The 57512-nt window shown below is 60.2% G+C and carries 48 protein-coding genes, 3 tRNA genes and 3 pseudogenes (2 of these 54 only partly in view); 26 read left to right on the forward strand and 28 right to left on the reverse strand.

Annotated elements, in window-relative coordinates; translation table 11 throughout:
• The 4 genes from DNK06_RS16860 to DNK06_RS16875 form a co-directional block, all read left to right on the forward strand.
• A protein-coding gene (locus DNK06_RS16860) for a beta strand repeat-containing protein (protein ID WP_242674683.1) crosses the window boundary here: on the forward strand, positions 1–1274 show its final stretch. Its footprint begins 3550 nt before the window's first position; the window shows 1274 of its 4824 coding nt (coding positions 3551–4824); its start codon lies off the left edge, out of view; its stop codon occupies positions 1272–1274.
• Positions 1275–1339: 65 nt separating this feature from the next.
• Complete coding sequence (locus tag DNK06_RS16865; protein ID WP_131181154.1) at positions 1340–3208, forward strand: peptide transporter; 1869 nt, start codon at positions 1340–1342, stop codon at positions 3206–3208.
• A 156-nt stretch (positions 3209–3364) separates the two neighbouring features.
• Entirely contained in the window at positions 3365–3802 is a 438-nt protein-coding gene (locus tag DNK06_RS16870; RefSeq protein WP_131181155.1) for a hypothetical protein, read from the forward strand.
• Positions 3802–4203, forward strand: a complete 402-nt coding sequence (locus DNK06_RS16875; protein WP_131181156.1) for an META domain-containing protein — start codon at positions 3802–3804, stop codon at positions 4201–4203. The genes DNK06_RS16870 and DNK06_RS16875 overlap by 1 nt, the downstream gene beginning before the upstream one ends.
• Positions 4204–4523: 320 nt before the next feature.
• Here DNK06_RS16875 and dinB read toward each other — a convergent pair whose 3' ends face one another.
• Complete coding sequence (gene dinB, locus DNK06_RS16880) at positions 4524–5594, reverse strand: DNA polymerase IV (RefSeq protein WP_131181157.1); 1071 nt, start codon at positions 5592–5594, stop codon at positions 4524–4526.
• Between the two features lie 275 nt (positions 5595–5869).
• Here dinB and DNK06_RS16885 point away from each other — a divergent pair.
• From DNK06_RS16885 to DNK06_RS16895, 3 genes are all read left to right on the forward strand, one after another.
• Positions 5870–5946, forward strand: a tRNA-Met gene (locus DNK06_RS16885).
• Between the two features lie 121 nt (positions 5947–6067).
• Positions 6068–6144 (forward strand) — tRNA-Met (locus DNK06_RS16890).
• A gap of 120 nt (positions 6145–6264) precedes the next feature.
• A tRNA-Met gene (locus DNK06_RS16895) sits at positions 6265–6341 on the forward strand.
• A 146-nt stretch (positions 6342–6487) separates the two neighbouring features.
• Here the strand turns inward: DNK06_RS16895 and DNK06_RS16900 are convergent.
• Both DNK06_RS16900 and DNK06_RS16905 read right to left on the reverse strand, forming a co-directional pair.
• Positions 6488–7828 (reverse strand): short-chain fatty acid transporter, encoded by a 1341-nt coding sequence (locus DNK06_RS16900; RefSeq protein WP_131181158.1) that lies wholly within the window; start codon positions 7826–7828, stop codon positions 6488–6490.
• Between the two features lie 334 nt (positions 7829–8162).
• Positions 8163–10223, reverse strand: coding sequence for a TonB-dependent receptor (locus DNK06_RS16905; RefSeq protein ID WP_131181159.1), 2061 nt, complete (start codon positions 10221–10223; stop codon positions 8163–8165).
• A gap of 501 nt (positions 10224–10724) precedes the next feature.
• Here DNK06_RS16905 and rimO point away from each other — a divergent pair.
• Positions 10725–12050 (forward strand): 30S ribosomal protein S12 methylthiotransferase RimO, encoded by a 1326-nt coding sequence (gene rimO, locus DNK06_RS16910; RefSeq protein WP_131181160.1) that lies wholly within the window; start codon positions 10725–10727, stop codon positions 12048–12050.
• A 33-nt stretch (positions 12051–12083) separates the two neighbouring features.
• On the opposite strand, the pseudogene DNK06_RS16920 reads toward rimO, so the two are convergent.
• Positions 12084–13025: pseudogene (locus tag DNK06_RS16920) on the reverse strand (integron integrase).
• Positions 13026–13186: 161 nt separating this feature from the next.
• Between DNK06_RS16920 and DNK06_RS16930 the strand changes: the two are divergent.
• The 4 genes from DNK06_RS16930 to DNK06_RS16945 all read left to right on the forward strand — a co-directional run bounded on the left by DNK06_RS16930 (position 13187) and on the right by DNK06_RS16945 (position 16200).
• Positions 13187–13627 (forward strand): hypothetical protein, encoded by a 441-nt coding sequence (locus DNK06_RS16930; protein ID WP_131181164.1) that lies wholly within the window; start codon positions 13187–13189, stop codon positions 13625–13627.
• Positions 13628–13978: 351 nt separating this feature from the next.
• Positions 13979–15304 (forward strand): S-type pyocin domain-containing protein, encoded by a 1326-nt coding sequence (locus DNK06_RS16935; protein WP_242674682.1) that lies wholly within the window; start codon positions 13979–13981, stop codon positions 15302–15304.
• A 3-nt stretch (positions 15305–15307) separates the two neighbouring features.
• Positions 15308–15568, forward strand: a complete 261-nt coding sequence (locus DNK06_RS16940; RefSeq protein WP_131181165.1) for a bacteriocin immunity protein — start codon at positions 15308–15310, stop codon at positions 15566–15568.
• A gap of 194 nt (positions 15569–15762) precedes the next feature.
• Positions 15763–16200 carry a hypothetical protein gene (locus DNK06_RS16945; protein ID WP_131181166.1) on the forward strand — a complete coding sequence of 146 codons (438 nt, stop codon included), beginning with the start codon at positions 15763–15765 and terminating at the stop codon, positions 16198–16200.
• A 256-nt stretch (positions 16201–16456) separates the two neighbouring features.
• Here the strand turns inward: DNK06_RS16945 and DNK06_RS16950 are convergent, their stop codons facing one another.
• Both DNK06_RS16950 and DNK06_RS16955 read right to left on the reverse strand, forming a co-directional pair.
• Complete coding sequence (locus tag DNK06_RS16950; RefSeq protein WP_131181167.1) at positions 16457–17794, reverse strand: NTP/NDP exchange transporter; 1338 nt, start codon at positions 17792–17794, stop codon at positions 16457–16459.
• Between the two features lie 22 nt (positions 17795–17816).
• Entirely contained in the window at positions 17817–18845 is a 1029-nt protein-coding gene (locus DNK06_RS16955) for an SDR family oxidoreductase (protein WP_242674692.1), read from the reverse strand.
• A gap of 178 nt (positions 18846–19023) precedes the next feature.
• On the opposite strand from DNK06_RS16955, the gene DNK06_RS16960 reads away from it, so the two are divergent.
• From DNK06_RS16960 to DNK06_RS16980, 5 genes are all read left to right on the forward strand, one after another.
• Positions 19024–19932, forward strand: a complete 909-nt coding sequence (locus DNK06_RS16960) for a LysR family transcriptional regulator (protein WP_131181169.1) — start codon at positions 19024–19026, stop codon at positions 19930–19932.
• 438 nt (positions 19933–20370) lie between these two features.
• Positions 20371–21750, forward strand: a complete 1380-nt coding sequence (xseA, locus tag DNK06_RS16965; RefSeq protein ID WP_131181170.1) for an exodeoxyribonuclease VII large subunit — start codon at positions 20371–20373, stop codon at positions 21748–21750.
• Between the two features lie 192 nt (positions 21751–21942).
• The gene (locus tag DNK06_RS16970; RefSeq protein WP_131181171.1) at positions 21943–22764 is read left to right on the forward strand and encodes a peptidoglycan DD-metalloendopeptidase family protein; all 822 of its coding nucleotides are present in this window, start codon (positions 21943–21945) and stop codon (positions 22762–22764) included.
• A gap of 105 nt (positions 22765–22869) precedes the next feature.
• Positions 22870–23811 carry a curved DNA-binding protein gene (cbpA, locus tag DNK06_RS16975; RefSeq protein WP_131181172.1) on the forward strand — a complete coding sequence of 314 codons (942 nt, stop codon included), beginning with the start codon at positions 22870–22872 and terminating at the stop codon, positions 23809–23811.
• Positions 23808–24110, forward strand: coding sequence for a chaperone modulator CbpM (locus DNK06_RS16980; RefSeq protein ID WP_131181173.1), 303 nt, complete (start codon positions 23808–23810; stop codon positions 24108–24110). Before cbpA ends, DNK06_RS16980 begins: the two co-directional genes overlap by 4 nt.
• A gap of 122 nt (positions 24111–24232) precedes the next feature.
• On the opposite strand, the gene DNK06_RS16985 is transcribed toward DNK06_RS16980, so the two are convergent.
• Positions 24233–24640, reverse strand: a complete 408-nt coding sequence (locus DNK06_RS16985; RefSeq protein ID WP_131181174.1) for a DUF6491 family protein — start codon at positions 24638–24640, stop codon at positions 24233–24235.
• Positions 24641–24792: 152 nt separating this feature from the next.
• On the opposite strand from DNK06_RS16985, the gene DNK06_RS16990 reads away from it, so the two are divergent.
• The gene (locus tag DNK06_RS16990; RefSeq protein WP_131181175.1) at positions 24793–26043 is read left to right on the forward strand and encodes a mechanosensitive ion channel family protein; all 1251 of its coding nucleotides are present in this window, start codon (positions 24793–24795) and stop codon (positions 26041–26043) included.
• A 322-nt stretch (positions 26044–26365) separates the two neighbouring features.
• The gene (gene leuA / locus DNK06_RS16995) at positions 26366–28042 is read left to right on the forward strand and encodes a 2-isopropylmalate synthase (protein ID WP_131181176.1); all 1677 of its coding nucleotides are present in this window, start codon (positions 26366–26368) and stop codon (positions 28040–28042) included.
• A 210-nt stretch (positions 28043–28252) separates the two neighbouring features.
• Here leuA and DNK06_RS17000 read toward each other — a convergent pair whose 3' ends face one another.
• Complete coding sequence (locus tag DNK06_RS17000; RefSeq protein ID WP_131181177.1) at positions 28253–28885, reverse strand: TetR/AcrR family transcriptional regulator; 633 nt, start codon at positions 28883–28885, stop codon at positions 28253–28255.
• Between the two features lie 480 nt (positions 28886–29365).
• On the opposite strand from DNK06_RS17000, the gene DNK06_RS17005 reads away from it, so the two are divergent.
• From DNK06_RS17005 to DNK06_RS17015, 3 genes are all read left to right on the forward strand, one after another.
• Positions 29366–30025 (forward strand): O-methyltransferase, encoded by a 660-nt coding sequence (locus tag DNK06_RS17005; protein ID WP_131181178.1) that lies wholly within the window; start codon positions 29366–29368, stop codon positions 30023–30025.
• Between the two features lie 27 nt (positions 30026–30052).
• Positions 30053–30244, forward strand: a complete 192-nt coding sequence (locus DNK06_RS17010; protein ID WP_131181179.1) for an NAD-dependent epimerase/dehydratase family protein — start codon at positions 30053–30055, stop codon at positions 30242–30244.
• Positions 30245–30312: 68 nt separating this feature from the next.
• Complete coding sequence (locus tag DNK06_RS17015; protein WP_207389996.1) at positions 30313–31518, forward strand: arabinose transporter; 1206 nt, start codon at positions 30313–30315, stop codon at positions 31516–31518.
• Positions 31519–31583: 65 nt separating this feature from the next.
• Here DNK06_RS17015 and DNK06_RS25345 read toward each other — a convergent pair.
• Positions 31584–31703, reverse strand: a pseudogene (locus DNK06_RS25345) (integrase); the annotation flags it as partial.
• A 236-nt stretch (positions 31704–31939) separates the two neighbouring features.
• Between DNK06_RS25345 and DNK06_RS17025 the strand changes: the two are divergent.
• Positions 31940–32614 (forward strand): class I SAM-dependent methyltransferase, encoded by a 675-nt coding sequence (locus DNK06_RS17025; RefSeq protein ID WP_131181181.1) that lies wholly within the window; start codon positions 31940–31942, stop codon positions 32612–32614.
• Between the two features lie 71 nt (positions 32615–32685).
• Here the strand turns inward: DNK06_RS17025 and DNK06_RS17030 are convergent, their stop codons facing one another.
• The 3 genes from DNK06_RS17030 to DNK06_RS17040 form a co-directional block, all read right to left on the reverse strand.
• A complete protein-coding gene (locus DNK06_RS17030; RefSeq protein ID WP_131181182.1) occupies positions 32686–33441 on the reverse strand; it encodes a gamma-glutamyl-gamma-aminobutyrate hydrolase family protein in 756 nt (251 codons plus the stop codon).
• 190 nt (positions 33442–33631) lie between these two features.
• A complete protein-coding gene (locus tag DNK06_RS17035) occupies positions 33632–34909 on the reverse strand; it encodes an NAD(P)/FAD-dependent oxidoreductase (RefSeq protein WP_131181183.1) in 1278 nt (425 codons plus the stop codon).
• 218 nt (positions 34910–35127) lie between these two features.
• The gene (locus DNK06_RS17040) at positions 35128–36510 is read right to left on the reverse strand and encodes a glutamine synthetase family protein (RefSeq protein ID WP_131181184.1); all 1383 of its coding nucleotides are present in this window, start codon (positions 36508–36510) and stop codon (positions 35128–35130) included.
• A gap of 142 nt (positions 36511–36652) precedes the next feature.
• Between DNK06_RS17040 and DNK06_RS17045 the strand changes: the two genes are divergently transcribed.
• The 3 genes from DNK06_RS17045 (at position 36653) to DNK06_RS17055 (ending at position 40221) form a co-directional block, all read left to right on the forward strand.
• Positions 36653–37543, forward strand: a complete 891-nt coding sequence (locus tag DNK06_RS17045) for a LysR family transcriptional regulator (RefSeq protein WP_131181185.1) — start codon at positions 36653–36655, stop codon at positions 37541–37543.
• 502 nt (positions 37544–38045) lie between these two features.
• On the forward strand, positions 38046–39110 hold the full coding sequence (locus DNK06_RS17050; RefSeq protein ID WP_131181186.1) for an NAD(P)-dependent alcohol dehydrogenase: 1065 nt from the start codon (positions 38046–38048) through the stop codon (positions 39108–39110).
• A 163-nt stretch (positions 39111–39273) separates the two neighbouring features.
• Entirely contained in the window at positions 39274–40221 is a 948-nt protein-coding gene (locus DNK06_RS17055; RefSeq protein WP_131181187.1) for an aldo/keto reductase, read from the forward strand.
• Between the two features lie 149 nt (positions 40222–40370).
• Here DNK06_RS17055 and DNK06_RS17060 read toward each other — a convergent pair.
• The 16 genes and pseudogenes from DNK06_RS17060 to DNK06_RS17135 form a co-directional block, all read right to left on the reverse strand.
• Positions 40371–40755: pseudogene (locus tag DNK06_RS17060) on the reverse strand (PP2C family protein-serine/threonine phosphatase); the annotation flags it as partial.
• Positions 40691–43306 (reverse strand): T6SS phospholipase effector Tle1-like catalytic domain-containing protein, encoded by a 2616-nt coding sequence (locus DNK06_RS17065; protein ID WP_131181188.1) that lies wholly within the window; start codon positions 43304–43306, stop codon positions 40691–40693. The gene DNK06_RS17065 and the pseudogene DNK06_RS17060, both read right to left, overlap by 65 nt.
• A complete protein-coding gene (gene tli1a / locus DNK06_RS17070; protein ID WP_131181189.1) occupies positions 43291–43851 on the reverse strand; it encodes a Tli1a family immunity protein in 561 nt (186 codons plus the stop codon). The genes DNK06_RS17065 and tli1a (DNK06_RS17070) overlap by 16 nt, the downstream gene beginning before the upstream one ends.
• Positions 43836–44300 carry a Tli1a family immunity protein gene (tli1a, locus tag DNK06_RS17075; protein WP_242674690.1) on the reverse strand — a complete coding sequence of 155 codons (465 nt, stop codon included), beginning with the start codon at positions 44298–44300 and terminating at the stop codon, positions 43836–43838. Before tli1a (DNK06_RS17075) ends, tli1a (DNK06_RS17070) begins: the two co-directional genes overlap by 16 nt.
• Positions 44301–44380: 80 nt before the next feature.
• A complete protein-coding gene (tli1a, locus tag DNK06_RS17080) occupies positions 44381–44905 on the reverse strand; it encodes a Tli1a family immunity protein (RefSeq protein WP_131181191.1) in 525 nt (174 codons plus the stop codon).
• Positions 44902–45720 (reverse strand): toxin Tle1 chaperone Tla1, encoded by an 819-nt coding sequence (tla1, locus tag DNK06_RS17085; protein WP_131181192.1) that lies wholly within the window; start codon positions 45718–45720, stop codon positions 44902–44904. The genes tli1a (DNK06_RS17080) and tla1 overlap by 4 nt, the downstream gene beginning before the upstream one ends.
• 17 nt (positions 45721–45737) lie before the next feature.
• Positions 45738–47807 carry a type VI secretion system Vgr family protein gene (locus tag DNK06_RS17090; protein WP_131181193.1) on the reverse strand — a complete coding sequence of 690 codons (2070 nt, stop codon included), beginning with the start codon at positions 47805–47807 and terminating at the stop codon, positions 45738–45740.
• Between the two features lie 21 nt (positions 47808–47828).
• The gene (locus tag DNK06_RS17095; RefSeq protein ID WP_165493652.1) at positions 47829–48836 is read right to left on the reverse strand and encodes a serine/threonine-protein kinase; all 1008 of its coding nucleotides are present in this window, start codon (positions 48834–48836) and stop codon (positions 47829–47831) included.
• Positions 48833–49561: a PP2C family protein-serine/threonine phosphatase gene (locus DNK06_RS17100; protein WP_131181194.1), complete on the reverse strand. Its 729-nt coding sequence runs from the start codon at positions 49559–49561 to the stop codon at positions 48833–48835. The genes DNK06_RS17095 and DNK06_RS17100 overlap by 4 nt, the downstream gene beginning before the upstream one ends.
• On the reverse strand, positions 49561–53088 hold the full coding sequence (gene tssM, locus DNK06_RS17105; RefSeq protein ID WP_131181195.1) for a type VI secretion system membrane subunit TssM: 3528 nt from the start codon (positions 53086–53088) through the stop codon (positions 49561–49563). The genes DNK06_RS17100 and tssM overlap by 1 nt, the downstream gene beginning before the upstream one ends.
• Before the next feature lie 13 nt (positions 53089–53101).
• Positions 53102–53977: a type IVB secretion system protein IcmH/DotU gene (gene icmH / locus DNK06_RS17110; RefSeq protein WP_131181196.1), complete on the reverse strand. Its 876-nt coding sequence runs from the start codon at positions 53975–53977 to the stop codon at positions 53102–53104.
• Between the two features lie 5 nt (positions 53978–53982).
• Positions 53983–55314 carry a type VI secretion system baseplate subunit TssK gene (gene tssK / locus DNK06_RS17115; RefSeq protein ID WP_131181197.1) on the reverse strand — a complete coding sequence of 444 codons (1332 nt, stop codon included), beginning with the start codon at positions 55312–55314 and terminating at the stop codon, positions 53983–53985.
• 2 nt (positions 55315–55316) lie between these two features.
• The gene (gene tssJ / locus DNK06_RS17120; RefSeq protein WP_131181198.1) at positions 55317–55817 is read right to left on the reverse strand and encodes a type VI secretion system lipoprotein TssJ; all 501 of its coding nucleotides are present in this window, start codon (positions 55815–55817) and stop codon (positions 55317–55319) included.
• 5 nt (positions 55818–55822) lie between these two features.
• Positions 55823–57019, reverse strand: coding sequence for a type VI secretion system-associated FHA domain protein TagH (gene tagH / locus DNK06_RS17125; protein ID WP_131181199.1), 1197 nt, complete (start codon positions 57017–57019; stop codon positions 55823–55825).
• A gap of 17 nt (positions 57020–57036) precedes the next feature.
• The gene (locus DNK06_RS17130; RefSeq protein ID WP_131181200.1) at positions 57037–57177 is read right to left on the reverse strand and encodes a type VI secretion protein; all 141 of its coding nucleotides are present in this window, start codon (positions 57175–57177) and stop codon (positions 57037–57039) included.
• An 87-nt stretch (positions 57178–57264) separates the two neighbouring features.
• Positions 57265–57512, reverse strand: partial view of a sigma-54 interaction domain-containing protein gene (locus DNK06_RS17135; RefSeq protein WP_131181201.1) — the final stretch only. It continues 1270 nt past the right edge of the window; the window shows 248 of its 1518 coding nt (coding positions 1271–1518); its start codon lies beyond the right edge, outside the window; the stop codon is at positions 57265–57267.

The raw sequence follows: 57512 nt of genomic DNA on the forward strand, positions 1-57512 counted from the left end.
GTGTCGGCAGCCAGAGCGGCAACCTGACCCTGGAGGGCAACAGCGTCTCCGGACGCGGCGTGGATCTTGCCCCATCCGGCGAGGGCGCCGCCATCGAGCTGTCGACCACCAGCGGCGACGTGCTGATCAATGGCAACAGCACCGCCAGCTTCGGTGGCTACGGCATCCTTCTCAATTCCACCGGCAGCTCGCAGGGCGTCAGCATCACCACGCAGAGTGGCGACATCACCCTGCGCGGCGACTCGGTCGGCACCTCCGACGCCATCGCCCTCGGTGGCAGCGGCACGGCCTCGACCAACCGCATCGCCTCGCAGGGCGGCAATATCCTGCTCGACGGCCATTTCCACTCGCCGGATACCAGCGAGCTGGATCACGGCATCGCCCTGCTCGGCGTGACCAACGTCATCCAGACCACCGGCAACGGCAACGTTACCCTGGTCGGTCGCTCGACCGGTGCTGGCGACGGCATCGATTTCTACGGCAGCGGCAACAACCTGATCAGCGTCGAGAACGGCCACCTCAGCCTCACCGGCCATGCCGCCGATGCCAATGGCATCAGCATGCTGACCGGGCAGACCGAACTGCGCGCCACTGGCAGCGGCTCGATCACGCTGGACGGCTATTCGAAGACGGCCAACGGCATTCACTTCTACCCGTCCAATAGCGCCAGCTCGGTGACCATCGCCACCAACAGCGGCAACCTGTCCCTGAACGGGCGCAGCGACGGCGGTACGGATGCCAGCGGCGTGTTCGTGCGCAGCGGGCCCAATGGCGTCACCTTGCAATCGAGCAGCGGCGACATTCTGCTCAGCGGCCGCGGCGACAACGGTGCCAGCGGTATCACCTTCAACGGCTCCAGCAACGGCACCAACAGCCTGGTTACTGGCGGCAACGGCAACCTCACGCTCGCCGCGTACAGCCACGGCGGTATGGCGCTGAACTTCGTCAGTGGCAACAACCTGCTCAGGGTGCAGGACGGCACCTTGTTGATCGACGCTGACGCGCCGGGTGGCACCTATATCGCCCATGGCAGCGACAACACCAGCATTGGCGCCAGCGGCAGCGGCGCCGTGGTCTATCGCCTGGGCGGGCTGGTCAACAGCAGCATCCTGGGCAGCGCCAGCGAAGCGCCACGTGCCTACCTGCAACAGCAGATCACCGGCAACGCCTGGAGCCAGGTTTTATATCCCGACTACCGGCAGACACCGCTGGCTCCGCAAATCGACCGGGTCGCTCTGGATCTTTCCCAGTGGCAGGCTGCCGGAGAAAACTAAAGCGTTGCGGGGCGGAGTCGTAAGACCCCGCCCTTGTCGGCAAATACATGGAGCAAGGCATACCGATGACCGAAGAACCGTTTTCCCTCGAACGCTTCGAGCAACTCTGCTACTCACGCCAGCATGAAAGCGCCGCCCGTGAACTGATCCGCCTGCTGCTGATCATCGACCGCAACTACGGCAAGCTGTCCGGTCAATTCGCGCTTTCGGTGTCACCTGCAATTTCTGCCACGGAACTGGAGGCACATGTACTGACGCGCCTGACCAGCGCCATCACCACCCTGTTTTCCGACCCAGGCTTCCAGATCAGCCCGACGGGCTTCGACCAACTGATCAACTTCCAGCGCTGGCTGTCTTCCCTGTTCGCGGCCAGCGCCTTCGTCAACGCCGACCATATCCTGCGTGCCCTCAATCTGTATGGCGGCGAAGATGGCCGCTTCGAGGTCGCCCCCGCGGATCTGGTGAAATTCTGCGTACTCTATTCGTCCGAATCGCAACTGCCGCTGGACGTGGAACTGCTCTGGCAGCAGAACCGCAACCTGACCGTGGCGCTGTGCATGGCGCTGCTGTCGCCGCGCTTTCTCGGCACCCCCGCCGCGCACTCCAAGCGCGAGGCGCTGCTGGCCTGGCTGCCACCGCGGCTGGACAGCCTCGACAGCCTGGATCAGTTGCCGGTGGCGATCATCCATGACGTCTACATGCACTGCAGCTACGCCGACCTGCCGCAGCGCCACCGCATAAAGCGCTCCATCTGCCGCCTGGTGGAACGCAAGCTGGCGGATAACGGTATCGACTCCCTGCAATTGCCGGCCTCGCGCAACGCCGAGCAGAAGCCGACCATGCTGGTGGTGCTGGAGTGGTTCTCCGGCGGCCACTCGATCTATCGCACCCACTCCAGAACCCTGGAGGCGGCGCGGCAGCATTTCACCCTGCATGCCGTGGGTTATGCCAGCAACGTCGATGATCTGGGTCGTCAGGTATTCGATGCCTTCAGCGAACTGACGGCGCCGAACGACCTGCTGGCCTGTGTGCGCCAGGTGCGCGAGCTGGCTGGCGAACTGCAGCCGCAGGTGCTGTACATGCCCAGCGTCGGCATGTTCCCGCTCACCCTGTTCGTCGCCAACCTGCGCCTGGCGCCCTTGCAGGTGGCCGCGCTGGGCCATCCGGCGACCACCGGCTCGCGGTATATCGACTACATCAGCGTGGAAGAGGATTTCGTCGGCGACCCGGCCTGCTTCGACGAGAAGCTGCTCCTGCTGCCCAGCGACGGCCAGCCCTACCGCCCCTCGGCCATCCCGGTGGCAATCGCCCAACCTCAGCGTGGCGATAGCGATGAAGTGGCCATCGCCATCGCCGCCACCACCATGAAGCTCAACCCGCGCTTCCTCCAGGCCTGCCAGCAGATCGCCCTGCTGACACAACAACGATATGCAAGACAGGTACGCTTCCATTTCCTCATCGGCCAGGCCCAGGGCTTGCTTTACCCGCAACTGCTGCGCCTGATCCATCGTTACCTGCCGGGTGCCCAGGTCTACCCACACCAGCCCTACCCGGAATACCTGGCCACCTTCAACCGCTGCGATCTGTTTCTCAGCCCATTTCCGTTCGGCAACACCAACGGCATTATCGATGCCCTGACCGTCGGCCTGCCCGGCGTGTGCAAGACAGGCCCGGAAGTGCTCGAACACATCGACGAGGGCCTGTTCCGCCGCGTCGGCCTTCCCGACTGGACCGTTGCCACGAGTATCGACGACTATATACAGGCCGCTGCGCGCCTTGCCGGCAGCCCTAGCGAACGCCTGTCGTTGTACGACTACCTGGCCAATGAACGGCCGCTGCAGCGGCTATTCGAGGGACGCCCGGAGGTGTTCGGCGAACGTTTGCTTGAATGTCTGGCCCGCCCCCAGGGTTGCCACTCACAAACGATGGACTGATTGAACGGCCATACATCGAAACGGTACGCACCAATACGGCAGGCCTGAAACCAGCGTCGTGTCTACCCGTATCCACGCCGTATGGGGCACGCTGCACTTTCAAGGAAGTCCAGCATGAGAAGGCCATGTAGAATGCCCTCCTCACCCGGAGGAACCATGGCCGAACACGATTTCCGCTACAACCTGCTCAACCCCGAACACACCCTGATCGAATGCCGCGCCCTGGCTCCTGGCCGTTATCAGGTCACCGGCAACGGCGGCTCGATCAAGAGCAACGACACCCTGGTGGTCAGCCTCAAGGGCAGCCGCGATCTGAGCATGCGCCTGCAAGTCGACAAGGTTCGTCACCTGATCAATCCGCCCGGCCAATGGGTCGCCGTCGCGCACGGGCCGGCTTTTACCGAGCTGTCGATCTTCAACTGGCAGGTCGCCTGTGACGGTTGCGGCAAGCAACTCGACTTCGAGTTCGCGGTCGATAGTGCTCTGGGCAAGAAAGCCCAGGCACCAGCCGCCGATGCACGTATCGCAGAACTCGGCTGGCGCAAACAGGAGGGCAGACACCTGTGCCCCACGTGCCTGAAAAAGGAGATTTGATGAAACCGTTCCTCGTCCTGGGCTTGCTGACTGCAACCCTGGCTGGCTGCGCTGGCAAGCCGGTGCAACTGGAAACCGAACGCGTTTATCGCGTTGAATGGATTGGCGAACGCCCGCTGATCGACAGCAGCCATCTGACCATCACGCTTGGCGAAGATGGCCGTGCTTACGGCAACGCCGGCTGCAATCACTGGTTCGCAAGCTATACACGTGATGGTGACAAGCTGACCTTCAGCGAAGCCGGAAGCACCCGCAAACTGTGCGCCCCGGCGCTGATGGAACAGGAAAGTCGCTTCCTGCAAAGCCTGAATACCATCGAACGCTGGGATATCTCGCCGATAGAGCAACTGCGCCTATGGCCGGCCAGTGGCAAACCGATCCGGCTGTGGCCTGACGAGTAACGGCAGGGATCGAATTCGCGACTGCAGGAGCAAGTGTCTTTATCCAGCCGATTGCACTATGTACCTGACAATGCGCCTAGCCTTGCGGGCGATGCGAACAGTGTTCATTCATCGTGATCGGCAGGGAAACCACCAATCGCCTGCAAGCGGGCTCCTACAAAATGCATCACCTGGCAATTTCGCTCCCGAACCATCGCCTCGTAGGAGCCGGCTTGCCGGCGATGCGGTAGCGGCCTTCCAGCGTAACCGGCGGCAAACCACCCATCGCCCGCAACACTGCCGCCGATATCACCTGATTACGTCTGGCGCCGCTTTACTACTTATGGCTCACGCGGCGTGAACAAGTCCAGCTGCTCATGCTTGCCACGCAAATCCTGCAAGCGCACACCCACGCCCAGCAACCGCACAGGTCGATTACCGCGTGAATGGGCGTTGGTCATCAGGATCCGGTAGCTTTCCAGATCACGGGCCGCGCCGCTCTGCTCGAGGGTTGTCTGGGTAAAGTCGTGGAACTTGACCTTGACGAAGGGTTTGCCTGCCCGATAACTACCGTCCAGACGAGTCATGCGCCGTTCCAGCTCCTCCAGCAGGGCCGGCAATTGCGCCAGGCAGGCCTCTAGATCCGGCAGATCCTGATCGTAGGTGTTTTCCACGCTCATCGACTGACGTCGACTGTCCGTCTGCACCACACGCTCATCGATACCATGGGCCAGGCTCCACAACCGTTCGCCGAAACTGCCGAACTCGCGTACCAGCCGCAGCTTGTTCCACTCGCGCAAATCGCTGCAGGTGCGCACACCGAGGCGCGCCAGCTTGTCCGCGGTCACCTTGCCCACACCGTGCAGCTTGCTGACGGGCAGCTCGGCGACGAAGTCCGCGACCTGATCCGGGGTGATCACGAACAGTCCATTGGGCTTGCGCCAGTCACTGGCGATCTTGGCCAGGAACTTGTTCGGTGCCACGCCAGCCGACACGGTGATATGCAGGTCGCTGGATACGCGCCGGCGAATGTCCTGCGCGATACGCGTGGCGCTGCCGCCGAAGTGGTTGCAGGCGGAAACGTCGAGAAAGGCCTCATCCAGGGACAATGGCTCGATCTGATCGGTGTAATCGCGAAAGATCGTGTGAATGTCCCGGGAGACGGCACGGTACACATCGAAGCGCGGTTTGACGATCAACAGATCCGGGCACAACTTGAGCGCATGCCCCGAGGCCATGGCCGAGCGCACCCCATAGGCGCGCGCCTCGTAGTTGCAGGTGGCGATCACCCCACGACGATCCGCCGTCCCACCCACCGCCATAGGCCTGTCGGCCAGGGCCGGGTTGTCGCGTATTTCGACAGAGGCGTAGAAGGCGTCACAGTCGATATGGATGATCTTTCGCTGCGCCATAAACCTGAGAACGGGAAAGCTGCCCGACCGCGGATGCGGTCGAGCAAGGATAGGACAGGCACCTTACTGTATATAAGAACAGTCTTCCAGCCCGGCTCTCCACGTTTATCGCTCATGAAGGCCGTTCGCCCTGACGCCATAAACCGCCTGAAAAGCCCGCATGGCAGGGGCTGGCTCGTCAAAGGCGTTCACCTACCGATGCTAACTATCTGAACGGAAAACAGTTTTTCCAATATAAGCGTTGACAGCATGCCTCAGATGAATAGAATGGCGACCGCGGGATGGAGCAGTCTGGTAGCTCGTCGGGCTCATAACCCGAAGGTCGTCGGTTCAAATCCGGCTCCCGCAACCAGATACTCAAAAAGGCCACTCAATCGAGTGGCCTTTTTGTTTTTCTCGGTCTGTCGATTTAACTAATTGATTGAAAAGCATAAATCGATTGACAGAGGTTCGTTTTTATATAGAATTGCCGGCGCGGGATGGAGCAGTCTGGTAGCTCGTCGGGCTCATAACCCGAAGGTCGTCGGTTCAAATCCGGCTCCCGCAACCAGATACTCAAAAAGGCCACTCAATCGAGTGGCCTTTTTGTTTTTCCGGTCTGTCGATTTAACTAATTGATTGAAAAGCATAAATCGATTGACAGAGATCCGTTTTTATATAGAATTGCCGGCGCGGGATGGAGCAGTCTGGTAGCTCGTCGGGCTCATAACCCGAAGGTCGTCGGTTCAAATCCGGCTCCCGCAACCACCTTCGAAACGAAAGCCCTGACAGCTTAGCTGTCGGGGCTTTCGTTTTATGGGCGTCTGAAAAGGGCCCAACAGCTCATCGCAGCGATCCCTGCGCAGTGAGGTGAGGCTCCTGCAGCCGGTTCAATCCGGCTGCAGTTCCCGCACTCAGACCAGAAAATAGAACGCTCCAGCGATCACCACACCCGAATAGAGCAGCATGATCAGGCAGTAACCCATGATGTCCCGCGCGCCCAACCCGGCGATGGCCAGCAGCGGCAAGGCCCAGAACGGCTGAATCATGTTCGTCCAGGCATCGCCCCAGGCGATGGCCATAGCGGTGATTTCCGGTGCCACGCCAAGCACTTCGCCCGCTGGCAGCATGATCGGCCCCTGCACCGCCCACTGACCGCCGCCAGAGGGGATGAACATGTTCAGCAGCCCGGCACTGAGAAAAGTGAACAACGGAAAGGTCTCCGGCGATGACCAGTCGATGAACAGATCGCTGATCAGCTTGCCCAACGGTTCCCCTCCGGCGTTGGCACCGACCATCATCCCCATGATCCCGGCATAGAACGGAAACTGGATGATGATCCCGCTGATGCCGCCCACGCTTTCCTGAACAGCGCGCCCGTAGCGCTCCGGCGAGCCGTGCAACAGCAGGCCGGCGAACAGGAACATGCCGATCACCAGGTTCAGGGTCAGGCCGAAACCGTTGGTGGCGAAGTGGTAGACGAAATAGATGGCCGCCAGCGCTACGATCAACAGCCCGAGAATGCGGCTGTCGTCCAGCCGCTGAGCGCCGGTCTCGCGAGGGATGACCGGTGGCGGCGGATCGATGAGCAGCTCCGGCGCAGCCACCGTTGGCGTGCTGGGCATCATCGCGCGATTGAGCAGCGGTGCGCCGATCACCAGCAAGGCGATGATGGTCAGGTTGAGCGTGGTGAACAGCGTGTGTTCAACACCGATGGCTGCTGTCAGAACGCCTCCGCTGATGCGCTCCAGATCGGCACCACCGGTCGCCAGCGACAGAGGGATGGAACCCGACAATCCGCCATGCCAGACCAGAAAACCGGAATAGGCCGCCGCCACCAGCAGTGGGTAATGCACGCCCTGAACCTGGCGCGCCAGCGCCCGGGCGAATACCGCCCCGACCACCAGCCCGAAGCCCCAGTTGATCCAGGAAGCCGCCATCGCCACCAGGGTCACGAAGACGATGGCCTGCCCTGGCGAGTTGGGAATACTGGCCAGCCGATCCAGCAGTCGACTGACTGGCGGCGCATTGGCCAATGCGTGGCCTGTCACCAGCACCAGAGCCATCTGCATGGTGAAGGTCAGCAGATTCCAGAAACCGCTCCCCCAGTGCTGGGCCATCTGCGGCAGACTCTGGCCCGTGGCGAAGATGCCAAGCACCAGTACGATAAGGGTCAGCAGCATGGCGAAAACGAAGGGTGAAGGCAGGTAGCGCTGCACCAGATTGACGCAGAGCGAAGTGATCTTGGCGAACAAGGGGTGTCCCTCTTTTTATACTTTTATTATGGGTGCACAGCAGGTTAGCAAAGGCCCCAGGCCTATGCCATATACGCCAATACGGCAACGTTTCGCATCTGTCAGGGGATTGATGCACGGCACCGAACGAGCGCTGTGCCGTAGTGCTTTATTGAGGCTCGCCCGTAACCGCCAGCCGCCTCCATGAGAACCCAGCCCCCACCCCGATAGCCAAGCAGGCTTTATGACCCCCGGCATCATTGGCCATGGCAAAGAAGCGCACTGCGGGCGAAGCCTGAATGCATGGAAGTTGATGCGGATCGCCCCACCGAACGATCCGCATCAGGGCCTGTATCTAGAAGCTCAAGCGCACGCCCAGCGTCAAGTTGCGCCCGGGCAACAGCACGTCATCCTTGATGAACGAGCTGTGGTTGCGTGCCCGTTCGTCTAGCAGGTTGTTGCCCTTGACGAACAGCTGATAGTCCGTAGCGTCCAGCGAGCCACGGTAGCTGAGGCCCGCACCGAGCATGTTGTAGCCCGAGGTGTCGGTTTCGTAGGCAGCGATGTCGCCCTGGCGCTGCACGCGATACAACTCCAGCTGCCCACTGAGCGCCTCGCTGAAGGCCTGATCCAGACGCACGCCCAGGCGATCCGCCGGGATGCGTGGCAGATCGCCGCCCCGCTTCAGCTTGCCGCGTACGTGATCACCGAACAGCGTCACATCGGTAGTGGTACTGAGCGCGTAGGTCAACGAACCCTCGGCGCCGGTCAGCACGGCGTCCTGCTGGCGGTACTCGATCTCGCGGAAACCGCCGCCCACGTCATGACCGGTATCCGCGGCATAGATGAAATCATCCACCTGGTTGCGGAACAGGCTGAAGGTGAAAGTGGTACGCCCGGCGAATTTGCGCAGGGTCAGCTCGGCGTTGTGCGACGTTTCCTCGTCTAGGTCGACGTTACCCAGTTCCACCGTGCGAGTGGCCGCATGAGGGCCGTTGGCATAGAGTTCCTCGGCTGTCGGCAGACGCTGGGAACGCGACAGGGAGAAACCCAGCGAGTAGTCGGGCGCGAATGTCCAGACCGCGCCGGCGGACACCGAGGTGCCGCGATGGCGGGTGTTCTTCTCGCCTTGCGCATCGATGTCCTGCCACTCGTGGCGCAAGCCCAGTTCATAGCGCCAGTCCCCCAGGTTGTATTCCTCGAGCAGGAACAGCGCGTGGTTGCGGGTCAGGGTCGGTGGTACGTAGGCCTCCTCGCCCGATGCTTCGAAGTCACGACGCGAGGTCTGCCCACCCACCACGCCGCGCCAGCCGAACAGCGGTTCGTGGGTCAGTTCGAGGCGCGCATCGGTGGCATCGTTCTTGAACGAGGTGCCCACTTCGCTGCCTTCGATCTCATCATGGGTATAGTTGCTGTGGCCGACACGCAGCTTGGCCAGCTCGAAGCCCGGCAACGGCTCGTTGAGCTCGCCACGCAGATCCCAGCGCTTCTGCTTCATCTTGATGTAGGGGACGCCGGCATGATCATGGTCGTGCTCATCATCGTGATCATGATCGTCATGATCGTCGTCATCGTGATCGTCATGCTCATGACTGCTGCAGTGCCAATCCCTGGGGCCATGGGTATGGCAGTCGGCGTGCTCGTGGCCGAGCAGCCCGTAGCGCAGATTCTGCTCACTGTAAGCCGCGCCCAGGAAGCCACGCTCACCGATGAAGCTGGCGCCCAAGCTGTAGCTGTCGGTGTCGTTGTACGACCCCTCCTGCCTGCCGGGCGAGCCGGGAATCCGGTACTCGTCATCCTGGCGCTTGCTACCTTCGGCGCGCAGGGCGAAGTTGCCCGTACCGGCGGTAATGCCGAACATCCCGGCGCCCTGGTTGGCCACCGTGTTGGCACGCAGCTCGAGATCCCCCTCGTAGCCCTTCTCCGGCACCTGGGTAGGGATCTTCTTGTCCAGCACATTGACCACACCGCCGATCGCGCCGCCCCCATACAGCAACGTCGCCGGCCCCTTGAGCACCTCGATGCGCTCGGCGAACAGCGGATCGCTGGTCACCGCATGATCCGGGCTGATGGTCGAAGCATCGAGAGTTTCCACGCCATCGCTGAGCACCTTCACCCGGGCACCGTCCAGGCCGCGAATCACAGGGCGGCTGGCGCCAGCACCAAAACTGCTGGAATGCACGCCCGGCAAGCCGTTGAGCGTTTCTCCCAGGGTCGAATCGCGGCGCTGGATCAGTTCCTCCCCCTGAAGTACCTCGGCGGGGTTGATCATTTCGTTCTGAGTGCTGTTCAAGGCACTGGCACTGACGACGGACGTGCCGAGTTGCACTGTTTGCTTGGCCTCGGCGGCAAGCAGCGGCCCACCGGGCAGCAGGGCCACGGCAACGGCCCAAGCGAGTGGGTGACGATGGATCATGAAGACCTCCATGTTGATTCGGTTGTTGGGCAGACGAGTCGATGTGCAAGAGCCGGCGTAGGCGCCCCGGCACATACACGCGACGAAGACAGCGGATCAGCGCGCCGACGTGTATGAAAGCGAGGTGGATCTGTACGGGAAACGCGCGAAACCTCCCCCGGCGTTACGTACAGCTCCGAGCAGCGGGCAGCCGATTCACATCGAACCGAATTGATACATTATAACATTATTAATATTTTAGAAATGGCCCTGACCAAAAGCGCTTGCCAGCGAAGCAATGGCTGGACGCGATGGCCAACCATGCGGCAATTGCGCTCATCCGAGCTCGGCCCCACGAGCGGCCCACCAGGCCAGTACGCCACTCATCACAACAACGGCGAAAAAGCTGCCTGCCTCTGCGTCGGCAATGCTGGAAAAGTCGCGCACACGCCGCTAGAATTGCGCACTTTTTGATCAGAGGCGCCCAAGCGCCCGCATCATCCCAGCCTGAGGTTCGCCCGCATGACCACCACCGCCACCCCGAAAGTAGGGTTTGTCTCCCTTGGCTGCCCGAAAGCCTTGGTGGATTCCGAACGCATCCTCACCCAGTTGCGCATGGAAGGTTATGAAGTGGTGCCGACCTATCAGGACGCCGACGTGGTGGTGGTCAACACCTGCGGCTTCATCGACAGCGCCAAGGCCGAGTCGCTGGACGTGATCGGTGAAGCGATCAAGGAGAACGGCAAGGTCATCGTCACCGGCTGCATGGGCGTCGAGGAAGGCAGCATCCGTGATGTGCACCCCAGCGTGCTGTCGGTCACCGGCCCGCAGCAATACGAGCAGGTGGTCAACGCCGTTCACGAAGTGGTGCCGCCACGCCAGGATCACAATCCGTTGATCGACCTGGTACCGCTACAGGGCATCAAACTCACCCCGCGCCACTATGCCTACCTGAAGATTTCCGAAGGCTGTAACCACAGCTGCAGCTTCTGCATCATTCCGTCGATGCGCGGCAAACTGGTCAGCCGCCCGGTGGGCGACGTGCTGGGCGAGGCCGAGCGCCTGGTCAAGGCCGGCGTCAAGGAGCTGCTGGTGATCAGCCAGGACACCAGCGCCTACGGTGTCGACCTCAAGTACAAGACCGACTTCTGGAACGGCCAACCGGTCAAGACGCGCATGAAAGAGCTCTGCGAAGCGCTTTCCAGCATGGGCGTGTGGGTGCGCCTGCACTACGTGTACCCGTACCCCAACGTCGACGACATCATCCCGCTGATGGCCGCCGGCAAGATCCTGCCGTACCTGGATATTCCCTTCCAGCACGCCAGTCCGCGCGTACTCAAACTGATGAAGCGCCCGGCCTTCGAAGATCGCACCCTGGCGCGCATCAAATCCTGGCGCGAGCAGTGCCCGGATCTGACCATCCGCTCGACCTTCATCGTCGGCTTCCCCGGTGAAACCGAAGAGGACTTCCAGTACCTGCTCGACTGGCTGAGCGAAGCCCAGCTCGACCGCGTCGGCTGCTTCCAGTACTCGCCGGTGGAAGGCGCCCCAGCCAACGATCTGGACGTGGACATCGTTCCGGATGACGTCAAGCAGGATCGCTGGGATCGCTTCATGGCCCACCAGCAGGCCATCAGCACCGCGCGCCTGCAGATGAAGATCGGTCGCGAAATGGACGTACTGATCGATGAAGTCGACGACCAGGGCGCCGTGGCTCGCTCCTGGGCCGATGCCCCGGAAATCGACGGCAGCGTATTTATCGAAGGCACCGACTTCCAGCCGGGCGACAAAGTGCGCGTGCGTATCGTCGATGCCGATGAATACGATATGTGGGCTGAGCGGGTTTAAGCGTCGCAACCTGATGAATAGGATTGAGGCTGACTAGCCTCGATCCAGAGGGCTCAGTACACCCAATCCGCCTCGATTCAGCTCATGGGTATAGATCATGGTGGTCTTCACGTCCGCATGGCCGAGCAACTCCTGAACAGTGCGAATATCCTGACCGCTCTCCAATAGGTGTGTGGCGTCGCCAGTTTCTCGATTCCTGCGGCCCGGACTGCCTGCTTGAAGTGACGCTGGATACGCTTCTCATCGGAATGATGGCGACGTGCCTTGCCGCTACGCGGGTCAATCGACAGCGAACCCACTGGAAACACATATTGCCAAGCCCACTCCCAAGACGCTTTGGGATATTTGCGCGCCAGCGCGTCGGGCAGATAAACATCGCCGCGCCCTGCGCTGACCTCAGCATTGTGCGTAGCCCTTACTAACTGAAGATGCCGCGTCGAGGGAGCAACCAGCCGTAGCGGCAAGACGGTCACCATGTCCTTCATACCCTTGCCATCGCAAATCAATATCTCCTTGCGACCAAAATCCATATCTTTCACACGCAAGCGCACTACTTCCATAAGCCGCATGCCAGAACCATAGAGCAGACTTGCCATCAGCCATATTTCATCCTGCAGTTGAGCCAGTATCTGCTGCACCTCTTGCGTGGACAGCACGACGGGCAAACGTGAAGGCTTCTTGGCCCGCACGACCTCGCCCAGCCATGGCAACTCCAGCTTGAGAACCTGCTTGCACAGAAATAAAAGCGCTGAAAGCGCCTGGTTTTGCGTACTGGCAGACACGTTACCTCGTACAGGCTAGATCAGACAGAAACGCCTCGGCCTCGGCGCCCCCCCATTTCAGCGGGTGACAATAACGATGAAACCGGATAAAGCGCTTGACCCACTCGCAATAGACACGCTCGGTGCGAATCGAGTAGTGTCTCAAGCGAATTTGCTCCCGCACTTGGTCGAGCAATCGAGGCTGTCCATCCATGGTGTATAACTCCCTTATACGATCATCGGAACGCTGAAAGCCTCAGCCTAGACACGGATAGCGAGAGGAACAAGGAATGTTATACACCACGCCCGTCCGGGGAGTTATGCACCACTTGGTGTCTATTTATAGTTAGGCCTAATCAAGGAGAGAAAATCTAAATGCTCAAACCAATAATTTATGCTTTTTTTATTGCATCCTCTCTAGCAGGATGCGCTGGACAATCACACATAAATGTAAAAGAAGTAGAGATTGGTGACGCTTCAGGATATGTCAAAAGCGTTAAAATCAAACAAGACGACATCACTAGCGCATGTGACTTTAGCACCTTTGAAGATGGCTTTAAATATACATATATGAGCATGTGGAACGGCCGGATAGAAGAGATTATAAAAGCGGATCCAGAGCAGAATGTTATCGACCACTACACGAAATTGATTTTTAATTCCAAGCATAATGTGAAAGCGACTCTTGATGAAGACACTGATTCAAGAAGCAGTTACAGCTACTGCCAAGAGTCAAGTTATCAACAAGGCAAGATCAGCGGCTTTCTTTATTCAGTTGAAGATCTTAAGGCACTTGAAAACAAGCCACCCATATAGTCTGAGCTCTTTAGTCTAACAACTGGTTCAAACCGTTCGCTTCGCTCACTGGGGCTGGCTAAAGCCCGCCCCTTAACCAAACGTTAGGCAGCCTCCGGAAATTCCTCCTCGGTTGGTTACCCGCAACACCACATCACCAATAAGCCCCCTAGTTATTAGCATTATCAAAAGGAGTTGGTTTATGCCGGGCAACGTCACAAATAACTTACCGCGCTCACCTTCCAGCTTGGCGGCGCCAGCTTTTTCTTTTCTGAATTTGTCGATCTGATCATTTCTTTGCGCCAAAAAATTGGTACTTATAGTTCCGAAAAATCAAGGACGAGGGTGCATCCCGCACAGACAAGGACGCGCATGAAAAGACCTCAGAAATGGGTGCAGGGTCACAGCGGGGTCGGCAGCTATAGCTACTTTAAAGACATGACCGACGACGAAATCCGCGTACAGGATGCTGCTCATCGCAAGTCAGATGAAGAGGCTGCTAGACGCCGCGATCTGGAAGACAAGCGGTACAGGGAGTACGAAGAGCGGCAGCGCAAACAGAATCAGCCACCGCCGCCCCGTACAGACTTCATCTTCGCTAAATCATGCAACATACCTGCTGGCCATACCTGCCACGCCGACAAGGCCCCTCTCGACCCGCTGAGTAGCTACGGCACGTTTGCGGTACTTGGAACCGGCGAGGCGATAGCTTCAGGTGGCACGTCCCTAAAACTGATTGGCAACTCTGCGTCGAGCCTAGCTGTTGCCTCAAGACTAGGCCAGGGGGCGTTGTCGCTTGGCTTGGCTGAGCTGACTGTCGGCGCAGGGGTGGTTGCCGGTGGGATAGTTGGCACCGTGGCCATGCTGCTCCCAAATTCCACGGCTGGCGATGACGTGTTCTACACAGCTGAGCAGTACGCTGACCTGAGCACAGCCAATACCGGCGTGAGGATCAATGTCAAATATCTGCCCGATGGAGTCGTTAGCACCTATGGCTTCTACACGGGCAACAACCCTGCCTGGAAGGGCGTCCCGGTGATTGCCGCTATCGCACGTGGTGAGCAGTTTGTCGCAGACTTAGGAGAAGGGATTGAGCTGATCTGGACACCGGCAGCCGAGCCTAACAAGGTGCTGGGGATTCCAGCGCTGGAAGGTGTGGAACACAAACCGACCCACTTCGTTTTCCCTGAAGTCCGGCAAGCGGAACAGATCCTGGTCAACCCAGAGCTACCACCAGATTACCGGGACGCGATCATCTGGTTCCCCGTGGAGACCGGCATCCTGCCGATCTATCTTTCGCTGAACGTACGCAATGGGCCGGGCGTGGTTAGTGGTGTTGGACAGGATGTAGTAGGCGTTTGGCTCGATCATGCTAGGTCAGGTCTGGGAGCACCGATCCCGACGAAGATTGCCGATAAGCTCAGGGGGCGTGAATTTTCGAGTTTCGATGCATTCAGAAAGGCATTTTGGATTGAGGTTGGGAACGATCCTGAGTTAAGCCGTCAATTCAATCAAGACAACTTGGAGCGCATACAGTCAGGCTACGCACCTGCTACTCGTGATAAAGATGCTGTAGGGAAAAGAGGTACATTCGAACTGCATCACGTTGAGCGAATTGCTGACGGTGGTGCTGTATATAATGTAGATAATCTTCGTGCAAACACCCCTCGAAATCACATAGATATTCACCGGAAATAGTCCATGAAAAAGAGCATTTCTGACTACACCGAAGCGCAGTTCATTCAATTTCTTCAAGAGATTCGTGCTGCGAACAAGAGCGCATCTGACGAAGTACTGGGCGAACTGCTTGAGCAATTCAGGCTGCTTACAGAGCACCCTGACGGCACTGACTTGATATATTATCCGGAAGCTGGTGCAGACAACTCAAACGAAGGCATCACTGAAACTGTAAAGAAATGGCGCGAAGCAAATGGTCTTCCAAGCTTCAAGCCTCGTTTCTAAGCAGTTGGAGGCATGCAAATTAAAAGGGCCGTCTTTGATGGCCTTTTTTATTTGGTGACTTTGAAATACTCCTGCGTTGCAGCGACTACCGTATTGGGCCAGACAGGCCTAACAACTGGTTCAAATCGCTCGCTACGCTCACTGGGACGGGCTAAAGCCCGCCCCTTAACCAAACGTTAGGCAAATACAAAGCCATGGAATCCAAAGTCACCTTTCGACCCGTCGACATAGCCCCTCAGCTTATTGCGTATGGCGAACCTGAAGCGGCTGAAAAGCTCATGCAGCTTGACGACTCTTCGCTTCACAAAATTGGAGCCCTCGCATTTGATAATTATCTTGTGCCAAAAAAAATTCTATACAAAGCCGTCTGTTTGGCAGTCGTCGAACACCTTGAAGGCACAAAAAGAGAATTGCGTAGAAAAAAACGAGTACACCCAAAAACAAGTAGCCCGGATGTGTGTGGACAACGCGAAGCTTGTCCGCCCTTGTTTCAAACACCGCAAGCCAGACAAGGGTTTTCGAAAGCGAGTATCGCAATGGTGGATGGAAACGGCGTTATCGACCCTACTCGCTCAAGATCGGGTGCCAGACATTGTGAGAGGCAAGAAGAAGGCGTTAGTGCCCAGTCGTAGGATGGGTAAAACCCATTGGCAATTGATGGGTTTCACCCATCCTACAAGCCCAAAATGCAGGCATCCGATTTTGCAATCGGGTACAGGAGCTGGCCGGTGAGAGGCAGGAAGGTGGCGGGAGCAAACGTAGGGTGGACAACGCTCTTTTTGTCCACCATTGCGATGGTAGAGCGGTGGACGGGTCGGGCCGCGTAGGTGAAGCGTCGTCCACCCTACGACAGGCCGCTTATGCCTACCCACGCATAGCGTAGCGACTCTACCTCCCGGCAAGCGCCACCTCGGAGCCCTCTTTCACTCCAGGTGTCGCGCGCTTGCTCAGCTCGTCGGCCTGCCTACCCAGGTACCAGCCGAGTGCTCCCCAGACCAATGCGCAGACGGCTCCTGTCAGCGCCACCAGCACCGCGCCCTGGCCGAGCATGTCCAGACCACTCTTCACCCAGCCGCTGATCGCATCGCCGGCCCGATAGACGACCGTGTCGATAAAGCCCTTCGCCTTGTATTTGCTCTCGGCGTCCAGCGGCGCGAAGAGCATTTCCCGTCCAGGCCTGACAAAGGCGTACTCACCAATGCGTCTGACGATCATCAGCGCCGCCAGCATGGCGAACGTCGGTGCCAGGGCGAGACCGATAAAGCCCACGCAGACCAGCACCGGCACGATCGCCAGCAGCATGCGCACGCCCATCTTCTGCGCGATACGTCCGGTGATGAACAACTGCGACAGCAAGGCGCCGGCCTGCACGATCACGTCGATGATGCCGAATACCCTGATCTGCGACTCGCGATCAGGAAAGCGCTCGGCCACCAGGCGTGCCTGCTCGAAGTACAGAAAGGTCGTCACGGTCGCGAGCAGCACGACGAACCCGGCTATCGCCAACAGGTAAGGGGATTGCATGACCCGAGTCAGGCCGCTGAACGGGTTGCCTGTCACGGGCTTGCGGGTGCTCTCCGTCGGTGCGGCGCCCGGTCTGCCGGCGCCACCGACTTCTCGCCAGCGCATCAGCGGTGCCTTGAGCGCCAGGGCGATGCCCAGTAGCACAGCCGCCAACAGCATCAGCCCGGACTGGCCGACCATCCCGACCAGCAGCGCACTCATCGCCGGTCCGACCAGGCCGCCGACACTGGCGCCGGCGGCGATGAACGCGAACAGCCGCTTGGCCTGACGCCCGTCGAACACATCGGCCATCAGGCTCCAGGCCACCGAGACCACGAACAGGTTGTAGACCGAGATCCACACGTAGAACACTCGCGCCAGCCAGACGTTTTCATCGCTGAGCTGAAACAGCCCGGCGAATGCCAACAGGTTCAGGCAGAAGAACCCGTAGACCCAGTCGACGAAGTGAATACGTGGCACCCGCGAGCTGAGCCAGGCGAACAACGGCACGGCCACCAGCATGACCACGAAGGTGGCGGTGAACAGCCATTGCAGGTTCTCGATACCGGCCATGATGCCCATCGACTCGCGAATGGGCCGTAACATGAAATAGCCGGAGAACAGGCAGAAAAACAGGGCGAACCCCGCAAGCGCGGGACTCAGCTCGTGGCGTTCGGCGTTGATGGCGACGCCGAGGCGCCGCACCAGGGTTGCTGACAGCATGATGACGCTCCTGCCGCGAGGCTCAGGGGTAGCTGACACCGGTCAACTGCTCGGCAACCGTCCACAGGCGAGCCGCTGCCGCTGCGTCCTGCGCCGCGGCAGGCACGCTGGCCAGCCCCAGCGGCCCGCGCTTTTCTTCCTCGCCGATCGGCCCGTAGTAGGCACCGCCCTGCGCGTCGGGAGCAGTGGCTGCGTACAGGGTCGGCAATGCCCCCTGGGCAGCGGAGTGGTAGCGTTCGCGATCTTTGGCCCAGTTACGTCCGAAGTCGCTGTCCAGCCCTGGGCCGCGCTCGATCAGCTCGGTCACGGCAACACCGGGGTGCGCGGCAATGCTCTGGATCCCCCAACCTTGCGCCTCGCTGCGGCGTTGCAGCTCGAAGGCCCACATCAGGCCGGCCAGCTTGGACTGGGCATAGGATGCATAAGGGTTGTAGGCCTGCTCGGATTGCAGATCCGCGAAGTTGATGCTGCCGCGCGCGACCGCGATGCTGGCCAGCGTGACCACTCGAGGGGAGTCGCTCTTGCGCAACAGCGGCAGCACATGGCCGGTCAGCGCGAAGTGCCCAAGATAGTTGGTGGCCAGCTGCAGCTCGAAGCCATCTGCTGAAGTGGCTCGCTCTGGCGGCGCCATCACGGCTGCGTTATTGATCAGGCCATCGAGGCGCGGCAAGGTCGCATTGAGGCGTTCGCCCAACGCCTTGACCGATGCCAGGTCGGCCAGATCGACCGCCTCGAACTGCACTTGGGCACCACGAACTTCCTGTTTGATGCGGGCAATGGCTTCCTTGCCGCGCTCTGGATTGCGTGCGGCAATCACCACCTCGGCGCCGGCCGCCGCCAGGGCCTTGGCATCTTCATAGCCCATGCCGCTGGTGCCGCCGGTGACCAGGAAGATACGCCCACTCTGCGAAGGCATATCCGTCAGGCTCCAGTCCGGCTTGGGCAGGCTTTGCGCCACGGCGCTTCCGGCTTCGAGCACGCAGCTCAATGCCAGGCCAAGCGTAGCCAACGCATTGCGCCACGCCGCGCGGGTGGCAGGTATGGGTTGCATCGGTAGGGTATTAATCATTGTTGGATCCTCACACGGGTAGTGACCTGACGAACCGCTGCAAAGCGGTACGCCGACGTGAGGCATTGTTCACCCTTGGATTACCGCCGATAAGCCGCATTGAAATGGACGCTATGTACGCCCAGTCGTACAATCCACTTTTCCTCCTCGGAGCACGGCCATGCGCCAGCCCAACCTGACGGATGTCGCACTGTTTGCAGCGGTCGTGGAGGCCGGCGGCTTCCGGGTGGCGGCGCAGAAGCGTGGCATGTCCGCCTCATCCATCAGCGATTGCGTACGCCGACTGGAAAGCGACCTGGGCATCAGGCTGCTCAACCGCACGACCCGCAGCGTGTTTCCGACGGAAGTAGGCGCTCGCCTGCTGGAACGGCTGCGCCCTGCCCTCGAGGAAATAGGCGCGGCCTTCGACGACCTCGATGACAATGCGCTACGCCCGGTTGGCACCCTGCGCCTCAACGTACCGGTTCCAGTCGCGCGCTTCGTACTGCCTCACCTGATCCCCACTTTCCTCGAGCGCTATCCCGGAGTGAGTGTCGAAGTGGCTATGGACAACACCTTCATCGATGTCATCGCTGCCGGCTACGACGCAGGGGTACGCTACGAGGAAAGTGTCGCCAAGGACATGATCGCGGTGCCCATCGGCCCTCGTCGACAGCGCTTCGTGGCAGTGGCATCGTCCGGTTATCTGGAGAAAAACGGCACGCCGCTGCATCCCCGCGACCTGCTCAACCATCGCTTGATCGGTCATCGTTTCGAGAGCGGCAAGCTGGGTGTGTGGGAGTTCGAAAAAGACGGCGCCATCGTGCGCGTTCCGCCGCAGGGGCCGCTCATCACGTCCTCTACCGATCTGAAAATGCAAGCTGCGGTCGAAGGCGTGGGGATCGTCTACACCTTCGAGGAATATCTCAGGCCACTGATTGACCAGGGAGCGCTGTTGCCGGTATTGGAAGACTGGTGGCAGGCATTCGATGGCCCTTACCTGTATTACAACGACCGCCGGCACGTGCCTTCGCCGCTCAGGGCATTCGTGGATTTTCTCAAGGCTGAAACCCAGGCTACGGCATCGTAGACGTAGAATGGGTCGAGCCGCGCAGATGAGCGGCGCCTTGCAGGGTAGATACGGAGACCTCCTTTCTTGGAGCACCGTGTAACCCATCAGACGATATTCGGCGTTGCGACGATGATGGGTTACAGCGCAGCCACTAACCGGTCGATGCTCAGCTACTCGGTAGCGCCTAACCCATCCTGCGGGCTGCGTTCGCCCATACAGTCTGGCTCCTCCACACAGCGGTGAGCAGACGAAGCGTTTTCCAGCCAGTTTTGGATAAGCATGCTTGGGTGCATAACACGACGATTACGCGCCCCCGATCCCCCACCCCATCGGCCGGCAAACGGATCACCGCGCACTGGCCTGCTGGCGGCAGCTGCAGCGGCGTCGTAGAGCGTATCTGCTTCATTTCATGACGCACGGTTTCAGCCACCCGCGCCTCGGCTTATCATGCCGTCCATGATCAAAGACCCGTTCCAACGCCTGAACCTCGACCGCGAGGTGCTCAGCGTCAGCCAGCTCAACAACCGCGCTCGCCTACTGCTCGAAGATGTCTTCGGCGGCATCTGGGTCGAAGGCGAGATTTCCAACCTCGCGCGCCCTGCCTCCGGGCATGTCTATTTCACCCTCAAGGACAGCCAGGCCCAGGTGCGTTGCGCCCTGTTCCGGCAGAACGCCGCGCGGGTACGTCAGGCACTGCGTGACGGCCTGGCGGTCAAGGTGCGCGGCAAGGTCTCGCTGTTCGAGGGCCGTGGCGACTACCAGTTGATTCTCGACTCCGTGGAGCCAGCTGGCGATGGCGCCCTGCGCCTGGCCTTCGAGGCCTTGAAGGAGAAGCTCGGCGCCGAAGGCCTGTTCGCGGCCGAACGCAAGAGCCCCCTGCCCGCTCACCCGCGGCGCATCGGCATCATCAGCTCGCCCACCGGCGCGGTGATCCGCGACATCATCAGTGTGTTTCGCCGCCGTGCTCCGCAGGTCGAACTGAGCCTGATCCCCACCGCCGTGCAGGGTCGCGAGGCCACGGCGCAGATCGTCCGTGCCCTGAAACTGGCCGACGCCCAGGGCTTCGATGCGCTGATCCTCGCCCGCGGCGGCGGTTCGCTGGAAGACCTCTGGTGTTTCAACGAAGAGGCCGTCGCACGCGCCGTGGATGCCTGCGTCACACCCATCGTCAGCGCGGTCGGCCATGAAACCGATGTGTCGATCAGCGATTTCGTCGCGGACGTGCGCGCCCCTACGCCGTCAGCCGCCGCCGAACTGCTGGCGCCCCATAGCGATGATCTGGCGCAGCGGGTCACGGTGTTGCAGCGCCGCCTTACTCTGGCTATCAATAGCCGTCTGGCTCGCGAGCGCATGCGTCTCGACGGCCTCACCCGGCGCATGCGCCACCCCGGCGAGCGGCTGCGTCAGCAGGCCCAGCGCCTCGACGATCTCGACATGCGCCTGCGCCGCGCGTATGCGCAGCAGGTCAATCAGCGCGCCCACAAGCTCGCGCAGTTGCAGGCGCGCCTGGCCGGACAGCATCCGGGTCGTCACCTGAAGCTGCTGCGCCAGCGCCTCGACAGCCTCGCCGAGCGTCTGCCAAGGGCCATGAAGGAAGGCCTCAAGGCGCGTCGCCTGCTGTTGCAGAGCCAGATGCAGACGCTGCACGTGGTCAGCCCTCTGGCGACCCTCGGGCGTGGCTACAGCATCCTGCTCGACGACCGTGGCCGGGCCATTCGCAGTGCCGCCGCCACCCAACCGGGGCAACGCCTCAAGGCACGCCTGGGTGAAGGCGAACTGGACGTACGCGTCGAAGACAATCACGTCGCGCCTGTCACGCTTTCGCTGCTGGACTGAGGAACATGATCACCCTCGCATCGCCCGCAAGCGGGTTCCTACACGATGCAGAGAACTCACACGACCCCGTAGGAGCCGGGGGGCGCCTTGCCCTTGCCGGCAATTGGTAGCCGTACCGTGGTTTCGCAAAATGCCCACCCTCGCCCTGACAGTGTTTTTCTAATTTCTAAGTCTCGATAAAAAGGAAAATCAATGCGCCCCCTGCTGTTGCTGATTACTCTCTGCCTCGCTCTGCCCGCCCATGCCGAAGGATTCATCAGCCGCCTGCTGAACAAACCGGTACCTGGCGGCGTTGCCGTGGTCGACCTCGGTGTCTCGGCCAACGCACCCAGCGCAACCTACCAGGGCAAACCGGTATTGGTGATCCACGAAGACCAACAACGCTGGATCGCCATCGTCGGCATTCCCCTGAGCGTGAAACCCGGCACCCAGCAGATCGAGTCGGCCGGCCAGCGTTTGAGTTTCCAGGTGGGCAGCAAGACATACGTCGAGCAGCGCATCACCATCAAGAACCAGCAACAGGTCAATCCCAACGCCGCCAACCTCAAGCGCATCGAGCGGGAACTGGCCGAGCAGACCCGCGCCTACCAGCAGTTCAGCCCCCGCCAGCCGAGCAACCTGCTGTTCGACAAACCGGTCAACGGCCCGCTGTCGAGCCCCTTCGGCCTGCGCCGTTTCTTCAATGGCGAGGAACGCAACCCGCACTCCGGGCTGGATTTCGCCGCCAACCGTGGCACGCCGATCAAGGCCCCTGCGGCTGGCAAGGTGATCCTGGTGGGCGATTATTTCTTCAACGGCAAGACCGTTTTCGTCGACCACGGCCAGGGGCTGATCAGCATGTTCTGCCACCTGTCCGAGATCGGCGTGAAGGTCGGCGACGAGCTGCCACGTGGTGGCGTACTCGGCAAGGTCGGCGCCACCGGCCGCGCCACTGGGCCGCACCTGCACTGGAACGTAAGCCTCAACGATGCGCGGGTCGACCCGGCGATCTTCATCGGCCAGTTCAAGCCCTGATGCCTTGACTAATACAGACTCAACTCATGCGTTCTAGACTGGTCGATATGTCGTGCCCACCCGGTTCGAGGTGAAGAGCGGCATCAATAGCAGCGGGAGCATGCAATGGATTTCAAGGACTACTACGCCGTACTCGGTGTTGCCGAGGATGCCGACGAGAAAGCCATCAAGACGGCCTATCGCAAACTGGCGCGCCAGTACCATCCCGATGTCAGCAAGGAAAGCGACGCCGAAGACAAATTCAAGGAAGTGGCCGAAGCCTACGAGGTACTGCGCAGCCCGGAGAAGCGGGCCGAGTACGACCAGTTGAAACGCTACGGGCAAAGCGGCCAGCCCTTCGAAGCGCCGCCAGGCTGGCAGCCTCGCGGCAATCCGGGGGGCGCTGGCGAACACTTCGACGGCGACTTCTCCGACTTCTTCGAATCCCTGTTCGGCGCCCGGCGCCAGGGCGGCGGCGCGCGCCAGGCGCAGCGGGGCCAGGATGTGGAAATGGAACTGCCGCTGTTCCTCGAGGAGATCCTCGGCGAGCAGAACAAGAGCATCCGCTACACGCTCCCCGAATACGATGAATTCGGCCGGCGTGTCGGCAGCCAGGACAAGAGCCTGAACGTCAGGATTCCCGCCGGTGTCGCCAACGGCGAGCGGATCCGCCTCAAGGGGCAAGGCACTCCGGGCCTTGGCGGTGCGGCGAACGGCGACCTGTACCTGCAGGTACGCCTGGTGCCGCATCCGTTGTTCGATGTCGAAGGCCGGGATCTGCTGCTCACCGTACCGCTGGCGCCCTGGGAAGCAGCGCTCGGTGCCAAGGTGGAAATCCCCACGCTGGGCGGGCGTCTCAACCTGAGCATCCCGGCCAATAGCCAGACCGGGCAGCGCTTGCGCCTCAAGGGCAAGGGCCTGCCGGAGAAACAGGCCACCGGCGATCTCTACGCGGTGCTCAAGGTGGTCATGCCGAAATCGGCCGATGCGACCACCCAGGCGCTGTGGAAACAGCTGGCCGACGCCGATTCCTTCGATCCACGGGCCGACTGGAGCAAACGCGCATGAACGACGTCCTGATCGTACAGTTGAGCCTGGAAGAATGCTGCCAGGCCACTCACCTTTCCGTGGAGACCCTGATCGAACTGGTCGAACACGGCATCGTCGAGCCCCAGGGGCCCGAGCCGCGCCACTGGCGCTTCGACAGCGAGGCACTGAGTGTGCTGCGGCATGCCGCCCGCCTGCGCCGCGAACTGGAGCTGGACTGGGCGGCGATCGCCCTGGCCCTGGATCTGCTCGCCGAAGTGAAGACGTTGCGTGCGGAAAACCAGCGATTGCGGCGCCGGCTCGAGCGCTTTACCGACTGAAAACAGCCGCTCGATCGCTGTGCACCTACGAGCAACGGGACTTCGCCCTGCCGCGCGTCCCGCTCCCCCATTGCGCCTCCGCGCTGCCGCGCGGGGGCGTTCTTCACGGTGCACACCCGGCATCACTTGCCCGGCTTGGGCACCTTCTCCAGGCGATGCAGTTCGCCGATCAGACAATGCTCGGGAAAGCCGCTGCCGTCGCGCGAGACGATGCGATCCAGACGCGTCAGCGAGCCCACGGTGGTGCTGAAGCCCAGGTTATTGCTGAAGCTCAGGTTGCGGCAGGGCCGGGAAAAGGTCACCAGATGGGCACGCCCGGGGCCGTCGTCGAGAATGATGTGAGTCTTGTCCAGGTACTGCCAGCCGTCGATCCGGTAACTCTGGATGGAGTCCACCGGCTCGCCCTCGCGGTACCCCAGTTTGGCCAGGCGCTCCGGCAACGGCAGGCTCTCGTCGCGCACGGGTGATTGTGAGCAGGCGGCCAGCGCCAGTCCGGCGAACAGTACGGCGGCGTATTCAAACCTTTTCATCTTCCTGCCTCTCCAGCGAAGCGATTCTCTATACAGACCCGAATGTAACCAATGGTTCGCATACGATCATCGGCAGGCTGCGTTTGCTATCGTACGCGCCTGCCGCACTCTGGCCTGCGCGGCAAGCTGCCATGAAACAAGCGAGGAACGCGATGAAAGAGCAATACCAAGCCACATTGGAGTGGCTACAGAATTACCCCGAACTGCATACGCTGATCAGCCTGAGCCTGCTGATCCTCGGCGCCTGGATCGCCAACTGGATCGTCAAACGCATCCTGGTGCGTGGCCTGTACCGTGCACTGAGATCGACCAGCATCGGCCAGGACAAGGTGCTGGCCGATGCCCATGTAGTCAAGCGCCTGGCCAATATCGTTCCGGCGCTGATCCTGGCCAGCGGTATCAAGGTGGTTCCGCATTTGCCAGCTGCGGTGGTCACGGTGGTGGACAACGTCTGCAGCGCGTTCATCATCCTCACCATCGCCTTGGCCATCGGCGGTGCGCTGAACCTGATCAACACGCTCTACCAGCGCCGTCCCAATGCCCATCTGAAGCCGATCAAGGGCTATGTCCAGGTCGTCACCATCGTCATCTATGTGCTCGCGGCGATTCTCATGGTCGCCGCGCTGATCGACCGCTCGCCGCTGATCCTGCTCTCCGGCCTCGGCGCCATGGCCGCGGTACTGATGTTGATCTTCCAGGACACCCTGCTGTCGTTGGTGGCCAGCGTGCAGATTTCTTCCAGCGATATCGTCCGCGTCGGCGACTGGATCGAGATGCCGCAACTGAATGCCGATGGCGACGTGATCGATATCGCCCTGCACACCGTCAAGGTGCAGAACTGGGACAAGACCATCACCACCATCCCGACCAAACGCTTCATCAGCGACCCGTTCAAGAACTGGCGAGGCATGCAGGAGTCCGGTGGTCGCCGGATCAAACGTGCCATCTACCTGGATCAAACCAGCGTGCGTTTTCTCAGCCCGGACGAAATCGCCCACCTGCAGCGCTTCCTGCTACTCGGCCAATACCTGAGCAACAAGCAGAGCGAATTGCTCAGTTGGAACGCCGAACTGGCCGAGGCCGCCCAGGAACCGGCCAACACGCGCCGGGTGACCAACCTCGGCACCTTCCGTGCCTACGTGGAGCACTACCTGCGCCAGCATCCGGGCATCAACCAGAACATGACGCAGATCGTCCGCCAGCTGCAGCCCACCGCCGACGGCCTGCCGCTGGAGCTGTACTGCTTCACCAACACCGTGGCCTGGGTGCCGTACGAGGGCTATCAGTCGGATATCTTCGATCACCTGCTGGCGATCCTCCCGGAATTCGGCCTGCGGGTGTTCCAGCACCCGAGCGGTGCCGATATGCGCGAACTGCGTCCGACCCTGCACACCGGGAGCTGAATGGCAGAAACCGGGCGTGCCGGGATGCCAGGTCTTCCATCGCAATACAGCGACTTAAATAACGAAAATACCGCAATAAAAAACCACCAATGATTCATCATTGGTGGTTTTCACCAATTTTTCAGGCAGGCTTGCCAGCTTTCCCCTCACTGGGTAGGGTTAGCCACATGAACGTCTCGCAAACCCTCATCCTTCTCCGGCAACACGCCAATCTCTGCCTGGTCGCTCAGCGACTGCGTGGCTGAATCGAACGTCCTCATCCCCTTCTTCATCTTTTGTTTTCAGTACGGCCACCGCAGGCCCTCGCCCTCAGGATTTTTCAATGAGCATGCTCAAAGACCCGTCGCAGAAGTACCGTCCGTTCACTCAGATTCAGATTCCGGATCGCACCTGGCCGGACAAGATCATCGACCAGGCGCCGATCTGGCTGTCCACCGACCTGCGTGACGGCAACCAGTCGCTGATCGAGCCGATGGATGCCGAGAAGAAGATGCGCTTCTTCAAGTGTCTGGTGGACGTGGGCCTGAAGGAAATCGAAGTGGGCTTCCCGTCCGCCTCGCAGACCGATTTCGACTTCGTGCGCGAACTGATCGAAGGCGGCCACATTCCCGACGACGTCACCATTCAGGTGCTGACCCAGGCCCGTGACGATCTCATCGAGCGCACCTTCGAATCGCTCAAGGGCGCCAAGAAAGCCATCGTTCACTACTACAACGCCTGTGCGCCGAGCTTCCGCAAGATCGTCTTCAACCAGGACAAGGCCGGCGTCAAAGCCATCGCCGTGGCCGCCGGCACCACCATCAGGCGCCTGGCCGATGCCGCACCGGAAACCGCGTGGGGCTTCGAATATTCGCCTGAAGTGTTCAGCTCCACCGAAATCGACTTCGCCGTCGAGGTGTGCAATGCGGTGATCGAGGTGTTCCAGCCGACTCAGGCGAACAAACTGATCCTCAACCTGCCCGCCACCATCGAGTGCGCTACGCCGAACAACTATGCCGACCAGATCGAATGGTTCGGCCGTCATATCGACAAGCGCGACAGCGTGCTGATCAGCGTGCACACCCACAACGACCGCGGCACTGGCGTTGCAGCCTCGGAGCTGGCGGTGATGGCCGGCGCGGATCGCGTCGAAGGCTGCCTGTTCGGTAACGGCGAGCGTACCGGCAACGTCTGCCTGGTAACCCTGGCGCTGAACCTCTACACCCAGGGCGTCGACCCGCAGCTGAACTTCTCCGACATCGACACCGTGCGCAAGGTGGTCGAGGAATGCAACCAGTTGCCGGTGCACCCGCGTCACCCTTATGTCGGTGATCTGGTGCACACCGCGTTCTCGGGCTCTCACCAGGACGCCATCCGCAAGGGCTTCGCCCAGCAGAAGGAAGGCCAGGTGTGGGAAGTGCCGTACCTGCCGATCGATCCGGCCGATATCGGCCGCGATTACGAGGCGGTGATCCGCGTCAACAGTCAGTCCGGCAAGGGCGGCATCACCTTCCTGCTCGAACAGGAATACGGCATCAACCTGCCGCGTCGCATGCAGATCGAGTTCAGCCAGGTCGTTCAGGGCGAGACCGATCGCCTGGGCCTGGAAATGACTGCCGGGCAGATTCATGGCCTGCTCGAACGCGAATACCTGCAAGCCAAGGCGCCTTATGAGCTGAAAGGCCACCGCCTGCAGGAAGAGAACGGCGACAGCAACGTCGAGGTGCAAGTGCAGGTGGACGGCACAGTGCAGCGCTGGACCGGCGCAGGCAAGGGAGCGCTGGAAGCCCTGGTGTCGAGCGTACCGTTACCGGTGGAAATCATGGATTACCACGAGCACGCGATTGGCGGTGGCGCCAACGCCAAAGCGGCCTGCTACATCGAGATCCGTCTCGACGGCCAACGCCCGCTGCACGGCATCGGTATCGACGAGAACATCACCACCGCGAGCTTCCGCGCCCTGTTCAGCGCCCTCAACCGCGCCGTTCGCCAGGCCGACGGGAAAACCCAGGCAGCCTGACGGTCAGCCTGTAACCGACAAAGGGACGCCGCGGCGTCCCTTTGTCGTTTCTGCAATCTATGAATCGCAGGCAAGACACGCTCCTCCAGACACTGAACCGCGAAGGTGAACGTGATTTCGCTCGTTAGTGGCAAGCCAATCTCGGTTGAAGCATTGACCGTCTAGCGTCGCTTGCGTCTGGCACTTCGGCTGCCATCAAGGCTACAACCGTCAATCTTGTCGAAGCGCCTGAAGGTAGGCACAGAACATGTTGGCCATCGCATCGGCATAGGCTTTGATTTCGGCCTTGGTTCGCCGAGTTTGGGAAAAGCTGTTACCCACGCTGCTGAGCGTCGTGAAAATGAGATCGCCCGCCAGATCGCGGGATGCAGCGGACGCCTTCGGCAAGGCTTCCATCATGAAGGCATCGATCATCTGATCGCCTTCGGCCCGGGCCTGGCGCGCCTCCGGGCTGTCGCGATAGAGCGGAGCCGCATCATTGAGCGCACCGCGAAGCTCGGCTTCTTCGCACTCGGAGCGAAGGAAGGCATGCACGAGGGTACGCAGGCGCTCCAAGTGCGGCGTACCGGCATCTTCGAGGATGTTTCGCAGCATCTTGGCCGTCTGCATCCACTCATCGACCTGAAGACGGAACAGGATCGATGCCTTGTTGGGAAAATACTGATAGATCGACCCGACGCTGACGCCGGCCTTCTCGGCGACGCGCGCCGTGGTGAATCGGGTGACGCCTTCCTGGGCCAGAATCTGGGCGGCGGCCTCCAAGATGGCTGTGACCAGTTCGGTCGAACGCGCCTGCTGGGGTTGCTTGCGCGAGGATATCTGCGGACGGCTGCGAGTGGTCATGGTGGTGTGGCGCAAGTCTCGGTGCACGGAAATCCGATCGGGTTACCGCATCCTTAAATGCGATTAATTATTCGCATAGTAGCGCAGCATGGATCATCGCCTCAATCCTTGAACGGCCGTTGTGGTCGCCGGAGCACACGCACACTGGCGGCTCCCTGATACCTCCCTGGGGGCGCCCCTCTCAAGGCGCGTCCCCATCATGCGTTGCAATGAAGCCCCCGATTTCCTGACGAAAAACCTGAGTCTTCGGCATCTCTCCGGTCTCGGTGGACACGACTTGATCATCTCAACCACCGTGTTTTCAGGGGATACCCAGTGATTCGCACCTCGGTTCGGGATGGAAGAAAACGCGAACTCCAATGCGAATTTCTAACCTGAAGGGTTCGTCATATTATTTCCCTAATGCGAATTATTAATCGCATTTCAGGTGGCTCACCCCCAAAGCCCTTCCTCCCCCCCCAACCTGGATAGGACAACTCCATGACCTCAACACTGACCAACGCACCGCTGGCGCCCTTGCTGGATCGCCTGTTCAAGCAAGCCGAGCAGGCGACCAGTCCTGCACTGGCTGGCATCTCCCGCGAGGAACGCGAGCTCCTGATGAGCAGCAAGACCGAATACCTCGACTTCTATAGCCGCGCCAAGGACTTGTGGCTGCCCGTTTCGCGCGAGACCGGGGTGCTGCTGTACCAACTGGCACGCAGCACGAACGCGCACAACATCGTCGAGTTCGGCACCTCGTTCGGACTCTCGACCCTGTACCTGGCGGCGGCGCTGCGCGACAACGGCGGCGGTCGCCTGATCGGTAGCGAGTTCGAGCCATCGAAGGTCGCCAAAGCTCGCCAGCATCTTGTCGAAGGCAGAGTGGACGACCTGGTCGAAATCCGCGAAGGCGATGCCCTGAAAACGCTGGCCACCGGCCTTCCCGAGTCCATCGACCTGCTACTGCTCGATGGCGCCAAGTCGATCTATTGCGAAATTCTCGATCTGCTCGAAAACCGCCTGCGGCCCGGCGCTCTGATCGTTGCCGACAACGCCGACTACAGCCCGGAGTACCTGGCGCGTGTGCGCTCCCCGGAAAACGGCTACCTGTCCGTACCGTTCGGCGAGGACGTGGAACTGTCGATCCGGCTGGCCTGAATCGACATCCAAACAGGAGATTTCGCAATGCACGTATTTGTCACGGGTGCCACGGGTTGGGTCGGCTCTGCCGTGGTCGAATATTTGCTCGCTGCCGGCCACCAGGTCACGGGCTTGGCCCGCTCCACCGCCAAGGCGGACTCGCTCACTGCGACGGGCGCGAAGATCGTCCATGCCACGCTCATCGATCTGGATCAGCCCGGCTACTGCGTCGGCTGACCCGCAATATTGGCTTTCCAGGTAATCCCATGTCCCCAAAACAAACTCGACCTTCGCCGACTCCGGCGATGACATCATCTTCCAGTGCCAATGTCTTCGTGACGTTGCTGCCCATTACGCTGGCGGTCTTCATCGCCTTTCTCACCATCGGGTTGCAGATGCCGGTACTGCCGCTGCACCTGCACGAAACCCTCGGCGTGGGCACGCTGGTGATCGGCCTGGTCATCGGCTTGCAGTTCGTCGTGGCTCTACTGTCCCGCCCGTGGGCGGGCAATCTTGCTGACCTGCGCGGCGCCAAGCGCGCGGTGATCATCGGCTGCCTGTTTACAGCCGGTTCTGGCTTGGCCTATCTGGCCTCACTGGCCTTCGCGGCGGCACCGGCCACGTCGGTATGGATCGTGGTACTGGGCCGCATCCTGCTGGCTCTGGGCGAAAGCCTCATTGTCACCGGAGCGCTGGGCTGGTCCCTCGGATTGGTCGGGCCGCAGAACGCGGGCAAGGTAATGGCTTGGGTCGGCATTGCGATTTATGCCGCCTATGCACTGGGTGCCCCCCTCGGTGTCGCGATAAACGCTCGGTGGGGCTTTATCGGCATTGCGGTGTCCGTGATGGCGCTGCCTGTTCTGGCTGCGGCCTTGGCGTCGGGCGTGCGCGCAGTCGCGCCTTCGGCAACCCGTAGAACACCGTTCTACAAGGTGCTGGGCGCGGTGTTCTGGCCTGGGATGGGACTGGCGCTGTCCAGCGTGGGTTTCGGCCTGATCACGGCCTTCATTGCCCTATTGTTTGCGGCCAAGCAGTGGGGTGACTCATCGCTGGCATTCACTGCCTTCGGATTGGCCTTCATTGGCGCACGCCTTTTCTTCGGCCATCTGCCGGACAAATTGGGGGGCGCGAAGGTGGCGCTGGTGAGTGTCGCCATCGAGGCGGTCGGGCAGTTGTTCATCTGGGGCAGCGATACAGCATCTATCGCTTACCTGGGTGCGGCGCTGACTGGATTCGGATACTCGCTCGCCTTTCCTGGCTTTGGCGTGGAAGCCGTGCGCCGCGCGCCGCCGCAGACCCGCAGCCTGGCGATGGGTGCTTATGTGGCGTTCCTGGACATCGCGCTGGGCATCACGAGCCCACTGGCCGGCGCATTGGCCAGTGCACAGGGGGTTGCCTCGGTCTATCTGGCGGGAGCCATCACCGTCGCGTTGGCACTGGTCATCGCCTTCCGACTGCTTTCCGATAGGCCGGCAACGACAGGACAGGCTGACAACGGGAGAGCGCCATGAAATTACTTTCCATCCTCGACAAGCCAGTTACTGGATCACGCGCCGAGCCTGTTCGACGGTCAACTCCCAGACACAGGCGTGCGGCGTTCGCCCGCGTTGGCGCGATACTGGGACATGAACACCTTGCGCTCGGCAGGTGTAATTTTGCAAAGGAAACCGGGCACCAGGGTATCGCGCAACTCGACGGCCTACGCCTGGAGCCAGTGTTGAAGTCATCATGAAATTGAAAGGTGCGCGGCATCATCGACAGTGCAGCCGAGACTTGACGTTCGCCCTCAAATGAAACATCGTAAGTTACATAAGAGTCAGAACCAGCGTTTCTCTGATTATGCGTACTTCGCGACAGATGATCGGGAAGCCCGACATGCCTCCGCACCAAGGCAATTTCATAGCGCCATGACACGTCAGATGGAGCCATCCAATGAATCCGTTTTCCGATTCAACGCTCGTATCCACCTATGCCGAAAGAACGGCGAAGATCGTACCCGGCCTGCACGATCTGCATGCAATGGCGAGCATATTGCTGGCCGAATACGCACCTACTGACGCACGTATCCTGGTTCTCGGCGCTGGTGGGGGGCTGGAGTTGAAGGCCTTTGCCGAGCGGCAGCCGGACTGGCGTTTCGACGGAGTGGATCCGTCTGCAGAAATGCTGCAATTGGCTGACAAGATCCTTGGCCCGCTCGCGTCGCGCGTACGCTTGCACGAAGGCTATATCGACACGGCTCCTGTGGGGCCTTTCGATGCCGCAACCTGCCTGCTGACCCTACATTTTCTACCGCAAGCCGAACGTCTCGAGACACTGCAGGCCATCCACCAGCGGCTGAAACCCGGTGCCCCACTCGTCGTTGCTCACCACAGTTTCCCCAACGAAGGCAGTGATAAGGACAAATGGCTTTCGCGCTACATGGCGTTCGCGAACGCTGCCGGAGGGCTCAAGGAACCTGCGCAAAGCAGTGTTGCCTCGATCAGGAACCGGCTTCCTGCGCTCTCACCGGAACAGGATGTGGATCTGCTCCGTGAGGCGGGATTCGGGCAGGTCGAGATGTTCTACTGCGCGTTCACATTCAAGGGTTGGGTGGCTTATAAAACGTGAATGCGGCATTGGCATGCAATGAGCCAACCCTTATCGCGTGTCCGCCCTTCCCTCGCCGGCTTCGAAGACGCTTAGCGCGCTTGACGCTGCTGGGCATACGCCTGGCATGCATCGCGGAACGCCTGGAACAGCTTCAGCGACTCCGGGTTTTCGGCGAAACGCCACTCCGGGTGCCACTGCACGCCGATCAGGAAACCGGGCGAATCCGGCACCGACACCGCCTCCACCAGGCCATCGGGCGCCCGGGCCTCGATACGCAGGCTGTCGGCCAGACGATCGATACCCTGGCTGTGCAGGGAGTTGACCTGAAACTGCGACGGCAGGCCGATACGCTCGAACGCCCCGCCCGGCTGTACGGTGACCGCGTGCTGCGGCGCGTACTGCTCGGCGACCGACTCGCTTTGCGGCTCACGATGATCCAGATAGCCCGGCAGTTCCTGGACGCGCTGGTGCAGGGTGCCGCCGAGGGTCACGTTGAGCTCCTGGAAACCGCGGCAGATGCAGAACACCGGCACGCCCTTCTCGATGGCCAGGCGCAGCAGCGGCAAGGTATTGGCGTCGCGACGCGGGTCGTGTTGAGTGCCTTCGATGCTGGGCGTGCCCTGGTAATGGCGTGGCTCGACATTGGAGGGCGAACCGGTGAACAGGATGCCATCCAGTTGATCGAGCAGTTGATGCGGATCACTCGGCGTGCTGCGCGCCGGCAGTACCAGCGGCAGGCCAGCGTAAGCTGCCGCCTCGACGTATTTGTCGCCGACGGTGTGCGAATCGTATTTACCAAGTTGCTGCCGGCAGGCAGTAACGCCGATCAGGGGCATACGGGTCATGTTGACTCTCCGCAATGTGACTTGAAACCTGTTCACGAATCTTTATCTGCTCGTGAAGCACGGGATAGAACGACAAATTGGGCGCTACGTGGACAACGCTCTTTTTGTCCACTATTGCAATGGTGGACGGATCGGGCCGCGCAGGTGAAGCGTCGTCCACCCTACGAAAGCTGCTCCCATCATCAACAGGCTAAATCCCCAGGCGATCACGCAACTGGTAGTAAACGGCGCCCAGGGCCGTGAACGGCACGCGCAGCAAACGCCCGCCAGGGAACGGGTAATGCGGCAGGCCGGCGAAGGCGTCGAAACGCTCGGCCTGGCCGCGCAGGGTTTCGGCCAGCACCTTGCCGGCCAGGTGCGTGTAGGTCACGCCATGGCCGCTGCAGCCCTGTGAGTAGTAGATGTTGTCGCCGATGCGGCCGACCTGGGGCAGGCGCGACAGGGTCAGCAGGAAGTTGCCCGTCCAGGTGTAATCGATCTTCACGTCCTTGAGCTGCGGGAAGGTCTTGAGCAGCTTGGGTCGGATGATCGCTTCGATGTCCGCCGGGTCGCGGGCACCGTAGACCACGCCGCCGCCGTAGATCAGGCGCTTGTCGGCGCTGAGGCGGTAGTAGTCGAGCAGGTAGTTGCAGTCTTCCACGCAGTAATCCTGCGGCAGCAGGCTATGGGCAAGCTCGTCCGACAGCGGCTCGGTGGCGAGTACCTGGGTACCGCAGGGCATCGATTTGGCCGCCAGCTCCGGCATCAGACCGCCAAGGTAGGCGTTGCCTGCCACCACCACGAACTTGGCCTTCACCTGACCGTTCGGCGTGTGCACGACGGGCTGCGGGCCACGGTCGATGCGGGTGGCCGGGCTCTGCTCGTAGATCGCGCCCCCCAGGGACGCCACTGCAGCGGCTTCACCCAGGGCCAGGTTGAGCGGGTGGATATGGCCGCCGCTCATGTCCAGCATGCCACCGACATAACGGTCGGTGCCGACCACTTCGCGGATGCGGCGCTCGTCCATCAGCTCCAGTTGGGTATGGCCGTAGCGCTCCCAAAGCTTCTTCTGAGACTCGAGGTGGCCCATCTGCTTGGCGGTGATGGCAGCGAACACGCCACCATCCTTCAGGTCGCACTGGATGCCGTACTTGGCGACCCGCTCACGGATGATGCGCCCGCCTTCGAAGGCCATCTCGCCAAGTAGTTGTGCCTGGCGCGCGCCGACCTGACGCTCGATGACGTCGATGTCGCGACTGTAGCTGTTGACGATCTGCCCACCGTTACGCCCCGAGGCACCGAAGCCGACCTTGGCGGCCTCCAGAACGGTGACGCGAAAGCCATGCTCGAGCAGGAACAGCGCCGTGGACAGGCCCGTGTAACCGGCGCCGATGATGCAGACATCCGTCTCGACGGATTCGCCGAGCGTGGGGTAGTCGACCCGCGGGTTGCGCGAGGCGGCGTAGTAACTGTCGACGTGTTGAGTCATGTGAAACTCCCTAAAAACTCCAAAGTTTCCGCTCTGGATATGAACCCTATCGAGACATCGCGAGCCAGAGCTAGGCAAGGCGCTACGTTAGTGACAGCCTCCGGGCGGTCAAGGCAGGCAAGGAAGCGGGCTGGTCGCATGCACCCGCCTCGACATCCAGGCTGCAGTGGCGCTGCTCCCAGTCCTGGCGGGTGATGTCTGTCATGCTCGCCGCTCCGTCAGACCGTGTGCAGGTACCAGTTGTACTCAAGATCGGAAATGGTCGTCTCGAACTCGTGCATTTCCGCTTCCTTGCAGGCGACGAAGATGTCGATGTACTCCGGGCGGATGTACTTGTTCATCACTTCGCTGTCGTCCAGTTCGCGCAAGGCATCGCGCAGGTTGTTCGGCAGGCTCTGCTCCAGTTGCTCGTAGGAGTTGCCCGCGATCGGCTCGCCCGGCTCCAGCTGGTTGGTCAGGCCGTGGTGAATACCGGCGAGGATCGACGCCATCATCAGGTACGGGTTGGCATCGGCGCCCGCGACGCGGTGCTCGATACGAATGGCATCGCTGCTGCCGGTGGGTACGCGTACCGCCACGGTGCGGTTATCCAGGCCCCAACTCGGCGCGTTCGGCACGTAGAACTGGGCGCCGAAACGGCGGTACGAGTTGACGTTAGGGCACAAGAACGCCATCGAAGCAGGCATGGTTTCCAGAATGCCGGCGATGGCATGGCGCAGCGGTGCGTGCTGCTCCGGGTCATCGGTGGCGAAGATGTTCTCGCCGGTTTTCTTGTCGAGCAGCGAGATGTGCACGTGCAGGCCGTTGCCCGCCTGACCGGGGTAGGGCTTGGCCATGAAGGTCGAGTCCATCTCATGGTCGTAGGCGATGTTCTTGATCAGGCGCTTGAGCAACACGGCGTAGTCGCAGGCCTTGATCGCGTCCTCGACGTGGTGCAGGTTGACCTCGAACTGCGCCGGGGCGCTTTCCTTGACGATGGCGTCGGCCGGCAGATCCTGCTCCTTGGCGGCTTCGAGCATGTCCTGCAGGCAATCGACGTATTCGTCGAGATCGTCGATCAGGTAGACCTGAGTGGAAATCGGGCGCTTGCCGGAAATGGGCGAACGCGGCGGTTGCGGACGGCCGTTCACGTTCTCCTGGTCGATCAGGTAGAACTCCAGCTCGAAGGCCGCGCAGATGGTCAGGCCGAGTTCGTCGAACTTCTCCACTATCTGACGCAAGACCTCGCGGGGATCAGCGAAGAACGGCTTGCCGTCCAGCTCGTGCATGGTCATCAGCAACTGTGCGGTCGGGCGCTTCTGCCAGGGCTCCTTGCACAGCGTGTCGGGAATCGGGTAGCAGATACGGTCGGAGTCGCCGATATCCAGGCCGAGACCAGTGCTTTCCACGGTCGAACCGTTGATGTCCAGGGCGAACAGCGACGCAGGCAGATTGACGCCCTTTTCATAGACCTTGTGCAGGCTGGCGCGCTCGACACGCTTGCCGCGCACGATGCCGTTCATGTCGGTGATCAGCAGATCGACGTACTGAATCTCCGGGTGATCCTTGAGAAAGGTGTTCGCCTCGTTGAGTTGGACGACACGGGGGATAACCGAAGTCATGGAAAATCATTCCTTTTGGCTCGGCGCGCCCGAGGAAGACATCTCACGAGCCTGGCGCCTCTTATTCTGGGTATTTGATTCTAGGCAACGCCCTGAGTATAAGTGGGCGCATACGCAACCGATACTGGCATTTAGACAATTCATGATTGCATCGACGCAATACCAGATCAGCCATGCCGACCTCGCCCTGGTACTCGCTCTGGTGCGCGGGCGCTCTCTGGCGCGGGCCGCAGAACAACTGCATGTGGACGTTTCCACGGTGTTCCGTGCCATCCGCAAACTGGAGGCCAGTCTCGGCGTCGCGTTGTTCGAGAAAAGCCGCCGCGGCTACATGCCGACCCAGAGCGCCCAGGCCCTGGCCGAACAGGCCGAACGTGCGGAGCAGGCCCTGGATGCCGCGCGCATTGCCCTGCAGCATGGCGAGAAAGTCATCAGTGGCACCGTGCGCCTGACCTGCACCGACGCCGTGCTGCAAAACCTGCTGCTGCCCAGCCTGGCCGAACTGATGCCGCGTTACCCGGCGTTGTCTCTGGAGTTGGCGACCACCAATACCTTCGCCAACCTCAGCCGTCGCGACGCCGATATCGCCCTGCGTCTGTCCAACGCACCGCCCGAGCACCTGGTTGGCCGGCAACTGGGGCACACCGCCTATTACATCTGCGGCCGCCCCGAACACCGCGAGCTTTTCCTGCAGGCCCCCACCTCGGTGCCATGGATCGCTCCGGACGACTCCATGCCCGATCACATCACCGTGACCTGGCGGCATCAGGTATACCCCAGCCTGGTGCCCCGCTACCGCTGCAGCAGCATGTCGGCGGTAGCTACGCTGGTGCAGGCGGGTCTTGGTATCGCTGCCCTGCCCGACTTCATGGCCCGTAGCCTGGATGGCGTGCAGCGCCTGAGCGAGGCGCTGGCCGACTGCGATACCGATCTTTGGCTGCTGACACGCCCCGATTGCCTGGCCCTGCGCTCGGTACAGACCCTGTTCGATCAGCTCACGCCGCTGCTTCGGGCGCGGCTGAATACGCGCTAGGGTCTGTTGACGTTTCAACGCGAGCCGCGTTGCCGCGAGAAATCTCGCCAGGCTAGGCGGAGGACGCAGGGAATGGTTGTTCCCTTGCCAAGTCCTCCAACAACGCATGGCGAGATTTCCCGCGCAACCCGAAGGGCCGGGCCCGTTTTGCCGCGATGCTGCGTTTCTCGCCGGCTCATTTAGCCCACTAAACTTCGCGGCTCGTGCCTTGCCTCGCGGCAAAACGGGCTCCGGCGCGGCCGTGCGTGAAACGTCAACAGACCCTTGGGCCTGATCAGGAGAAGGTACAAACACCATCGCGGCCTACCGCAGGAGCGGGGGCTCCTACGCAAGGTAAACAGGACGTTCATTCTGATCGTTAACGCTCGAGGCGCCATGAGCGCGATGGAGGATCAGGACAGAGCGCAGCAGGATTGTGCAATCGACCTGCAACCATCCTGAACTACGCTTATCCATCCCCCCGCGGCCATAACCGCCGCCTTGCAAACGATAGGAATTGCTCATGACCACCATTCTCGGCTACGCCGCCCAGGACTCCAGCAAACCTCTCGCGCCTCATCGTTTCCAGCGTCGTGCCGTTGGTAGCAACGACGTGCAGATCGACATTCTCTACTGCGGCGTCTGCCACTCCGACCTGCATACCGTGCGCAACGAGTGGAAGAACACCCTTTACCCATCGGTGCCCGGCCACGAGATCATTGGCAAGGTCACTGCAGTGGGCAGCGATGTAACGGCCTTCAAGGTCGGTGACCTGGCCGGCGTCGGTTGCATCGTCGACAGCTGTCAGAGCTGCCCGTCCTGTTCCGAAGGGCTGGAGCAGTATTGCGAAAGCGGCTTCACCGGCACCTACAACGGCCCGGTATTCGGTGGCGAAAACACCTTTGGTGGCTACTCCGACAACATCGTCGTCGACCAGAAATTCGTCCTGCGCATCAGCCATACCGACAACCTGGCCGCCGTCGCACCGCTGCTGTGCGCTGGTATCACCACCTACTCGCCACTGCGCCAGTGGAACGTCCAGCCCGGCGATAAAGTCGGTGTGGTCGGTCTCGGTGGCCTGGGCCATATGGGCGTGAAGATCGCCGCCGCCATGGGCGCTCACGTGGTGCTGTTCACCACGTCGCCGAACAAGCGTGAAGATGCCCTGCGCCTCGGCGCTGCCGAAGTGGTGGTGTCGAAGAACGCCGACGAGATGGCCGCTCACGCCAACAGCTTCGACTTCATCCTCAACACAGTCGCAGCGCCGCACAACCTGGACGCCTTCCTCGGCCTGCTCAAGCGCGACGCCACCATGACCCTGGTCGGAATACCGGATTCGCCGCACCCGTCGCCAGAAGTGTTCGGGCTGATCTTCAAGCGCCGCCGCCTGGCCGGCTCGCTGATCGGTGGCATCGCCGAGACTCAGGAGATGCTCGATTTCTGCGCCGAGCACGGTATCGTCTCGGAGATCGAGATGATCGATATCCAGAACATCAACGAAGCCTACGAGCGCATGCTCAAGAGTGACGTGAAGTACCGCTTCGTGATCGACATGGCCTCCCTGGCCAAGGACGAGCACGCCGCGTAACGATGGCCAATCGTCACCCGCCACCGGCCCGGTCTCGCCCTCGCGAACCGGGCCGGTGTCGTTTCTGCGGCATGAATGCGTGCGGGCAAGGCGTTTACCAGGCGAACCTCGCAAGCCGTCGGGCGGTCACAAGCTGACGCCCCATCAACTCGAGGAGCATTCGATGTCCAAACGCACTCTCGGTCAGTCCGGCCTGCAGGTCTCGCCCATCGCCTTCGGTGGCAACGTATTCGGCTGGACGCTGGACGAAGCGCAATCCTTCGCCATGCTCGACGCCATCGTCGACAACGGCCTCGACTTCATCGACACCGCCGACATGTACTCGGCCTGGGCCCCCGGCCACCAGGGCGGCGAGTCGGAAAGCATCATCGGCAAATGGCTGAAACGCAGCGGCAAGCGCGAGCGCATCGTGCTGGCGACCAAGGTCGGAATGGAAATGGGCCACGGCGGCAAAGGCCTCAAGGCAGACTACATCCAGAAAGCCGTGGAGGACTCGCTCAAGCGCCTGCAGACCGATTATATCGATCTGTATCAGGCCCATCAGGACGACACGGACACACCACTGGAAGAAACCCTGGGCGCCTTCTCCCGCCTGATCGCACAGGGCAAGGTGCGGGTGATCGGTGCATCCAACTACAGCGCCGAGCGCCTGCGCGAAGCGCACCAGGTGGCGCAGCGTCTCGGCGTGCCGAGCTACCAGAGCCTGCAGCCGCACTACAACCTGCACGCACGTAAAACCTATGAAGAAGAACTGGAACCGGTAGTGCAGGAACTCGGCATCGGCGTGATCAGCTACTTCTCCCTGGCCAGCGGCTTTCTCACCGGCAAGTACCGTACCCGCGAAGATATCACCGGTGCCCGCGCCGAGATGGTCAAGGGCTATATGGACGAACGCGGTGTGACCATCCTCTCGGCGCTCGACGAAGTCGCCGCAGCCCGTGACGCGACACCGGCCCAGGTCGCCCTGGCCTGGCTGATCGCCCGCCCAAGCATCACCGCGCCCATCGCCAGTGCCACCTCGAGCAAGCAGTTGGCCGACCTGGTCGCCTCCACTCGCCTGCAATTGAGCGAGGACGAGGTAACCATGCTCAACCAGGCCAGCGCGTATTGAACGCTGGGATGAAGCGGATCGCTCCCACGTTCTACGTGGGAAAGCAGCCTGGGGCGCTTCGCGCCCCCTATCCCGAAACACACCCTATGCATCGACATAGCGGAAGCGGAGCGTCCTGAGCGGCGTTCCCGCGCAGAGCGTGCAGCGGATAGGCGCTCCAGCGCAACGTGCTGCACCGTCAGGATCTCAAACTCCAGCACATCAAAGATCCATTGCTCAGCAGTACCGACCGCACGCGTTAATGCATGTGCAGCGGATGAGCCTTGGCTTCGGCAACGCTCATCCGCTGTTCGTCGATCAATTGCTGCTGTAGCGAATGATCCTTGGACAGCTGATACAAACGCTGCCCACGCCACAGATAGCAACGGCTATCACCGGCCCAGATGCAGGCGCCGCGATGCCTTCCACCAATAGCACCACCACGGTGCTGCCCATGATGCTGTCATGGCGTTCTACTGGGTTTCCACATCTAGCCGGTAAGCTCCTTGGCCATACCCTTGGCCTGATCCAGCCAACCCGGAGGCGGCAGCCCTGGTTTGGGATCGTCCTTATCCATCAAGTCCATGGCCTGCCCCAGCAAACCGCTCATATCGCCAGAGTCCTTGGTGGTTTTTACCGCCTTCGCCGCTTCGGCGGCTTTGAAGATGGTTTGCAGATCCGGCGTAATGGCGGTTTGTTCGGTAAGCGGTACAGGTAAAGGCATGGCATCGAGCATAGCCAGTATGTCGCCTGGATTTTGAGTAAACGCACGTACAGCCTCCATGCCCTGCATCATCGGCAGTGCGATGCCGGTCAATGGATCGAATGCGCTGATTTCCGGGAAATCAGGCAGGCCTGGTCTGCCTGTCAATACAGGAGTAGCTAAAGACGGCAGGAAGAGGCCCAGCAAATAGCGTGGGTTTCGTTTCTTGACCGATAGCCCGACGCTGGCCAAGGCAATACCCACGCCAACCACGCGGCCGCCCTTAGCCAGTACCGACAGACGCTTGTTCGATTCATTGTCGAAATGCACCAGGCGGTAGCGGAAGTAGTCAGTGAAAGGCTCGCGCTCGCCAAGACCAGAGGAGTTCATGAACCAGGCGCGTGAATCGTGTACCTGCTCATCGAACAACTCGACTAGCGCTTGTTGCCCATTGGCGATAACGCCCCTTACGAATAGCTCTCCATTACGCTCGGTTCCATTCTTGTAAAGCTCGGCATATTCCTGGGCTTCGTCTTCTTCGTTCATAAGGTAGACGGTGCCACCGAGCAATAGGTTGAGCACACCACCCGCTTTGAATGTGTCCTCCAAAACACCCCAGCTACGCGTGTAGTCACGCTTGAATTCCGCGGCGGCACTGCGTAGTTGCCGGTCATCCAGTGCAGGCTCGAATGTCTTGTTTGTGTTGATGCGCGTATAGGCGTCAGTGCCACCAACCAGCTTGAGATCAGCCTCATGTTGTTGCTGTTCTCGCTCACTAAGAACAGGCAGCTCCTTGCCCTGAGCCGCTGCAGAATTTTCTGCCAGTTTATGGGCATGCAGACGTTTCAGAGCGGCCTGTTTCTCGTCGCTCATGTCCTGCCCTTTCACACGGCTGTAAAAGCCTTGCTTGTCGATACCGCCGGCATAGCGGTCGATACGCCAGGCCGTGATCAGGGCCTGCTCTCGCTTAATCACCTCCTCGAGTGATCCAGCCTCGGCTTGTTGCTGCCAGGCGTTGAAGCGGGTAACAAGCACCTCAGAAACAGAAAACTCAACTTCTGTCTTCGGCTCCATGATGCGCCACTCTTCTACTTTCTCTGAATCGCTTAAAGCCGAGCTAGGAACCTGTAACGGTGCACCCGCAGCAAAGGCCGAGCGGTACATATGGTGCAAAGGGATCTGTGACAACAGCTCCCCTTGGCCTCCTCTGGCCTTGCCCTGATCGCCAGGTGGGTAACCACCGCCTACATCAGAATGCATACCGGGATAGACATACTCCCACCATGCGTCTTTGCGATAGGTGGACGCTAGCTTGTCATTGCGCGTCCCATCAGCGTTTTTTTCCCGACGACGAATGGAGTCCAGCGGGAAGCTGGCGCGCTGTTCATGGGCAGAAACCAGATGCACGCAGCGTTTGAGAAAACCGCAATCTTCAGGCAAGCCGGTTGGCATGCAGGCCTGCTGCAGATCTTCATCCGGTAAGCGCATGGTGCCGCTGGCCCAGTCCATATGGCCAGCGGCAAAAGGTGCACTGTCAGCCAGGCCGACAGCAGCCACGGTGTCGAACAAGCCGAGGAATTCGATTGAAATCGGCAGCCCGGCGAAACGGTATTCGCTGGCTTCACCATTTTGCCGGCGCGTCAGCTCCATCAACCAATTGGCGAAAGTACGGGCCTGTGCGGCCCCGCGGGAAAAGCCATACACATAGAGGCGCAGAGCCAGGATTTCCGGCTTCTCGTCAGCGCTTCGTCGTTGCTCCAGCAAACTGGCAAGTTCGTCCTCGTAGGGCTGTATCGCAGCCTTGCGCTTGCGTGTGCCGTTCTCCAATAGCCCTCCGCTTAGCACAGAAGCTGCCCAGTTGGTGCCCATGGATTCGACCAATGCCTGCGTCTGACCAAGAGAAAGCGGTTCCTGCCCTTCGCCTTTGAGAGTTTCCTTGAGCGCTGCGATTAATCGAGTAAGCCCCCAATTGATCCGATCTTCGCCACCGCTGGCACCAATCAAACCGGTTTGGCTAGGTAGATACTCTTTGATTTCCTCGAAGACAGTGCCCACCCCTGGGCTGTAGTAACGAAAAAAACCTTCCTCTGTTTTCTCAACACTTGCATGGAACAGACGTGCCACATTGCTCGTACATATCGGGTCAGCAATAGAGTCAGAAGGCTCGTGGTTATTGGTGCCGTCGAAGCAAAGGCTGATATGCAGGGTTTTGCAGCAGGGTTCGGGTACTTCTTCACCTTGCTTTGCCGCGGCGCTAATCATCTTGCTCCAGAACTTTTTCTCGTCTCTTTCCTGAGCTCGAATATTAACGAGAACTTCCGATGAGCTGATTGGTAGGCCCGTACGCTCGAAAGGGCGCGCAATTAATACGCTGGCGGGCGGTGGCTTCAAGGTTTGGGACATTCCGTATCCTCCATCTTACGTGGAAAGTTGTAGGGATAGCCGGGGGTCTCGTAGAAAATATTGTCCGCCGAGACCCTGACCTGATCGCAGGGAAGAAAATGCACTTTCAACGTGCCGGCTTCTTGGTACTGGGGGATATCGACTACTACCCGGTGATGGGTGTAGTTGGCCTCGTGTTTTTTGTAGTCATCTGGATCAAGAGAGCCATACTTATTGCGTTTAAGTGGTATAGCTGGGCGAGGATTAGGATCTTTCTCCCACTCCACAATGGTCCTGAGCCCTGGCCGCCAATAACGTGGTACCGAGCCACAACAGACCTGTCCCCCCCCGCCACCATAAGGCCCTAGATTAGGGCCGCCAGCACCGTTGACAGTGAAACGGTTGATAGCAGCAGAAGTGTGGTTATAGCCCTCGACAGGAGCACCGAGCATCTCGGACTCCCTGGCCATACAACCGCTGATCAGTAATAGTGCCAGCGAAAAACCAGCGAACGGGTATCGCCTTATCGGGTTACGGGCGGACGTCTGGTTCAAATTTTGGGACATTCCGTATCCTCCATCTTGCGTGGAAAATTGTAGGGATAGCCAGGATGGCCTGGGACTATAGGAGTGGCGGCGACGCGTACGGTGTCGCAAGGAAGAAAGTGCACCACGAGAGGGCCGGGACTGTCGTACTCATGTATTTCTACAACTGCGCGGTGACGAGTGTAATGACTGCGGTGCTCATCCATGCGTTTATTCCAGGCTTCGGAATATGGCCGTTCGGGCCAACTACCGTATCCTCGGGGAGAAGGATCTTTCTCCCACTCCACAATGGCCCTGAGCCCAGGTCGCCAATAACGTGGTACCGAGCCACAACAGACCTGGCCACCCCCACCACCATATGGGCCTAGATTAGGGCCGCCGGCACCGTTGACAGTGAAACGGTTGATAGCGGCAGAAGTGTGGTTATAGCCCTCGACAGGAGCACCGAGCATTTCGGACTCCCTGGCCATACACCCGCTGATCAGTAATAGCGCCAGCGAAAAGCCAGCGAACGAGTATCGCCTTATCGGGTTACGGGCGGACGTCCGGTTCAAGGTTTGGGACATTCCTTATCCTCCATCTTGCGTGGAAACTTGTAGGGATAATCAGGGTGGTTTGGTGTTACTCCCGCAGCCGTGACCCTGATCTGGTCACAGGGAAGAAAATGTACCTTCAGTGGGCCAGGCCTATCGTATTGATGTATTTCCACAACTGCGCGGTGATGGGTGTAATGACGTCGGTGCTCATCCATGCGTTTATTCCAGGCTTCGGAATATAGCCGCTCAGGCCAGCTGGCATATCCTTGAGGAGAAGGATCTTTCTCCCACTCCACAATGGCCCTCAATCCAGGTCGCCAATAACGCGGCACCGAGCCACAACAAACCTGACCACCTCCACCACTGTATGGGCCTAAATTCGGCCCTCCGGCACCGTTGACAGTGAAACGGTTGATAGCGGCAGAAGTGTGGTTATAGCCTTCGACAGGAGCACCGAGCATCTCGCTTTCCCTGGACATGCAGCCGGTCAGCAATGACGCAGCCAAAAGTGTGGCCAAGGCAAAAACTCTGCGAATCATGCCCACACCTCGGCCTCTTCGGCAGGTGGCGCAATCGGCGAGTTTTCGGCCAGCCAGGCGCGGACAAATGCGTCACGCTGGTCGAAGTCATGCAGCCCTTCACGGTTAGCCGCCAACTGCCCGTGCATCAGGTGGCGCATCAAGAGTTCCTGCTGGGCCATGCCGTAGTCCTGTGGCTGCACGCCCCAGCTACGCCGATAATCTTCCGCAGCGCTCCAGGCGAACAAGCTGGCCATCTGTGCTCTCGTCAACCGCAAGACCGGAAGCGGCGAGGGCAACTCCGCAGGGCGCATGAGATTGCCAGGCAGGCTACGCGGCTGTCGGTCACGATCCTGCCAGTGCCAGGCGATGACCGGAGCGTGGAACCATATCTGCTGCGGATCCAGCGCTTCGCTGGTGGGCACCAGCATGCGCGGGTCATAGAAGCGCAGCAGGCCACTGCCTCTGCCATCGTTCCACTCGGCCTGGGTGCAGTGACTCAGGTGGCTGGCAAGCTGAGTGAAGGGCCAAGGGCTGAGTAGCGCCAGGAGATGCTGATGCGCATTTCTGCTGGCGAGCAATTCGTCGAGCCAGGACTGTTGCTTGAGCTGATCGACTCTTACACGTAACAGGAGAGGTCCCTTGTCTGCGATGGCCTCTTCTGGCGTGCCTTGTAGAAGCTTGGCAATTTCCGGGGGCTGCTCGACTTCATCGAGGCGTGAAAGCAGTGGGTAGTGCAGGTTGCTGGCATCGACCAACAGATCGAAATGCTGCAGGCGAGCTTGTTCCGCCTGTTCGCCAAGCTGGGTTAGCCATGTGCGGGCTGGGGATTTCATAGTTTTTTCGATGCCTCTCAACGTGCGACTAGCACTTGGGCTTTGCTTTGCGCGCGGAGCAGACATTCTTCGCAAACCGCCTGCTGCGGCTTGTCCACGCAATTGCTGAGAACCTGTTCCGGCACCTCCCCTGCCTTGTCTTTATCCGCCATCCCCGGCAGCACAGGTGGCTTGATACCGATACCCGAACCGCTACCCGCAGAGCCGCCAGCGTTCACCCTTACCGTTGGGCCAATCAGGGTGATGCCGCTCGGATCCAGCTTGATGAAGCTGCCGCCCGCCTTGATGGTGAGTTCCATCCCGGCTTCGATGACGATCTTCTCCCCGGCCTTGAGATGGATTTCTCTCCCTGCGTTGGTCAGTTGTGCAGTGCCCAACTTCACATGCTGGTTTTGTGCGACGGTCAGGTGGTCATCCGTACGCACCTCGACTTTGCGATCGGCATGGGTGGTGCGGTGCTCTTCGGCCTTCAGCTCGGTGTAGGTGTTCTTCTCTACGGTGTCGTGACGTTCGTTGCCGACGCGAATCTTCTGGTCGTGCTCGATGTTTTCATCCCAGTCGCGCTGGGCATGAATGAAGATCTGCTCGGCACCTTTTTTATCTTCGATGCGCAGTTCATTGAACCCGCCACCGCCCGGGGAACTGAGGGTCTTGAATACGGTGCGGGTCTTGTTGGCGGGCAGCGGATACGGAACCTGATTTTCCTTGTGGTACAGGCACCCGCTGATCAGTGGCTGGTCGGGATCGCCTTCAAGAAAGGTGACCAGCACCTCCATGCCGATACGCGGAATGGCGATGCCACCATAACGATCACCCGCCCAGCCGCTGGAAACGCGCAGCCAGCAGCTGGTTTTGTCATCAGCCTGACCTTCGCGATCCCAATAGAACTGTACTTTCACCCGACCGTACTGGTCGCAGTGGATCTCTTCACCAGCAGGCCCCGTGACGACGGCAGTCTGGCTGCCGAGGACGCGGGGCTTGGTGTGCTGCAGTGCGGGGCGATAGAACACATCCCATGGCGTCGCCAGGAAACGGTTGCGATATCCCTGGTGAAAATCGTCCTTGTCATTGGTGGTGTCGCTGCTTACCGACTCTTCCAGCACTTGCGGTTGCTTGCCTTCGTGAAAGACCTCAGTCAACAGCCAAAGGTCGTTCCACTCGCTACGAGGATGCTCGGAGAGCTCTAGAAAATGACCACTCACCAAACGAGTCTGATCGCCCCACCCCTCGGCCTGCTGATAGTCAGCACGATGCCGCTCCAGCGCCCTCTGGCTGAGGAACTTGCCACGCGCGCGCTCGATAAAGCGCCCCGGGTAATCGTAATCCTCCAGATCCGGCTCGGTGCTGTCACCGCTGGGTTTGTAGGCCGCTTCAAGCTGCAGCCTGGGCTTTTCAAAATCGTAGTCACGACGGGTTACGCGGCTGGTTCGGGTTTCCAGGCGCAACTTGAAGCCCTTGATCACGGGCTCGTCGGCGACCATGCCGCTGCCCTGCACGTAGGCCGTCGGCTGCCCCAGCTTCGGGAACACGGTCTGATCATCACCAAAGACCAGTAGATGCCCGCCGTCACTGTGCTGGAAGTGGTAGTGAATGCCCTCCTCCTCGCACAAGCGCTGCACAAAATGCAGGTCGGTTTCGTCGTACTGCACACAGTAATCACGCTCCGGGCACGGCTGGCCAAGCTGGAAGCTATAGGCATTCCCCTTGATGCCATGCTCTTCCAGAACGAGCGCAATGATTTGCGGCGCGGACATCTGCTGATAAATACGCTGGTTGGTGCGGTGATGCAGGTATTGCAATTGCGGCACCAGCGATACGGTGTAGCGGCTCAGACGCTTGCCCGCATCGCCCTGGGCCACCCGGTAGATCTGACCGTGAATGCCACTGCCTTGCGGATCGAAGCCCAGGAACGCCTGCTTGTGGAGGAGTTCTTCCAGATCCAGATCCGGGTTTTCGCTGACCAGTTCCAGGTCGAAGCGATAGGGCTGGCTGACGCCTTCGGTGCCGGTGAACGACAACACTTGCAGGTCGCCCACAAAGTCTTCAACGGTGAGGCTGAAGTGTGTTTCGTTAGAAGGGTTGAACATTGTGTGCTCCCTGTTCGGTTGTCATCCGTTGTGCCGGTGAGTCAGGCGTTGCAGCCAGGACGAGGTGGCGCCCAAGGCATCGCGCAACTGTTGGGCCGTGATGGTTCGTTGCTTGGGATCGAACGCCAGCGCCGTTCGCAAGGCTGGCCAACAGTGTTTCGGCAAATGCCTGGGCGCGTGCAGTTCGCACTCCAGCTGTGCGTCACGCGCCTCGCTCGAGGGCAGACGACGGAATGGATGTTTGCCACCCGCCAGTTCATAGATCACGCAGGCCACGCCATACACGTCGGCGCTGGCGGACAGCGGTTGGCCATCCAGCAGTTCCGGAGCGGCGTAGCCGGGGGTCCAGGCCTTGAAGCGGTCGCGGCTCAGCTGCGGCAATCCGTGCAGAACACCTTCTTGCGCCTGGCCCAGGCCAAAGTCGAACAGGCGCACACCTTCTTCGCTGACCATGACGTTGCTCGGCTTGATGTCGCCGTGCAGCACGCCGCGCGCATGGGCGTGGGCCAACGCGTCGAGCAGCGGCAGCGTGAGTGTGCGCAGCTCTTTCCATGGAATGCCCAGGTGGCTCTCACAGAGCAGTTTGTCCAAGGTCAGCCCACGCATGAATTCCATGGTGATGAAGGCACGTTGGCATTCGGTGTCCACTTCAAAGGTGTGTAAACGCAGTACGTTGTCGTGGCGCAATCGCTGCGTCAGGGCGAACTCGCTGTACAGCAGGGCGCTGGCGTCAGGCGATTCGGCGAACTCTTCACTGAGGACTTTCAGCGCAATGCACGGGTCGGGCTCACTGAACTGTTCCCTCAGCAAATCCCGGGCACGGTAAACCAGGCCCATGCCACCAGCACCGAGCAGGCGCTCGATGCGATACCGGCCGACGAGCACCTCGGGCATCTCGCCAACGCTGGCTCGACTCGGCGCCGTTGCAGGTGGTGCGTCAGGGGATTTGGCGAAGGCGAAGTACGTCAGGTCGCGACCCTGTTCATCGCCCACCAGCAGGTCGTCGAGAGGTGACACCAACTCGGTCATTGGCGGATTACCACGGCAGTCAGGTTATCCCGCGCCAAACCGCGCAGTGCGCCGTCGAACAGACGCTCCAGCGCAACGTGTGGCACCGTAAGGCTGAGCGCGTTGCCGAGTGCGTCGCTGCTTACGCCGTGGTAGAGACCGTCGCTGCACAGCAAGAACGCATCGCCGGGGTAGACCTCGAATTCCAGTACATCGAGGGCCAGTTGCTCCGCAGCACCGACCGCACGCGTCAACGCATGGGCGGCCGGATGAGCCTTGGCTTCGGCAACGCTCATGTGCTGCTCGTCGATCAGTTGTTGTTGCAGCGAATGATCCTTGGACAACTGATACAAGCGCTGCCCACGCCACAGATAGCAACGGCTGTCGCCAGCCCAGATGCAGGCGCCGCGATTGCCATCCACCAACAGCACCACCACGGTGCTGCCCATGATGCTGTCATGGCGCTCGGCGGTGACGGTCAACTCTTGGCCCAAGCGGCGGTTGAGCCAGTGCAGGCACTGGCGAACCGCTATAAGCCGCTCGTCAAAGTCCTCATGCACCGGCAAGTCCGCCAGGCTGGCAACGATCAACTGGCTGGCGATATCGCCCCCCTGATGACCGCCCATGCCGTCCGCGACCACCCACAATCCGTGCTGGGGGCAGTCGAGGAAAGCGTCTTCGTTGCGCGCCCGAACCTTACCGGCATCGGTACGCGCAGCGCTGCGCCAGGGGCTGCTCACCAGCATCAGAGCTGCACCGGCATACGGAAGGTACGCAGTACGCCCATGTCGAACGGGTTCGGCGTACGCTGACTGGTCAACAGGTAGTTGGCGCGCAGACCGCCAACATCTGCCTTGAGTACCAATACATCACGACCGGTCAGGTACTCGGTCTGCATCAAGTCGAACAGACGAAACAGCGACCACGGGCCGGTATTTTTTTCGATGCCCAATGGACGGCCGACCATTCTGTCGAGTACCAGGCTGGTACGGCCACCTTCGGCATCTGTTGGCCATTTGAACGATACCGGTACGATCGGACCATGGCGGTATTCCATGGTCTTGTCGCCTAGTTTGAACTCGGAACGGCTGACTGCCGAGTCAAGTGTGTAAGGCTCCAGTTTGAACTGTACTTGCGGCTCGGCAGGGTTGTCGGTGAAAAAGCTCTGGCGGATCACCACCGCGGCGGCCATCTGATCGAGATACCCCTTGGAGACGGGCAGGCTGTATCCGTCAACGCTGCGCATGCGATAGTTGCCCAGGTCGCCGCTGACGAATGGACGCATGTAGCTGTCGAAGAAGCGATCAACGATCCCTTGAGCCTTGAAGAACTCGCGGAAGTCGCTGAGAGCCACGTCGCTTGTACTGTGAGCGTCGAAGGGATAGCGCTGCCTGATCGCCTTACCATAGAAGCTATACAGCTCACTCTGATAACGCTGGTTCAGGTACTGATAAGAATCGCTGAGCACCAGTCGCCAGGTATCCTCAGCCAGTACGTTGAACCACCCGCCTACAGGACGCGGCAGGCGGCTGGACGAACTGCGCAAGGCGCTCAGCGCATCACGCTGGCCACCCATGCGGGTCTTGGCCATTTCAAACGCCGCTTGCTCCGGCGCACTGGCACGGGCCAGGCTGGCCACCTGCATTTGCAGGTCATTGAGGGCGGCCAGCGCAGGGATCAAATCAGCGGTCGGGCCGTTGTTATCATCCAGAAGACGATGCAGTGGCTCGAAGCGACTTTGCAGAGACATCCTCGCGGTATCTGGCAGTTTTTTCGCCAACTCTTCAGACGCTTTACCTGCCACAGCAACTGCCATTTTCCCTAGATTTCCGCCCTTTTCTCCCAATTGCCCTGCCGCATCGGCGGCTTCCTCTACCGAGTCGGCGACTGCGGGGAACCGGGTGTTTTCCCGGACTTCTACCAGCAGTTGGAGGATTGGCGAATTGGCTGAAGTCAGGCCTGCCAACTGCTCCGCACCTTCGCCAAAATCATTGGCCGCTATCAGACCAACTTGGCCGACCGCCTCACTCCAGTAGTTCGCGTAGTCACGAAAATAAAGTTGTTCCAGCTCAACCATCAAACGGCGCATGTCCATCGCGCTGAGGCCCGAGCCTTCACCCAAGACCCAGTTGTCTCGCAGGATATCGGTGACCAGCATCGAGCCCTGTACCGAGAAATACTGCTGATACCCCTGCTGGGTATAAAAGCCAGGGATCACGTAATTGGTGCCAAAAAACAGCGAGCTCTGTGGGCCGAGGTGTTGATCCAAACGGTATTCCGGCAAATTGCGAGCCTGTTCGCGCAGCATCCGGTAAACCACGTTGGCCAGGGATTCGCTACGCAAGATCTGCCGCGCCTGCGCCACTAGCTGTTCATTAAGCGGATAAATAAACGGCTGTTTCAGCAAGCGCTCGAAGTGGCCGTTCAAACCGTTTTGTACTGCAGTGTTGCCGCTGTAACGCTGGGACCACTCAATGGCGACCCATTCCTTGAGCCATTGCTCGTCGCGGCGGTCTTTCATGTTCAACATCAGGTACGCACGCAGGCTGTTGAGCAGGCGATCACGGTTCTTCGTGTTGGCCCTAACCTGCCCTTCCAGCAGGGTTGCAACCCGCGGCAACAACTGCTCTTCAAGTTGACGCGCGTAGGCGGTCGTGACTACCGCGTTGACCTCTTTGCCCTGATACAGGCCACCGCGCTCGTGATATCCCACGTCACCTTTTTCCGGGAACACCTTCGTCGCGGCGTAACTGGTGTCCAGCATCTTGAGAGCCGCCATGGAGTCATCGCGGGTAGACAGGGCCGAACGCTGTTGAGTCCAGGTTTGCGCCAGATTGCGCAGCTTCTCCAGGCGCTCGTAGTTCGCGGAGAAACCGCCAGCCCAGAGCACGCCGAAGAGCGCTAATGCTGCCAGAGCACCTACGTACAACGCACGCTGCCCCCAATGGATGCGGCTGCGCTCGCGCTTGTCCAGGCCAGCAAGATCGGCCTCGGGGAAAATCACCCGACTGAGCAAGTGGTGAATGAATCGTGAGCGGCCGCTGCGCAGTGTTGGTAGCACACCAGAGTTCATGCCCAGATTGGCACCGATGCTAGCGGTGGTAGCGTCCATCTCCCCAGTCAGGTGCGGTGCACTGGTCAGATAAAAACCGCGCAATTGGCTGGCACGCTGGTAGCGGTTACCGGTGAACGCCATATCGACGAAGAGGCACAGACGCTCGCCGATCTGCCCCAACTGATGTGGAAAGTCGAGGATCCGGCCGCGGCGCTGGGTGTCACGCTCCTGGTGCATGCGCATGATCACCTGGCTGTTCAGACGACGCAGCAGTTCTTCAAACTCGCTGCGCAGCACAGCTACATCGGTGCCATTCTGGTCTTTGCGAAAACTGGTACCGAGCACCTGATCGCTTTCTTCGCGAGTCAGTTGATCGAAGAACTCGTCGAAGCCCAGCAGGCTATCAGCCTTGCTCAAAACCAGGTAGACGGGCACGTCGACATGCAGTTTCTGATGTACATCCTGCAAGCGTGCACGTACCTGTCGAGCCAAGGTCTCGAGGTGCTGTTCACTGCCGCTCAACAGGGTTTCCACCGGAATTGTCACCAGCACGCCGTTCAACGGACGGTTGCGACGACGCTTGCGCAGCAAGTCGAGCAACGTGCTCCAGGCACTGCCATCGACTTCGGCATCCGGCTGGCCCAGGTACCGGCCGGCGGTATCGATCAGCACGCCGTGATCGGCGAAGTACCAGTCGCAGTAGCGGGTGCCCAAAGTGTCGCGGGTCAGTTTGCGTTCGATCTTGTTGATCGGAAACTCAAGGCCCGAGAAGTCCAGCAGGCTGGTCTTGCCACTGCCCTGCGAACCAATCAGCAGGTACCACGGCAGGTCGTTGCGCCAGCGTTCGCTGCGGCCACGATACAGACTCGAGGTCTTCAGGGTTTTCAGAGCGTCCTTGAAACGCGCCTTTAACTCTTTCTGCTCTTCGTCGATCTGTTCTTCGCGGCGGATACGGTCTTGGCCATCCTCGCTCTCTTCATCGGCTTTCTTGCGAATACCGGCGCGCCAACTGACAAAGACCATGGTCAGGCCCCAGATCAGGAATAGCACACTGATAGTCAGCAGACGGGAGGTCGAGCTTTCCCAGAACTTGTAGTCATCGACTGCCAACAAAGGCCCGACGAACCACACCATCAACGCAACGAACAGTACCAGCAGCAGCGTCCAGACCCATGTCTTACGCAAGAACGCACCGACTTTCTTGAAAAACTTTTTCATTACACGTCCCTGTTTACGGCTGCGACTGCGGTTGAACCACAGCTTGGTCAAACGGCTGATAAGGTTGCAGAACGGTGTCTCGCTGCTCGCCCAACACCCAGGCGAAGCCGGAATACATCACCACCAGGCAGACGAAAGTGAACAGCACCACCATCCACGCGGGCACGATACGCACCAAGCTGCGACGCTGATCGTTCAGTCCTTCCCAATGCGGCGATAGCTCACGTGGTACATCACCGCGCAATTGACGGATCTGGCGATACAACGCATCGCGAATACCTTCAAGCTCGAGCATGCCGCGCGCTTGCACCCGGTATTTGCCTTCAAAGCCCAGGGACAGGCACAGGTACATCAACTCCAGCATTGGCAGATGCTTGACCGGGTTTTTCGAGAGTCGATCAAGCAGTTGGAAAAACTTCTCGCCACCGAAGGTTTCGTTGTGGAAGCTGCTGAGCAGGCTCATCTGCGACCACTCGCTTTCGTTGCCCCATGGCGTAGTCACAACCGCTTCGTCTACCACGGTGCACAACACATAACGGGCAGCCATTACCTGGCTGCTTTCGGCGCCGTTGTGCAAGGCGCGTACTTCAAACAGTTTCAACCCGGAAGTCAGTCGCTCGTTGAGCGCATACAGGTCTTCGCGAGTGTCGCTGTGCTTGAGGCGCACGACTTCGGACAAGAGCTCGGAGGCTGCGGCTACCAGCGAGTTAAGGCTGATATTGAACGCTTCGGCCGGGCGCAGGCGTGCAGCGTAGATCATGCGCTCTTCCAATTGCTCGAAGCGTGGCGGCGCAGCGAAGTCCGTTAGCGGACTCGATGCCGGGCCCTGGCCCTGACGATCGAGCAGGACGGTCTTGTCGTCCTGGTTGTATTCCGTGTCCTTGAGCATGTCGATCAGTTCCTTATGGCCCAGAATTTCAGTTCAAGCTCGGCGAATTCACCGGATACGTGGAACGCGAAGCCGCCGGAGCGCTCGAGTTGCGCCAGGTCTTCGGAACTGAGTTCGAGGATGAAATAGGTTTTGTTGGAGTGGAACGCGATCTGCCGCGGGGCCACCGGCAAGGGTTTGACCTTGATACCTGGCAGATGCAGGTTGACCAGTTGCCGGATACGCTCCACCGGGCCGACCTTGAGGTGCGCCGGCAGGCGATGGCGCAGTTCCTCGGAGTCGCAATTGGCACTGGCAGCCAGCACGAACGAGGCAGTGCCCAGCAGTTTGTGATCGTGCAATGGCGATACGATGATGCCGTATTGACGGGCTTGCAGGATCAACTCGATGGCGTGCTGCTCCAGCACCATCGACAACACCTGACGGATCGCCTCCATCAACTTGCGGAAGCTGGCGCCCTGATCGCTGTGCTGATAACGGCTATCCAGGCGCGGTCGTTTGCTATCGCTGGAAAAGGTCGCCAGATCGCCGAGCATGGTCAGCAGCGTGCGGTACAACTCTTCCGGGTGCACCTGCTCCAGGCCGAGGTAGTGACGCAGCAGCAGTTCGGTGCGGTTGATCAGTTGCAGCATCATGAAGTCACCGACCTCTGCCCCTCCCACCTTGCCGTTGGATCGGATCCGCTCGGCGATGGTGTCGCCCCGGTGGCTGAGCATGCTGATGACTTCCTTGAGACAAGAAAGCAGGTAGCTCGAAGCGTGCGCCTGGATGTACGTTGGTACAAAGTCGGGGTCGAGACTGATCACACCGTCTGGCGTGGCATCAAGCACTTCGCAGATTTTCAGCTTCACATAAGCCTGGTCACTCTGCTGCTCGCCGAGTAGCAGTCTGAAGTCAGGACGACCGCAGCTGACCTGGCTTGTGGAGTCATCACCGGCATTGGAGTCGGCCACTTCTGCTTCATACGCGGTATATCGCGCCAGCACATCGGACTGCTGCGGACGACGCGCTTCGATGTGGTTGCCAGTGACCAACGGCAGCGCCAGATAGATCGGCGTGTTACCTGTGTTGGGTGGCACGTCGAGAGCCAGCGGTTCAGTGTTGCCACCCAGTTCGAACAGGCTGCCGTCCGGAAGAATTCCGGAAGCCTGGCTGACGACCAGTTTGCCCATGTTGAGGAACTGCAGGTCGATGTCCAGGTTGAGAAAACCCCAGGTGTAGCTGCCCAGCAACTGGGTACGGGTCTTCATCTGGTGATCGTAGTAACGATCGTTGTGCTGGAAGTGCTGCGGACGCAGCAGCATGCCTTCCTGCCAAATGACTTTATGAGAGTTCATGTTCAGTCACCTGCCTTGGCGATCGAATCATGGCTATTGCGAATGCCGCTCTGGTCGAGGGTCAGGTCGGCGTCGGTGATTTGTAGCGGAGCGACTTGCAGCGTATAGCGCCATTTTGTTTCTGGCAGATCTCTATAGGCGGCGAGGACACCGACGTAACGGCTGCCCTCCTCAACGCTTAGCTTGAGCTCAACGGTTTGCCCCGGACGTAGCTCCAGCTCCTCGGTCGCGACCATATCCGGAGCCAGGGATTCCTTGGCCCGCTCGTACAAACTGAAGAAGTCTGCGTTCTCGAACGCTACCGGATGTTTGAGTTCGAACAGGCGTACAACGATCGGTGACGGGCGTCCATTGAGGTCAGGGTTCAGCTGGTCGCTGGCCGTAAGCTTCAGGTTGAGCTTGGTGATGTGGGAATACGGCGACAGTGTCGAGCAGCCGGCCAGGAGTATCACGGCGGTCAGCGCAGTCAGCGTGTTGAATAAAGCAGTCGAACGACGAACCATGCGCATCATCCTTGGTGGTCAGTATTGAGGGTGGAAATCAGGCGAATCTGCTCTTCATAGGCCTGGGCGAAGTCGCGTGCCAGCAGGCGCTCGCTCCAGTCATCATCCTCGCGCAACGCCTGGTGATAGCGCCCATAGGCTCTCCAGCGACTGCCGGATGTGGCGAACAGTGGCTTGTTGTCGCGCTCGAAACGCAGGGTGAGCTGTTGTGGCGAGAAGTGCTCCAGAGTGCCGCGAACAGCGGCACGGCTGGCCATCAACAAGGCCACCTGATGGGCCTGCAGATCGCGGAATGCACGGGATATCGCTTGTTCGGCCGGTAGCTGCCCCGGCTTGTTCGGCTGCAACAAAATGTCCAGCGCTTCACCGGTATCGACAGCAAACTTCAGCGGGTTTTTCTGAGTACCCTGTACCGTGCTCTGAGCAAGACGTAATTCTTTTTTGAGTTCGCTGCGAGTACGCAGGCTCTGCTGCAAACCGGCTACGCTTTGCCTGAGCAGGCGTGCTGCATTCAACGCCAGCGCTTCTTTGGCATCGTGATCGAGACCGCTAAGATCCGCGCCAAGTACGGCAGCAAACTTTTCCCAGAAGCCGTCAGACTGGCGCTCGACCGGCGCAAGTGGGGGGGCAGGTTCAGCTTTCTTCGGGGCTTCGGTCAGTTCCGGCACCAACAGGCTTTCCATATCGATGCGTGCATAGTCGGCACGCTGCCGGCTGTCATCGATTACCGTAGCCGGTGAAATCAGCTCCTCGATCTCCGAGTAGACACGCTCCTGCTGATCAAGGGCGTTCAGCGGGTCGAGATCCAGAAACGCATCGTCCGGGATGATGCTGCCAGCGGCTTGTGGGCGACCGACTTCAATGTCGAAAGTCGCCGGATCGCGAACCAGGCGCGCACGAATCTCGAAATCACCCAGAACATACACGCTGCCGTGCTCGATACGTACTGCCTCCCCTTTGCGCAGGCGTGCACCGTTCGCGCTGTCCTGGATACCGTTACTGCTGGTATCGGTCAGGAAAAAAGTGCCTTCACGGTAGCTGATCACCGCATGGTGGTTAGACAGGTGCCGCTTGCGGTCAGGGATGATCCAGTCGCAGTCCTCTCCCCGGCCAATGACGCCACCAGCCTGCTTGAAAGTCCTCTGGCACAACTCCGTGGGCACGAACTGCTTGGTGTTCAGCATTTCGAAAACCAGCTCCATGATGATGCTCCTTGCGGTCACTTGCCGCGATTGACCGCCTGCGGATCACCCAAAGGGCGATAGGTGTTGTCGTTGAATTTGTAATTGCCGCTGCAGCCGCCAAGGCCGCATAGCACGACGAGTGTCAACAGGAAGGCTTGCCAGTGACGAACAGGCATCAGGGGGTCTCCAGAAATAAGCACAAAGTGCCGAACCTTTGGGATGGCGCAGCTAGAAGCGGACGAGGTGAAACTGGGTGCTCTTGCCTACCCATTGAATTCACCCAGGTTGATATTCAGGCGCCCGAGGCGGTAGAGCAGCGTGCGTCTCGGCAGGCCGAGCTCACGAGCGGAAAGACTCTGGTTACCGTCATTCTTGCGCAGGCAATCGAGCAGCAAACTACGCTCTACCTGCTCCAGCCGTTGGCGCAGATTAAGACTGCTGCTTTCAGGCACGGCGTGTGTCCCGAGAGAGAAATGCTCGGCCAGCAGCTCGCCGCCTTCGCACAGCAAAA

Origin of the sequence: Phytopseudomonas daroniae (assembly GCF_004327285.1) — a bacterium.
GTDB lineage: Bacteria > Pseudomonadota > Gammaproteobacteria > Pseudomonadales > Pseudomonadaceae > Aquipseudomonas > Aquipseudomonas daroniae.

Excerpts from the sequence above, each read along its gene's own strand:
- DNK06_RS16870 (WP_131181155.1), top strand. The coding sequence starts at position 3,365 with ATGGCCGAACACGATTTCCGCTACAACCTGCTCAACCCCGAACACACC.
- rimO (WP_131181160.1), top strand. The coding sequence starts at position 10,725 with ATGACCACCACCGCCACCCCGAAAGTAGGGTTTGTCTCCCTTGGCTGC.
- DNK06_RS16940 (WP_131181165.1), top strand. The coding sequence starts at position 15,308 with ATGAAAAAGAGCATTTCTGACTACACCGAAGCGCAGTTCATTCAATTT.
- DNK06_RS16970 (WP_131181171.1), top strand. The coding sequence starts at position 21,943 with ATGCGCCCCCTGCTGTTGCTGATTACTCTCTGCCTCGCTCTGCCCGCC.
- DNK06_RS16990 (WP_131181175.1), top strand. The coding sequence starts at position 24,793 with ATGAAAGAGCAATACCAAGCCACATTGGAGTGGCTACAGAATTACCCC.
- DNK06_RS17030 (WP_131181182.1), bottom strand. The coding sequence starts at position 33,441 with ATGACCCGTATGCCCCTGATCGGCGTTACTGCCTGCCGGCAGCAACTT.
- xseA (WP_131181170.1), top strand. The coding sequence starts at position 20,371 with ATGATCAAAGACCCGTTCCAACGCCTGAACCTCGACCGCGAGGTGCTC.
- icmH (WP_131181196.1), bottom strand. The coding sequence starts at position 53,977 with ATGCTCAAGGACACGGAATACAACCAGGACGACAAGACCGTCCTGCTC.
- DNK06_RS16935 (WP_242674682.1), top strand. The coding sequence starts at position 13,979 with ATGAAAAGACCTCAGAAATGGGTGCAGGGTCACAGCGGGGTCGGCAGC.
- leuA (WP_131181176.1), top strand. The coding sequence starts at position 26,366 with ATGAGCATGCTCAAAGACCCGTCGCAGAAGTACCGTCCGTTCACTCAG.
- DNK06_RS17100 (WP_131181194.1), bottom strand. The coding sequence starts at position 49,561 with ATGCTGGTGAGCAGCCCCTGGCGCAGCGCTGCGCGTACCGATGCCGGT.
- DNK06_RS16985 (WP_131181174.1), bottom strand. The coding sequence starts at position 24,640 with ATGAAAAGGTTTGAATACGCCGCCGTACTGTTCGCCGGACTGGCGCTG.
- DNK06_RS16955 (WP_242674692.1), bottom strand. The coding sequence starts at position 18,845 with ATGCAACCCATACCTGCCACCCGCGCGGCGTGGCGCAATGCGTTGGCT.
- DNK06_RS17055 (WP_131181187.1), top strand. The coding sequence starts at position 39,274 with ATGTCCAAACGCACTCTCGGTCAGTCCGGCCTGCAGGTCTCGCCCATC.
- DNK06_RS16945 (WP_131181166.1), top strand. The coding sequence starts at position 15,763 with ATGGAATCCAAAGTCACCTTTCGACCCGTCGACATAGCCCCTCAGCTT.
- DNK06_RS16930 (WP_131181164.1), top strand. The coding sequence starts at position 13,187 with ATGCTCAAACCAATAATTTATGCTTTTTTTATTGCATCCTCTCTAGCA.
- DNK06_RS17130 (WP_131181200.1), bottom strand. The coding sequence starts at position 57,177 with ATGCCTGTTCGTCACTGGCAAGCCTTCCTGTTGACACTCGTCGTGCTA.
- DNK06_RS17045 (WP_131181185.1), top strand. The coding sequence starts at position 36,653 with ATGATTGCATCGACGCAATACCAGATCAGCCATGCCGACCTCGCCCTG.
- DNK06_RS17035 (WP_131181183.1), bottom strand. The coding sequence starts at position 34,909 with ATGACTCAACACGTCGACAGTTACTACGCCGCCTCGCGCAACCCGCGG.
- cbpA (WP_131181172.1), top strand. The coding sequence starts at position 22,870 with ATGGATTTCAAGGACTACTACGCCGTACTCGGTGTTGCCGAGGATGCC.
- DNK06_RS17090 (WP_131181193.1), bottom strand. The coding sequence starts at position 47,807 with ATGTTCAACCCTTCTAACGAAACACACTTCAGCCTCACCGTTGAAGAC.
- tagH (WP_131181199.1), bottom strand. The coding sequence starts at position 57,019 with ATGGAGCTGGTTTTCGAAATGCTGAACACCAAGCAGTTCGTGCCCACG.
- DNK06_RS17010 (WP_131181179.1), top strand. The coding sequence starts at position 30,053 with ATGCACGTATTTGTCACGGGTGCCACGGGTTGGGTCGGCTCTGCCGTG.
- DNK06_RS17005 (WP_131181178.1), top strand. The coding sequence starts at position 29,366 with ATGACCTCAACACTGACCAACGCACCGCTGGCGCCCTTGCTGGATCGC.
- tli1a (WP_131181189.1), bottom strand. The coding sequence starts at position 43,851 with ATGTCCCAAAATTTGAACCAGACGTCCGCCCGTAACCCGATAAGGCGA.
- DNK06_RS16950 (WP_131181167.1), bottom strand. The coding sequence starts at position 17,794 with ATGCTGTCAGCAACCCTGGTGCGGCGCCTCGGCGTCGCCATCAACGCC.
- DNK06_RS16980 (WP_131181173.1), top strand. The coding sequence starts at position 23,808 with ATGAACGACGTCCTGATCGTACAGTTGAGCCTGGAAGAATGCTGCCAG.
- DNK06_RS17000 (WP_131181177.1), bottom strand. The coding sequence starts at position 28,885 with ATGACCACTCGCAGCCGTCCGCAGATATCCTCGCGCAAGCAACCCCAG.
- tla1 (WP_131181192.1), bottom strand. The coding sequence starts at position 45,720 with ATGAAATCCCCAGCCCGCACATGGCTAACCCAGCTTGGCGAACAGGCG.
- DNK06_RS17040 (WP_131181184.1), bottom strand. The coding sequence starts at position 36,510 with ATGACTTCGGTTATCCCCCGTGTCGTCCAACTCAACGAGGCGAACACC.
- DNK06_RS16960 (WP_131181169.1), top strand. The coding sequence starts at position 19,024 with ATGCGCCAGCCCAACCTGACGGATGTCGCACTGTTTGCAGCGGTCGTG.
- DNK06_RS17095 (WP_165493652.1), bottom strand. The coding sequence starts at position 48,836 with ATGACCGAGTTGGTGTCACCTCTCGACGACCTGCTGGTGGGCGATGAA.
- tssM (WP_131181195.1), bottom strand. The coding sequence starts at position 53,088 with ATGAAAAAGTTTTTCAAGAAAGTCGGTGCGTTCTTGCGTAAGACATGG.
- DNK06_RS17015 (WP_207389996.1), top strand. The coding sequence starts at position 30,313 with ATGACATCATCTTCCAGTGCCAATGTCTTCGTGACGTTGCTGCCCATT.
- DNK06_RS16905 (WP_131181159.1), bottom strand. The coding sequence starts at position 10,223 with ATGATCCATCGTCACCCACTCGCTTGGGCCGTTGCCGTGGCCCTGCTG.
- tssJ (WP_131181198.1), bottom strand. The coding sequence starts at position 55,817 with ATGGTTCGTCGTTCGACTGCTTTATTCAACACGCTGACTGCGCTGACC.
- tli1a (WP_131181191.1), bottom strand. The coding sequence starts at position 44,905 with ATGATTCGCAGAGTTTTTGCCTTGGCCACACTTTTGGCTGCGTCATTG.
- DNK06_RS17050 (WP_131181186.1), top strand. The coding sequence starts at position 38,046 with ATGACCACCATTCTCGGCTACGCCGCCCAGGACTCCAGCAAACCTCTC.
- DNK06_RS16865 (WP_131181154.1), top strand. The coding sequence starts at position 1,340 with ATGACCGAAGAACCGTTTTCCCTCGAACGCTTCGAGCAACTCTGCTAC.
- dinB (WP_131181157.1), bottom strand. The coding sequence starts at position 5,594 with ATGGCGCAGCGAAAGATCATCCATATCGACTGTGACGCCTTCTACGCC.
- DNK06_RS17065 (WP_131181188.1), bottom strand. The coding sequence starts at position 43,306 with ATGTCCCAAACCTTGAAGCCACCGCCCGCCAGCGTATTAATTGCGCGC.
- tli1a (WP_242674690.1), bottom strand. The coding sequence starts at position 44,300 with ATGGCCAGGGAGTCCGAAATGCTCGGTGCTCCTGTCGAGGGCTATAAC.
- tssK (WP_131181197.1), bottom strand. The coding sequence starts at position 55,314 with ATGAACTCTCATAAAGTCATTTGGCAGGAAGGCATGCTGCTGCGTCCG.
- DNK06_RS17025 (WP_131181181.1), top strand. The coding sequence starts at position 31,940 with ATGAATCCGTTTTCCGATTCAACGCTCGTATCCACCTATGCCGAAAGA.
- DNK06_RS16875 (WP_131181156.1), top strand. The coding sequence starts at position 3,802 with ATGAAACCGTTCCTCGTCCTGGGCTTGCTGACTGCAACCCTGGCTGGC.